General features: G+C 44.3%; 40 protein-coding genes, 2 tRNA genes and 1 pseudogene (1 of these 43 cut by a window edge). 24 read left to right on the top strand and 19 right to left on the bottom strand.

What is annotated here, in order from left to right:
• Window positions 1-647 precede the first annotated feature (647 nt).
• On the bottom strand, window positions 648-908 hold the full coding sequence (locus JMY00_RS06580; RefSeq protein ID WP_201579550.1) for a DUF1289 domain-containing protein: 261 nt from the start codon (window positions 906-908) through the stop codon (window positions 648-650).
• Window positions 909-1,095: 187 nt separating this feature from the next.
• Here JMY00_RS06580 and JMY00_RS06575 point away from each other — a divergent pair, with 187 nt between their 5' ends.
• The 3 genes from JMY00_RS06575 to JMY00_RS06565 all read left to right on the top strand — a co-directional run bounded on the left by JMY00_RS06575 (window position 1,096) and on the right by JMY00_RS06565 (window position 4,622).
• The gene (locus tag JMY00_RS06575) at window positions 1,096-1,758 is read left to right on the top strand and encodes a YqiA/YcfP family alpha/beta fold hydrolase (protein WP_201579549.1); all 663 of its coding nucleotides are present in this window, start codon (window positions 1,096-1,098) and stop codon (window positions 1,756-1,758) included.
• A gap of 116 nt (window positions 1,759-1,874) precedes the next feature.
• On the top strand, window positions 1,875-3,761 hold the full coding sequence (gene parE / locus JMY00_RS06570) for a DNA topoisomerase IV subunit B (RefSeq protein WP_201579548.1): 1,887 nt from the start codon (window positions 1,875-1,877) through the stop codon (window positions 3,759-3,761).
• 165 nt (window positions 3,762-3,926) lie between these two features.
• Window positions 3,927-4,622: a lysophospholipid acyltransferase family protein gene (locus JMY00_RS06565; RefSeq protein ID WP_240990673.1), complete on the top strand. Its 696-nt coding sequence runs from the start codon at window positions 3,927-3,929 to the stop codon at window positions 4,620-4,622.
• A 183-nt stretch (window positions 4,623-4,805) separates the two neighbouring features.
• Here JMY00_RS06565 and JMY00_RS06560 read toward each other — a convergent pair whose 3' ends face one another.
• Window positions 4,806-5,588 (bottom strand): SDR family oxidoreductase, encoded by a 783-nt coding sequence (locus JMY00_RS06560; protein ID WP_201579546.1) that lies wholly within the window; start codon window positions 5,586-5,588, stop codon window positions 4,806-4,808.
• Window positions 5,589-5,886: 298 nt separating this feature from the next.
• On the opposite strand from JMY00_RS06560, the gene JMY00_RS06555 reads away from it, so the two are divergent.
• Window positions 5,887-7,335: a hypothetical protein gene (locus JMY00_RS06555; protein WP_201579545.1), complete on the top strand. Its 1,449-nt coding sequence runs from the start codon at window positions 5,887-5,889 to the stop codon at window positions 7,333-7,335.
• A gap of 129 nt (window positions 7,336-7,464) precedes the next feature.
• Here the strand turns inward: JMY00_RS06555 and JMY00_RS06550 are convergent, their stop codons facing one another.
• Complete coding sequence (locus JMY00_RS06550) at window positions 7,465-9,129, bottom strand: mechanosensitive ion channel (RefSeq protein WP_057762135.1); 1,665 nt, start codon at window positions 9,127-9,129, stop codon at window positions 7,465-7,467.
• Window positions 9,130-9,585: 456 nt separating this feature from the next.
• Between JMY00_RS06550 and JMY00_RS06545 the strand changes: the two genes are divergently transcribed.
• Window positions 9,586-10,317 (top strand): FKBP-type peptidyl-prolyl cis-trans isomerase, encoded by a 732-nt coding sequence (locus tag JMY00_RS06545; RefSeq protein ID WP_057762133.1) that lies wholly within the window; start codon window positions 9,586-9,588, stop codon window positions 10,315-10,317.
• A 138-nt stretch (window positions 10,318-10,455) separates the two neighbouring features.
• Here the strand turns inward: JMY00_RS06545 and argA are convergent, their stop codons facing one another.
• Complete coding sequence (gene argA / locus JMY00_RS06540; protein WP_057762129.1) at window positions 10,456-11,778, bottom strand: amino-acid N-acetyltransferase; 1,323 nt, start codon at window positions 11,776-11,778, stop codon at window positions 10,456-10,458.
• Between the two features lie 398 nt (window positions 11,779-12,176).
• On the opposite strand from argA, the gene JMY00_RS06535 reads away from it, so the two are divergent.
• On the top strand, window positions 12,177-12,764 hold the full coding sequence (locus JMY00_RS06535) for a hypothetical protein (RefSeq protein WP_101205996.1): 588 nt from the start codon (window positions 12,177-12,179) through the stop codon (window positions 12,762-12,764).
• Window positions 12,765-12,938: 174 nt separating this feature from the next.
• Here the strand turns inward: JMY00_RS06535 and JMY00_RS06530 are convergent, their stop codons facing one another.
• Window positions 12,939-13,943: a patatin-like phospholipase family protein gene (locus JMY00_RS06530; RefSeq protein ID WP_201579544.1), complete on the bottom strand. Its 1,005-nt coding sequence runs from the start codon at window positions 13,941-13,943 to the stop codon at window positions 12,939-12,941.
• 280 nt (window positions 13,944-14,223) lie between these two features.
• On the opposite strand from JMY00_RS06530, the gene recG reads away from it, so the two are divergent.
• From recG to JMY00_RS13680, 7 genes and pseudogenes are all read left to right on the top strand, one after another.
• Entirely contained in the window at window positions 14,224-16,587 is a 2,364-nt protein-coding gene (gene recG, locus JMY00_RS06525) for an ATP-dependent DNA helicase RecG (RefSeq protein ID WP_201579543.1), read from the top strand.
• A gap of 531 nt (window positions 16,588-17,118) precedes the next feature.
• Window positions 17,119-18,411, top strand: a complete 1,293-nt coding sequence (locus JMY00_RS06520) for an efflux RND transporter periplasmic adaptor subunit (RefSeq protein ID WP_201579542.1) — start codon at window positions 17,119-17,121, stop codon at window positions 18,409-18,411.
• Window positions 18,408-21,497 (top strand): efflux RND transporter permease subunit, encoded by a 3,090-nt coding sequence (locus JMY00_RS06515; protein WP_201579541.1) that lies wholly within the window; start codon window positions 18,408-18,410, stop codon window positions 21,495-21,497. The genes JMY00_RS06520 and JMY00_RS06515 overlap by 4 nt, the downstream gene beginning before the upstream one ends.
• Before the next feature lie 84 nt (window positions 21,498-21,581).
• The gene (locus tag JMY00_RS06510; protein ID WP_201579540.1) at window positions 21,582-22,292 is read left to right on the top strand and encodes an AraC family transcriptional regulator; all 711 of its coding nucleotides are present in this window, start codon (window positions 21,582-21,584) and stop codon (window positions 22,290-22,292) included.
• Between the two features lie 89 nt (window positions 22,293-22,381).
• A complete protein-coding gene (locus JMY00_RS06505; protein ID WP_201579539.1) occupies window positions 22,382-23,317 on the top strand; it encodes an EamA family transporter in 936 nt (311 codons plus the stop codon).
• Between the two features lie 285 nt (window positions 23,318-23,602).
• Window positions 23,603-24,097 (top strand): annotated as a pseudogene (locus tag JMY00_RS13685) (alcohol dehydrogenase catalytic domain-containing protein); the annotation flags it as partial.
• 81 nt (window positions 24,098-24,178) lie between these two features.
• On the top strand, window positions 24,179-24,709 hold the full coding sequence (locus JMY00_RS13680; RefSeq protein WP_277350413.1) for a zinc-binding dehydrogenase: 531 nt from the start codon (window positions 24,179-24,181) through the stop codon (window positions 24,707-24,709).
• A 302-nt stretch (window positions 24,710-25,011) separates the two neighbouring features.
• On the opposite strand, the gene glmS is transcribed toward JMY00_RS13680, so the two are convergent.
• The 7 genes from glmS to hisF form a co-directional block, all read right to left on the bottom strand.
• Window positions 25,012-26,856 carry a glutamine--fructose-6-phosphate transaminase (isomerizing) gene (gene glmS, locus JMY00_RS06495; RefSeq protein ID WP_201579538.1) on the bottom strand — a complete coding sequence of 615 codons (1,845 nt, stop codon included), beginning with the start codon at window positions 26,854-26,856 and terminating at the stop codon, window positions 25,012-25,014.
• A gap of 196 nt (window positions 26,857-27,052) precedes the next feature.
• Window positions 27,053-28,429, bottom strand: coding sequence for a bifunctional UDP-N-acetylglucosamine diphosphorylase/glucosamine-1-phosphate N-acetyltransferase GlmU (glmU, locus tag JMY00_RS06490; RefSeq protein WP_201579537.1), 1,377 nt, complete (start codon window positions 28,427-28,429; stop codon window positions 27,053-27,055).
• 206 nt (window positions 28,430-28,635) lie between these two features.
• Window positions 28,636-29,217, bottom strand: coding sequence for a phosphatidylglycerophosphatase A (locus tag JMY00_RS06485; protein ID WP_201579536.1), 582 nt, complete (start codon window positions 29,215-29,217; stop codon window positions 28,636-28,638).
• A 3-nt stretch (window positions 29,218-29,220) separates the two neighbouring features.
• The gene (gene thiL / locus JMY00_RS06480; protein WP_201579535.1) at window positions 29,221-30,252 is read right to left on the bottom strand and encodes a thiamine-phosphate kinase; all 1,032 of its coding nucleotides are present in this window, start codon (window positions 30,250-30,252) and stop codon (window positions 29,221-29,223) included.
• Window positions 30,253-30,266: 14 nt separating this feature from the next.
• Window positions 30,267-31,124, bottom strand: coding sequence for a transcription antitermination factor NusB (gene nusB, locus JMY00_RS06475; RefSeq protein WP_201579534.1), 858 nt, complete (start codon window positions 31,122-31,124; stop codon window positions 30,267-30,269).
• 216 nt (window positions 31,125-31,340) lie between these two features.
• The gene (ribE, locus tag JMY00_RS06470; protein WP_075106501.1) at window positions 31,341-31,862 is read right to left on the bottom strand and encodes a 6,7-dimethyl-8-ribityllumazine synthase; all 522 of its coding nucleotides are present in this window, start codon (window positions 31,860-31,862) and stop codon (window positions 31,341-31,343) included.
• A 185-nt stretch (window positions 31,863-32,047) separates the two neighbouring features.
• Complete coding sequence (hisF, locus tag JMY00_RS06465; RefSeq protein WP_101205985.1) at window positions 32,048-32,830, bottom strand: imidazole glycerol phosphate synthase subunit HisF; 783 nt, start codon at window positions 32,828-32,830, stop codon at window positions 32,048-32,050.
• Between the two features lie 185 nt (window positions 32,831-33,015).
• Here hisF and JMY00_RS06460 point away from each other — a divergent pair, with 185 nt between their 5' ends.
• The 3 genes from JMY00_RS06460 (at window position 33,016) to JMY00_RS06450 (ending at window position 35,502) form a co-directional block, all read left to right on the top strand.
• Complete coding sequence (locus JMY00_RS06460; protein WP_201579533.1) at window positions 33,016-34,179, top strand: homoserine kinase; 1,164 nt, start codon at window positions 33,016-33,018, stop codon at window positions 34,177-34,179.
• 72 nt (window positions 34,180-34,251) lie between these two features.
• Window positions 34,252-34,581, top strand: coding sequence for a hypothetical protein (locus JMY00_RS06455; RefSeq protein ID WP_240990672.1), 330 nt, complete (start codon window positions 34,252-34,254; stop codon window positions 34,579-34,581).
• On the top strand, window positions 34,582-35,502 hold the full coding sequence (locus tag JMY00_RS06450; RefSeq protein WP_057762068.1) for a class II glutamine amidotransferase: 921 nt from the start codon (window positions 34,582-34,584) through the stop codon (window positions 35,500-35,502).
• 24 nt (window positions 35,503-35,526) lie between these two features.
• On the opposite strand, the gene JMY00_RS06445 is transcribed toward JMY00_RS06450, so the two are convergent.
• Both JMY00_RS06445 and JMY00_RS06440 read right to left on the bottom strand, forming a co-directional pair.
• Window positions 35,527-36,117, bottom strand: coding sequence for a YchJ family protein (locus JMY00_RS06445; protein WP_201579532.1), 591 nt, complete (start codon window positions 36,115-36,117; stop codon window positions 35,527-35,529).
• Between the two features lie 59 nt (window positions 36,118-36,176).
• Entirely contained in the window at window positions 36,177-36,893 is a 717-nt protein-coding gene (locus JMY00_RS06440) for a metal-dependent hydrolase (RefSeq protein WP_201579531.1), read from the bottom strand.
• Window positions 36,894-37,019: 126 nt separating this feature from the next.
• Here JMY00_RS06440 and JMY00_RS06435 point away from each other — a divergent pair, with 126 nt between their 5' ends.
• Together JMY00_RS06435 and JMY00_RS06430 are read left to right on the top strand one after the other, a co-directional pair.
• Window positions 37,020-38,060 (top strand): DUF3025 domain-containing protein, encoded by a 1,041-nt coding sequence (locus JMY00_RS06435; protein ID WP_201579530.1) that lies wholly within the window; start codon window positions 37,020-37,022, stop codon window positions 38,058-38,060.
• A 296-nt stretch (window positions 38,061-38,356) separates the two neighbouring features.
• Complete coding sequence (locus JMY00_RS06430) at window positions 38,357-41,194, top strand: aconitate hydratase (protein WP_201579529.1); 2,838 nt, start codon at window positions 38,357-38,359, stop codon at window positions 41,192-41,194.
• A 100-nt stretch (window positions 41,195-41,294) separates the two neighbouring features.
• Here the strand turns inward: JMY00_RS06430 and JMY00_RS06425 are convergent, their stop codons facing one another.
• The 5 genes from JMY00_RS06425 to gltX all read right to left on the bottom strand — a co-directional run bounded on the left by JMY00_RS06425 (window position 41,295) and on the right by gltX (window position 44,710).
• Window positions 41,295-41,948 (bottom strand): LysE family translocator, encoded by a 654-nt coding sequence (locus JMY00_RS06425; protein ID WP_201579528.1) that lies wholly within the window; start codon window positions 41,946-41,948, stop codon window positions 41,295-41,297.
• Between the two features lie 292 nt (window positions 41,949-42,240).
• Window positions 42,241-42,316: transfer RNA gene (locus JMY00_RS06420), tRNA-Glu, on the bottom strand.
• A gap of 148 nt (window positions 42,317-42,464) precedes the next feature.
• Window positions 42,465-42,540, bottom strand: a tRNA-Ala gene (locus JMY00_RS06415).
• Window positions 42,541-42,662: 122 nt separating this feature from the next.
• Window positions 42,663-43,028 carry a hypothetical protein gene (locus tag JMY00_RS06410; RefSeq protein WP_179799580.1) on the bottom strand — a complete coding sequence of 122 codons (366 nt, stop codon included), beginning with the start codon at window positions 43,026-43,028 and terminating at the stop codon, window positions 42,663-42,665.
• A 158-nt stretch (window positions 43,029-43,186) separates the two neighbouring features.
• Window positions 43,187-44,710, bottom strand: coding sequence for a glutamate--tRNA ligase (gene gltX, locus JMY00_RS06405; RefSeq protein WP_201579527.1), 1,524 nt, complete (start codon window positions 44,708-44,710; stop codon window positions 43,187-43,189).
• Between the two features lie 373 nt (window positions 44,711-45,083).
• On the opposite strand from gltX, the gene rsmH reads away from it, so the two are divergent.
• From rsmH to mraY, 6 genes are all read left to right on the top strand, one after another.
• Window positions 45,084-46,097, top strand: coding sequence for a 16S rRNA (cytosine(1402)-N(4))-methyltransferase RsmH (gene rsmH, locus JMY00_RS06400; protein ID WP_201579552.1), 1,014 nt, complete (start codon window positions 45,084-45,086; stop codon window positions 46,095-46,097).
• A 428-nt stretch (window positions 46,098-46,525) separates the two neighbouring features.
• Window positions 46,526-47,008 carry a cell division protein FtsL gene (locus JMY00_RS06395; RefSeq protein WP_057762053.1) on the top strand — a complete coding sequence of 161 codons (483 nt, stop codon included), beginning with the start codon at window positions 46,526-46,528 and terminating at the stop codon, window positions 47,006-47,008.
• On the top strand, window positions 47,005-49,095 hold the full coding sequence (locus tag JMY00_RS06390) for a penicillin-binding protein 2 (RefSeq protein WP_201579526.1): 2,091 nt from the start codon (window positions 47,005-47,007) through the stop codon (window positions 49,093-49,095). The genes JMY00_RS06395 and JMY00_RS06390 overlap by 4 nt, the downstream gene beginning before the upstream one ends.
• A 66-nt stretch (window positions 49,096-49,161) precedes the next feature.
• Window positions 49,162-50,877 (top strand): UDP-N-acetylmuramoyl-L-alanyl-D-glutamate--2,6-diaminopimelate ligase, encoded by a 1,716-nt coding sequence (locus tag JMY00_RS06385; protein WP_201579525.1) that lies wholly within the window; start codon window positions 49,162-49,164, stop codon window positions 50,875-50,877.
• An 82-nt stretch (window positions 50,878-50,959) separates the two neighbouring features.
• Window positions 50,960-52,408: a UDP-N-acetylmuramoyl-tripeptide--D-alanyl-D-alanine ligase gene (murF, locus tag JMY00_RS06380; RefSeq protein WP_201579524.1), complete on the top strand. Its 1,449-nt coding sequence runs from the start codon at window positions 50,960-50,962 to the stop codon at window positions 52,406-52,408.
• 3 nt (window positions 52,409-52,411) lie between these two features.
• Window positions 52,412-53,502, top strand: the 5' portion of a protein-coding gene (gene mraY / locus JMY00_RS06375; RefSeq protein WP_201579523.1) for a phospho-N-acetylmuramoyl-pentapeptide-transferase. Its footprint extends 28 nt past the window's final position; only the first 1,091 of its 1,119 coding nucleotides appear in the window; it begins with the start codon at window positions 52,412-52,414; its stop codon lies beyond the right edge, outside the window.

Raw genomic sequence — 53,502 nt, 5'->3', positions numbered from 1 at the left:
CCCGAACTCAGAAGTGAAACATCGTAGCGCCAATGGTAGTGTGGTTCGCCCATGTGAGAGTAGGTCATCGTCAGCTCTCTATTCTGAAATATCCCCCGACATTAGCTTGTCGGGGGATTTTCTTTGCGTGCGGTTTGGTGACGGATCTACCTATTTCAGTCTAATGTATTCTAGCAAGCGTATTGCAATATTGATTATAGAAAAACTTGAAGGTATGCTATTTTTTATTAAAAGCGCTTCTAACTTGTAGAAAGCACTGTATTAAAGACAAAGCCGTCATTAGACTAACAAGGAAGTATGCGTGTCAATTTGGTTGCTAGTTCTAATATCATTTTTGCATATTACTATTGGCGGGGCTTTCGCCTTCGGGTTTCTTTTCTATATATGTGCAGAAAATAGCCCAAGCTTAACCAAAGTTGAAAATAATGTTCTCTTTACCTTGTTGATTGGATATGCAGCTTCACTTGTAATCAGTGTTGGAATGGCTGTTTATTTTTACGTATTTACTACTAGCGATTTATATTATTGGTGTTTCGCCATACCGTGGGGACTACTGACTTTACTCTTAGGTTATTGGGCATATATTTTGGCGAAATTTAACGCATTTTGAGGATACTGTTGGCATGTCTGGCCTGATTAATTATTTCTCAAAACAACTCACCTATCTCAGATATCTCTTCAAAATCAAATCCTAACTGTTCATCTTTACGCTGTTTCATTTGTTCTATACGTAGCTTACGTCCTGCGATAAGCCTTAGTACCTCGCGTTGCTGCTCTGTCGTCATATCATGCCATAGTTGGCGCTCAGTTCGACTACGCAGGCAACCAAAGCAGTAACCCTTCTTATTGCTTTGACAAAGACCAATACATGGGTTGGCAATCTTAAACAGCTCAAACTGTTGATTCATGACTCCTCCATAATGACTACCGTCATTCCTTTGACCTGCATGAAATCACTGTACAACCTTATTATGTCGCAAATACTGACTAATAGTGTGCCATTTTATTATTATTATTTCCGTCTAGCGGGTGCTATGCTTAGCTTTGATAGCCTTTATAAGATAATCATAACAAAATTAATAAGTGAGATGATACGTGAACTTGATTTATATCCATGGATTGGACAGTGATGCTAATTCGACCAAAGGGGTGTTGTTAGAAAAATATTGCCAGCTTCATTATCCTGATATTAATGTGCTGCGTCCTGATTTAAATAAAACCCCCGCTCAAGTGTGTGAGCAACTACTGTCTTTGATCGAAGTGCTAAGTAATGGTGAAGATAGAAAATCAGCAGATAAGCAGACTGAGTTATCAAATACAGTATTAATCGGCAGCTCGCTAGGTGGGTATTTTTCCACTTTGATAAGCAATCAGATAGGTTGCCCAGTTTTATTGCTTAACCCTAGTGTCCAGCCCCATATCACCTTACAGCGTTTCTCCAATAAACCTGTATCAAGTCAAGATAACTTAAATGAGTCATCTACTAGCAAAGTCCTGCATACGACAGCGGGTGGCTGGAGTATTACGCCTGCAGATTTACAGTGGTTTGAAGATCATCAGCTTTTATCAGTAAATTATCCCGATAAAGTTGCTGTACTGCTAAAAGAAGGCGACGAGCTGTTAAATTCTGAATTGACTAAAGATTTTTATCAAAGTCAGGGCGCATCGGTAACGGTGCAAATGGGTGGTGATCATCGCTTCAGTGACTTTGATGAGCAGTTGCCGATGGTGATGAATATCTTACAAGATTTATTATAACCTTAAATAGACGACATTATATGACGTAAGCGATGGAGTATTAACGTTAACGTCGCTATTTTTCGTTATAATGGTTTAATAGAATTAAACGCACGCGAACAGTTAAGGATGCATTTGTGAGTCAATATAATGCGCAATCGTTAGAAGTTTTAGAAGGTCTTGAGCCAGTCCGTCGTCGTCCGGGTATGTATACCGACACCACGCGCCCGAATCATTTGGCGCAAGAGGTCATTGATAACTCAGTAGATGAAGCGTTAGCTGGTTATGCTAAAACTATCAAGGTGCAATTGCATAGTGATGGATCGTTGTCTGTCGAAGACGACGGGCGCGGTATGCCAACTGATATCCACCCTGAGTTTGGTCAATCTGGAATTGAACTGATTTTGACCCGCTTGCATGCAGGTGGAAAGTTTTCGACCTCTAATTATGAAGTGTCAGGTGGTCTACATGGCGTGGGTATCTCTGTCGTCAATGCGCTATCAACTCGCGTTGAGGTTACGGTATGGCGTGATAGCACACAATTTGATATGGCATTTGAAAATGGTGCACCAGTTACGCCATTGACTGAAGCAGTCAGCTCAAATAAGCGTAAACGTGGCACTAGAGTACACTTTTGGGCGGATGGTAGTTTCTTTGATACACCTAAACTTAATGTAAAACAGCTCAAGCATAATTTAAAAGCAAAGGCTGTTTTGGCCGCTGGACTGACGATTGAATTCACTGACGATATTAATGATGAAAAGGTCGTTTGGCAGTTTACGGATGGGGTAGTCGAGTATCTAAGCGAACAATTAGATGGTTTGGAAACATTGCCTGAAGCACCGTTTTATTATAATTATGATGCGAAAGCAGGTGAACGAGCGGCTATTACCTTTGCCTTGTCTTGGTTACCTGATGGTGGCACGCCGATTCAAGAAAGCTATGTGAACCTGATTCCCACAGCTCAGGGCGGTACGCACGTCAACGGACTACGCACGGGTATCTTAGAAGCTCTGCGTGAGTTCTGTGATATTCATAATTTGCTACCACGTAGTGTGAAACTAACCGCGGAAGACGTCTGGGATGGGGTGAACTATATCTTGTCTCTGAAGTTCTCTGAGCCGCAGTTTTCTGGACAGACCAAAGAGCGCTTATCTAGTCGCGAAGCGGCGGGCGCTGTACAGACGTTGGCAAAAGATGCCTTTAGCCTATGGTTAAACCAGCATGCGGACATGGGTACGCAAATCGCTGAATTGGCGATTAATAAAGCAGGTCGTCGTCTAAAGTCTGCCAAAAAAGTTGCCCGTAAAAAGATTACTCAGGGACCAGCATTGCCTGGTAAGTTGGCCGATTGCCGTGGTGATTTACGTGATGGTGCTGAGCTGTTCTTAGTAGAGGGTGACTCTGCGGGTGGTAGTGCTAAGCAAGCAAGAGATCGTCATTATCAGGCAATCCTACCTCTGCGCGGCAAAATCCTAAATACATGGGAAGTATCATCAGATACGGTGTTATCAAGTCAAGAGATTCATGATATTGCCATTGCTATCGGTGTCGATCCTGCCTCTGATGATTTGTCCGAGCTACGTTACGACAAGATATGTATCTTAGCGGATGCTGACTCTGATGGACTGCATATTGCGACATTGATTTGCGCACTGTTTGTGAAGCATTTCCCTGCGTTAGTAGATGCGGGTCATTTATTTGTGGCCATGCCGCCATTATATCGAGTAGATGTGGGTAAAGAAGTTCACTATGCATTGGATGAGCCAGAGCTTGCACATATCTTGGCTAACGTACCGGGTAATAAAAAAGCTCAGATTACACGTTTTAAAGGACTTGGTGAAATGAGTGCTGAGCAACTACGTGAGACGACGATGAGCCGTGATACCCGCCGCTTAGTACAGTTAGATATGGACGACATGGTACTGACCAATAGCGTGATGGATATGCTACTGGCTAAGAAGCGTGCTTCTGATCGCAAGTCGTGGCTTGAGAGCAAAGGTGATTTAGCCGATATTTCTTAGGACTTAGCAATGAATCTAAAGAAATATGGGTGCAGAATATTGGGATAGGTCATTACTTATATTTATGGCTAAACGATCTATCACATAATAAAAGCACGCAAAATTTAGCCTAGCCACAAAGGCTTAATGGTATTATGTCAGTACCTTTCATTATATTGTGCTGTCATGATACCGAAGATTTTTAACCGTTCTAAGTCTGTTGTTTCTAAACCTGCGCGTTCCAAAGTACTCCCAAAACTTAGCAAAAAGCATTTGGGAGACAAGGTTCCAAAGCGTGGCAACAAGTTTGCGCCTGTTATTGCATCCGCGCTATTAAAGGCGTCAGGTTGGCGTACGGTAGGCGAGATTCCAAATATCTCACAAGCTGTAGTGCTTGCTCTACCCCATACTTCTAATGTGGATGGTATTTATGCGATTCCAAGTCTGTTTGCATTAGACATTAAAATCAGCATTATGGGCAAGCACACGCTATTTAAAGTGCCTGTGTTTGCACAGTTATTAAATTGGATAGGGGTCATTCCTATCGATCGTGGTAACAAAGGCTCTGTGCTGCAAGCCAGTATAGATAAGTTCAAAACTGGTGAACCATTATTTTTGGGATTATCGCCAGAGGGTACACGGCAATATACTGAGTCGTGGAAGACAGGTTTTTATTATTTAGCAGTGGGCGCTGGTGTACCGATTTTGCCAGTAGCGATGGATTACAATACTAAAGAAATACGGTTTATGTCGCTGGTTTATCCTACAGGTGATATTGAAGCGGATTTACCAAAAATATATTCTCAGTATAAAGGGGTGCTACCAAGACACCTTGCGCGCTTGTCGCAGCCACTACAAGACATCAATAATGCAGCTGAATAAGCCAAATGGTATAAATAATAGTTCAATTAGTTAAGTCAACAGAACTGGTTGTATTGCGGGTACGCAGGGTAACAGCTACCTACAACTAAGTTCTGATAATTGATGTTGAAAAAGCCCCTGATATGATGATATCGAGGGCTTTTTTTTTGAGTAATATGTTTGAATATTTATCAGTGTGAAAAACTAAAACTGTGGCTGTCCGTTAGAGGCACTAACACCGCCGTCGACAGGTAGGTTAACACCAGTAATCATGGAGGCGTCATCACTTGCTAAGAAGGTAATGGCAGCGGCGATATCCTCTGGGGTTGCCAAACGTCCAAGCGGACAGCGAGCTAAGAACTTATCCGTTTTAGACTCATTATCTTGGATAGCCGTAGTCATATCAGTTTTGGTGATGCTTGGATTAACCGCGTTGACGCGAACACCATCTGAACCATGATCTAATGCCAATGTACGGGTTAAATTGGTTACACCCGCTTTAGCGGCATTGTAAGCAGCCATGTTCCAGTCTCCACCCACACCTGAGAGCGATGAAATATTGACGATGTTGCCCTTTGATGCAATCAAATGAGGCATAGCAGCTTGAGAGACGTAAAAAGTCCCGTTTAGATTCACATCGATAGCAGATCGCCAATCATCAGCAGATAGTTCTGTAATTTTACCTTGGGTTGCTTTGCCAGCATTGTTGACCAAGATATCAATTTTGCCAAATTTGTCGATAGCGCGCTCAACCATCTCTTGTACTTGGCTTTGGACACTGATATCGCATGTAATAATGAGATAATTGTCAGTATGAATCCAAGTACGATCTTGCGGCAACTCTTTTGCAGTTTCTTCTAATGTTGCTGCCGTACGTCCTACTAGAACCACGCTAGCGCCTTCCTCGGCAAAGCGAATAGCAGTCGCACGGCCAATACCAGAACCTGCACCCGTTACAACGACGGTCTTTTCTTTAAAACGCTTCATAATGTTTAATCCTTATTATTATATAATAGTCATTAAAGTTTCGATGATTAAAAATTCAACGACTATGGTTTCGATAAATACAACTAAGTACAGTTCGTCATCCATAAACTTGCACGCAAGCAATACTGCTTTGATATCATCATAACAAGTGATCGCTTTGAAAGCGACTGTCTCTGATAGTGCTTATGTAGCATAATTTTGCATCATTCAGATATTTGTAATACGCGATAATGATGTTGTTATTATTACGAGCTAGCATGTGCGATATTCACCATACGATAATAGAAGGTTGGAACTTGTGTCCCATTCGATTACTACTATGCCCGACTGGGGCTATCTGACGACTGAGCTAGTCAGTTATTTACAAGCAGATGCTATGGCTGTTACTCTAGCAGGTATGCATACGATTGAGCATGAATACAATGCTCAGTACATCGCTCGTCACTACCAATATCAGCTACCACTTGGCAAGCTACAGCTGTTGGAGCTGACACTGTATCTACCCTATGATACAGAGTCAGTTGATATTGAGGCTGTACGCATGACTGCGGTCAAGTCAGCACTTACATGGTACAAGTCATTATCGTCTCAAGATGGAGATAATACTTCAGTTGGTTATGAAGCTATGATTTTTGACATTCAGCTTATCGGAGGAAGTAGCAGTCTTAATCAAGATGATAACGATGACAGTGCAAATAATTCAAACAGTGCTCTACAGCGACTTAAACACAATTTTGGGGTTCGTTACTTTTTAGAAGACTTAGTTGTCGACATGAGCGAAAGCATGCAGCAGCTACAAGTCTTTAGCTGGGATGACTGGTACTCGATCGCAGCAGCGGTACGAACCCCGTGTGAGTTGTGGCGTTTCTTAGCTTATCATTTAGAACAGCTTCAACAGTCGGCTGTAAAGCATCTTCCAAGTTTTGAATCGGAAGATGCTTTGGTTGAGCGCTTCTTGCAAAGCCCAGATTTGTTTGTCCCTGCCATCGTAGTTGACAATGCGCTCATCAAAAATGAAGTACAAGACGAACCTAACTCAGCACTGGTTGCCATTACGCTTGCCTACAAGAACCAAAGTTCAACTGCTCAGATGTACCATCAGCATATGATACAAGCAGCCACGATATGGTCTCAGCTAAGTATGCAGATGATAGATACGTATGGTAAAAAGCACATAACTAACAGTGACGAACAGACAGAAACACCGCTAGCTCACTGGCAACAACAACTGCTAGATGAGTCTTTGTTTTCACGTCACGAGCTTATCCGTACGCTATATAGACACCCTAAACAAAGCGCAGCGCTGCAAAAAGATGGCTACGTCGTACATCAACATTCTTATGAAAGTTTGGGACGACATTATGTACTGGTGTTTTATGGTCACGAGTCTAAAGGGCCTAATAGCAAAGCCGCTGTCCAACCAAAGCTAGCGAAGATCGCACAGGACGTTGCCACACGTTTGCCAATTATTGAGCTACATCATGTAGTCGTGCTTGGTATCGACTTTATCACTGAGAATAATGAGAATTTTTTCGATATTGATTTGTGGATGCAGCCAGTTGATGCGATGACTCAAAGGGAGCGCCAACTTACTAAGCAATTGCAGAAACTAAAACAACAAGAGTTAGATAAACAAAATACGCCAACCGCTAGTAGCGTGAAAGATGGTAAACCTACAAAGGCGCAAAAAGAAAAATTACCTCAAGTACAGATGAGCTTAACGATTCCAGCACGAAAAGATAAATAGTAGATAGACGTAGTTAGCTTTCTACCCGTTTATTAATAAGAAGAACCACAGATTTATTAATTACTTACTGACATAAAAAAGACAGCCTCGGCTGTCTTTTTCGTATCTAAACTAAACAATCAAAAGTACTTACTTATTGATATCGTCATTAAGACCGCTACCAGGAAGTACGTCATCACTGTTGTAGATGTCATTAGTATCAACACGTGGTGTATCAACTACGTCTGTACGTAAATCAGTGGTAGGTGTGCTAGCAGCAGATGGCGTGTTTTCACGAACTGAATCAGCAACCTTTTCTTGAGTTGATGAACTTGGCTGTAGCGCAGATTTTGCTTTCGCTTCAGTGCGTTCATGGTCCATCTTGTCCTGCATTTTACGCAGGAAGCGAGCTGCAGCTTCTTGACCACCAAGACCAAATGATAGGGCAAAGGCAACGGCTACCGCGCCTAGTGTCAGACCAAATGCTAGGTTAACGATTGAATCGGCAATACCCATCGCTTTTAGACCCATTGCTAATACTAGGCCCATGATTAATACACGTACGATGTTTGCTAGGAATTGTGAACCTTGCTCAGAACGTTCAACCACACCTGCAATGATATTGGCAAGCCAGAATCCGATAAACAGGATAATTGCGCCTAGGATGATGTTTGCACCGAATGCGATAAACATCGTAATAATAGCTGAGATAGGCTCGAAACCTAACAAGTCAGCAGCTGCAATAGCGGCAAATAGCATAGCGAAGAAGATAATCGCATAACCAACTAGGTCAGAGATTTTCTTATCACCCATGGTTTCTTGTAGACCAACTTTCGCAGGTAATTGATTGATTTGAGTGTTTTCAATCAAACCTTTGATGATGTTGGCAACCATACGTACAACATAGAAAGTTACTACTAGGATAGCGACTGCCATAAAGATATTTGGCAAGGCTTCCATGATTTTGTTAAGCATATTGGTCGCAGGGCGAGCAATTACTTCGATTTTTAGTGCATTTAGAGCAGCAATAATGGTTGGAATAATAACCACAAGAAATGCTAATGAACCTGCAATATTAGGTAAGCTGTTTTGCTCACTTAAACCTGCTTTTGACGCCAATTCTTGTACATTAAAAGTAGAAACAAGATTGGTGACGATGCCGCGTACGACTTTGGCAATAATATAACCAACAACGAAGACTACACCAGCAATCAAGATGTTAGGGATAAAGCTAAAGATTTTGTCGACCATATTAGTCAGTGGGGCGAACAAACCATCAAGCTCTAATTGACCAAGTACCATGGTCAACACAACCAATAAGATGAACCAGTAAACCATATCAGCAATCGTACTGCTCATTGGTTTTACACCAGCTTGTGCACTTAAACGCTCATCCATAGAGGTTTTCGCGAGTGCAGCGTTGATCGCTGTGCGTGCGACAGTAGCCACGACCCAACCGATCACACCAAGTGCGATAGCGCCGATAAGATTAGGGATAAATGCCAATACTTGATTAACCATATTTGCGAATGGTGCTGAGATAGAGTTTAAGTTTAATTGGCTAAGTGCGCCTGAGATAGCAATGATGAAAATAAACCAGAAAACAATTTTGGAGATGATACCTTCAAGGTCGTAGGTCTTACCAGTTGAAGAGTTCATACGCTGATTGAGATTAACTTTAGAGAGTACGCCGCGTACCAGTGCTGCGATACCAAGGGCTACTAGCCAACCAATAACGAATATCAAAATAGCACCAATGATGGAGCCGATAGGTCCACCAAGATAGCCGTTAAAAGATGTGTACATTGGGTTCATCTTATCCTCCTTGAAGCATCTTATATAACTCGCCAAAAACAATGTTCATACAGCGATTAGTGAGCAAGACATACAGATGGTTGTCATAAATAGTGTTTTTAGAATCAGTTATATAGAGATATTATCGTTTTTGAGCATAAATTATTATCAGCAGTATCTCTTATTTATATTACAGTGACTTCGCTATCGTTATCTGCTTATTTTTGATAAAAACTAACGCTCGGTTACTTATCTCCTTAACTAAATCAGCTTAGCTGATGTATTGATGGATTTAAAGACAGAAAGCTTTACCTGTTACTATATTTGTGTGATAACTTGTTATTATGATAGAAGATATTAACATAGACTATACATTGGCCCGATAATTTCGTGCAAAGCGTAGTTCCCAAAACTAAGATTTGTTATTATAGAGGAATGTGACATCTCGCCACTATTCTTACAATTAGAGAGTACTTTATGAAAAAAATCACTACTTTAGGCGTTAGTGCACTTGCTAGCGCTATGTTGTTAGTAACAGGCTGTAGCACCAACAATGGCAATCAAGAAACAGCCGCTCAAAGCGTTTCCATTACTGAACAAAGCTCAGCTAGTGAAAAAGTAGGTTATAGCTTAGGTTTCATGATGGCAGAAGGCAATAAAGACGCTGTCAAAGATCTAGACCTAAATACTTTTGAAAAAGGCTTCCGTGATGGCTACGAAGGCAATGAATCAGCATTGACCCAAGAGCAAATGCAACAAGTATTGATGGACTATCAAAAAGAGCAAGAAGAGCAGTTTGTTAAAGACATGGAAACCAAAGCGACAGAAAATAAAGCCGCTGGTACTGCGTTCTTAGCAGAAAACGCTAAAAAAGAAGGCGTGAAGCAGACAGAGTCTGGTTTACAGTATAAAGTTATCAAAGCAGGTACTGGTAAATCGCCAAAAGCAACTGACGTGGTTGAAGTAAACTACGAAGGTAAATTGCTTGATGGTACGGTATTTGACAGCTCTTATGAGCGCGGTGAGCCAATCGAATTCCCACTAAACCAAGTAATCGCTGGCTGGACTGAAGGTCTACAGTTGATGAAAGAAGGCGGAAAATACGAGTTCTATATCCCATCAGACATCGCGTATGGTGAAGCGGGTAACGCTGGTATTGAGCCTAACAGCACGCTTATCTTTACTGTTGAGCTATTAAAAGTAAAATAAGTATCTAAAGCAAAATTATTAGTTTAGGTACTTAGCCTACAAAAAAGCCTTCATATAATTATGAAGGCTTTTTTACGACTAATATTTTACCTCAGATTGATATCGAGCTTACAAAGCCGATATCAAGTTGGTGATAAATCATAGATTTTTTTGAAAGACTTTAGAGTTACGGCCATTATGGTATTTCTCTAAACGTGCTTCAGGTAAAGCGCTGGCTTCAACCTCAGCAAAGCCTTGCTCGACGAACCAATGGGCAGTACGAGTGGTCAAAACAAATAACTTGTACAAGCCATGGCTACGCGCTTGCTGTTCTAGAAACGCTAACAAATCTGCGCCGCGGCTACCACTACGATACTCAGGACGTACGGCAACACAGGCAACTTCCGCTGACTCTGAATCTAGCGTATGCAATGCTGCACAGCCCAAAATCATACCATCGCGCTCAATCACACTATAGTTATCAATCTCTTGCTCTAAGCGCTCGCGTGAACGACTGACCAAGATGCCTTGCTCTTCTAGAGGTGACAGTAGCTCAATAAGTCCGACTACGTCATCGATATTGGCACGGCGAATTTCTTCATAAGGGTCGTGGCTAATCAGCGTGCCAGAACCATCACGTGTGAATAGCTCTTCTAGTAATGCGCCGTTTTTGGCATACGAGATAATATGCGTGCGATGCACACCTTGACGACAGGCCAAGCTTGCACAGTTCAAGAAATAATTGATTTCGCAATTTAGATCACGATCACGTAAGAAACGATCAACTTCATTAGGAATCATTTCACGTAATAAACGATCGTCGTCGTTGATACCCGCTTCTTCGCCTAAGAATATAAGCTTGTCAGCACCCAGTGCTACAGCAGCGCTTAGGGCCACATCTTCCGCCAATAAGTTAAATACTTCGCCAGTCGCAGAGTAGCCCATCGAGCCTAATACAACGATATGGTCATGAAGTAGATTATTTTTGATGGCTTCTACATCGATAGAACGCACTTCACCCGTCATTTGGTAATCAATACCTTCACGGATACCGTATGGGCGCGCTGTCACGAAATTACCTGAAATCGCATCGATACGCGAACCATACATCGGAGAATTGGCCAGCCCCATGGATAGCTGAGCTTCAATCTGTAAACGAATAGCACCAACGGCTTGTAAGATAGATGGCATCGCTGCACGTGGCGTAATACGGATGTCTTGATGTAGCGGAGATTCGATATTAGCGTCTTTTAAGTTCTTCTCGATTTGCGGTCGTGCCCCGTGTACCAGTACTAGCTTGATACCCAAGCTATGCAACAAGGCAAAATCATGAATAAGTGTGCTGAAGTTCGCATGATTGACCGCTTCACCACCAAACATGATCACGAAAGTTTTGCCGCGATGGGTATTAATGTAGGGTGCAGAGTTACGGAACCAATGGACGTATTCAGGGTTGATCTGGGGCATGGAGCTAGTAGTCATAATGGGAGCAGTAGTCGTTAGAATAAGAAAAGGGGCGCAGCAAAAAAATGCCTAACGCTAAAGATTTACCATAGCAAAAAACGCGGTTATGAGCTATCTTTTATTTCAGCTGTATTCAAGCATTCTGATTGCCAATCGCTGATATACACAACCTCAACACTGGGTTAATGTACGCACAAATGCTTTTTGTTATGCTAAGCGCTATTGCTTTACAGATGCTGAGCGAAGATAATCAGGTTAGATAAGTAAGTTCGTGTGTTTCATAGATTGCATGAACTATTTCACAGCGATATCTTATGTACATCGTAATGCTTTTTATCTGTTGAACAAATTATAAAAATAACTTAAGTTGCACCATCTGTGTTTTACCGATATATCAACCAGGGATAATGAAAATCATGAAAAAAAGTAACCAGTTTGCTAGCCCGTTCAGTGCTTGGAGCGGCCACCGCTTATTTCACGTTGTTGCCGGTACGCTCATCGGTGCAATGGTAGTCACACAAGCCTCAGCGATGCTGCCAACACCAGAGCAAGCGGTTGATAGCTCAATGGCTATTCAGACAAATGCTAACAAGAGCAACAACTCAAGTGCTCAAGCCGTTAACAGCAGAATTACAGCGTCGTTGGTCAGCGTTGATGCCAATGGTCAAGAAGTACTCGTCCCTGTAGATACCAATACTCGTTTGCAGTCAGGCAATGTATTGGAATATCAAGGATACTTTACCAATACTAATGCAGATCGCGTCCGTAAAATGACCGTTACGATGAGCATCCCAGAGCAGGTAGAGCTGCTGAAGACAGTTGCTCCTGAATTTCCGTACGGCAGTGTAGATGGCAATAACTTTGCTCGTATGCCACTACGTACCAAAGTAGATAATCAGCTACAAGATGTCGCGCTTAAATACTATAAAGCGGTACGTTGGGACCTAGAAGGCGTAGGTCTAAATGATACTGTCGCTGTAAAATATCGTGCGCGCGTTAAATAGTTCTGAATTTTTGGATTAGAATTTAGCTAGTATTGATGTAGTTAGCACTAAAAACTATCCATTTAGTATTGAAAGCTATCAATAAAAAAGCACCACAGTTTATAGCTGCGGTGCTTTTTTACTGTATGTCAGGACGTTTGATAATTTTGCTGATAAGTAAGTAAAAATACTGAGCTACAGCGTGGCATATTTGCTATTAGATTTCTCTTGGATAAGTTGTTTAATTACATTGATTTGCGGCGTTGTAGCTTGAGCACCTGCTTGTATCAGACTGCGTCGCTGACTAGTATCTATTGAACTGTTACGACCGATATTAGGAGTAATAACAATATCCGCTCGATTCCGCTCACTTTGAATTGATGCGGAGCGCTTAGCAGGCAGCTTGGTAGCTAGAATATTGGTTTCGAGAAATCCCCAAAAGTCACTCAATGAGTTCATAGTCGGTATTTGATTATTAGTACTACCACTGCCTTGAGCTCCCGTTACATCTACAGCAATGACAATATCCGCACCCAAGTCATAGGCGCTATCTACGGGTACTAAGCTGACCACACCGCCATCGACATATTTTTTACCGACCTTTTCAGGAATGCGCGGGGCAATAAAAATATTGGGCACGCTACAGGACGCTTGTACGGCAAGCCCAGCATCGCCAGTGGTAAAGATCGCTTTCTTCAGAGTGTGTTTTTCTGCTGCGATTGCCGCAAAAGCAATGGGGAAATCCTCTATGGCTCGCGCATTCACTTTGCTATTGATAAAGTTTTTTAACTTGATACCTTCGATAAAACCTTGATTGGACAAGGTAAAGTCTGTGAGCTGGCTATCTGTAGTGGTCAGTGCCAATTGCTCAAGCTGTGCCGGCGTATAACCACTGGCGTATAAGCTACCAATCAAGCTACCCACACTCGTCCCGACTACCAATGTTGGTTTGATACCGTTTTCTTCTAGCGCCTTAATGACGCCCACATGGGCAAATCCTTTTGCACCGCCACCACCCAATACCAGTGCGACAGTAGGAGTCTTAATAACAGGCTCTGGCGTTGCAGGAATAGTCGATGGCAATGTGCTACACGCACTAATATAAAAACCGAGAAATGGTATTAAGCTCAACCTCAGTAGTTTTAGATTATGACGAATTAGGTTGTGACGAAACTGACGAGGCAAAATAGAAATAAGCATAGAAAAACACCTTACGAAATTGCCAGAACTCAAAAAATAAGCCATCAGTTATTGGTATGATGAGGAGAAGCAGTTTATCTATAGTAGATGGGCTGTATAGATGCTATTTTACTAAATAGCCTAGCATAAGCAATTGTATTGTCAGCTATAATGAAATAAGTCGAATTTTTTATACGTACTATCGTTATGGCTATTCTGTGGTACAAGTCATCATGTGCAACCTATTAAAAATACTCGATTTAGCATACAAAAATTAAAAATAATATTGTTAGGATCTTTAATGCCAATATCGGAGAGTCATGCCTCAGCCAACTCATTAGATCACTTTAGATCTGACATGCCGCTGTCAGCACTAGATATGCCAGTGTCTGCGCTAGCAGGTGTGGGGGTAAAAGTGGCAGAGCAGTTGGCGCAATTGAATATCAAGCGGATATTCGATTTGCTATTACATTTGCCTCGTGATTATGAGGATCGTAGTCGACTGGTATCAATCTCAGATGTAGAGCATGGACAGTCAGCGCTAATTACTGGTCATATCGTCCATGTCGATACCAAGCGCAGTGGGATGACTGTGACGGTGGACGATGATACGGGTACAATATCGTTACGGTTTTTTAAGGTCTATCGTGGTCTGGTACAGACTATGAATTTGGGAACACGTTTACAGCTGTTTGGTGAAGTCAAAGTCAGCCGCTACGGTAAGCAGATACATCACCCTGAATATCAAGTTATCACTGACAATACAGTCATGACCGATATGGGATTGCAGCCTATTTATCCTAGTGTCAAAGGTTTACATCAAAACAAACTGCGCACTTTAATTAAACTGGCATTGCAAACGGTTCGGAGCCAAGGTCTGCCTATGACATTGTTTACGGCTGAAGATTTTGCAGTTGTATCCGATTTGCCATTAGTGCCTTTTGAGCCATCTAAATCAACAGTATCAGAGGCCGAATATACCGAAGATATTTTCTCAACGTTAGCACGCAGCGTGCCTGACAATGTGACTAGCAATGCGATTGGCAATAGCGTATACAAACCTAATCCTTCTACCTATCAGGCAGATAATGATATACATAACGTCGCTGCCAGTATTGCTCAGCATAATGTCTATAATTTAACGATATTTGAAGCATTGGTACTGCTGCATACGCCGCCTACTTATACCAACGCGTCTCAGCAATACAAACTATTCACTCAACTCAGTGCTCGTACGCATGCTGCTTGCCAGCGCTTGATTATTGAAGAATTGACTGCGCATCAACTCAGTTTGCTATATCGTCGCCAACAGCTACATCAGCATAAAGCACCCAAATGCACTACCAATAGTCCTCTTGCTGATAAGCTGTTTTCTGCATTGCCTTTTGATTTAACGGGTGCGCAAAAAAGAGTGATGAAAGACATCACTGCGGATATGGCGACCTCAATTCCGATGCTACGACTGGTACAGGGAGATGTGGGTGCTGGCAAGACGTTGGTGGCAGCAGGGGCGGCAGGCTATGCGCTCGATAGTGGCTGGCAGGTCGCGGTAATGGCACCGACTGAGATTTTGGCAGAGCAGCATCTACTGAATTTTAAGCAATGGTTTGAGCCATTGGGCATTGGTGTCGGTTGGCTTGCCGGTAAGCAAACGGTCAAACAGCGCCGTGAAGCTTTGGAAGCGGTTGCAGAAAATACCGTGCAAGTGGTCGTTGGTACTCATGCACTGTTTCAGGAGCAAGTTCAGTTCGCTAAATTAGGCTTGGTTATCATTGATGAGCAGCATCGATTCGGTGTTGAGCAGCGCATGGCATTGACCAATAAAGGCGTCGCTAATAGCACCCCGCACCAGCTAATCATGACTGCAACACCGATTCCAAGAACCTTAGCAATGAGTGTCTATGGCGATATGGATACCTCAATCATTGATGAGTTGCCACCGGGGCGTACCCCAATTACGACAGTAACCATCGATCGCAATCGACGCGATGAAGTCATAGAACGTATTGCGATTAATTGCGAAGCGGGCAGGCAAGCGTATTGGGTATGCTCACTGGTAGAGGCATCTAGCGTCTTGGATGCGCAGGCAGCCGAAGCTACTTATGAGGACTTAAATGAACGTCTAGATATTCGTATTGGACTGGTACATGGCAAGATGAAGTCCGCCGATAAGCAAGCCATTATGCAGGAGTTCAAAGCAGGTAATTTGGACTTGCTGATTGCGACGACTGTCATCGAGGTAGGCGTCGATGTACCCAATGCGTCGCTCATGGTTATCGAAAATGCAGAGCGTTTGGGGCTATCGCAATTGCATCAGCTGCGCGGGCGAGTCGGACGTGGCTCGACCAAAAGCTTCTGTGTACTGTTATATCAAAAGCCGCTATCGGAGACAGGTACTGAGCGACTAAATGTCCTACGTGATAGTACCGATGGATTTGTCATTGCTCAAAAAGACTTAGAGCTACGTGGGCCAGGAGAGCTGTTAGGCAAACGTCAAACGGGTAACGTTGGCTACTATCTAGCCGATCTGATCCGTGATGAGCAATTATTTGCCATTGCTCAGCGATTAGCGAAGCATTTGATAGCAGACCCTGCGCGAAAAGCAGATGTCAGCCAATTGATTCATCGCTGGATGCCTGAAGCAAGTCGCTATACCAATGCCTAGCGTTTAGTACCCAGTGTCTAGTAATCAGTGCTTAGTGTGTAGTACCGGTATTGGCAAATAGGTTCATTGCGTCATCGAACCTAGCTCTGGATATAATCAAACAGTATAGCCGCAAGGTTAAAATTATTTATAGACAACACTCCATCCATAGTCAGCCGTTGAATACATCAGAGATTCAGCGATTGACTACATGCGCTCTTATTTCTTTAAATTGGTCGATATGCCTTGAACATTGCACAGATATTCGGTCTAAGTTTCAATTAAATTTATGAACGCTAGACCCTATATATAAAAATAAGATGATGGCTAAATATATGCTATTCTCGATAGTTTGATGAACTATTATAATAATAAACAGTGCTTTAGAGAACATCGTAATACTCTCTGTAAGTAACGCTCATAGCCCTATATCAGGCTATCCAAACATTGCTTCGATTGCGTGTCACTTTTTATTATTGCTGTGACTGATTGATATTTTTAGTCATTCTATATCGAGTATTTTAATATTGACTGTACCTACAGAGAGTTATCATGAGCGATTTTGAAGAAACCCATTCTAAGCCGTCAGCTGAATCAGAGTTGCCGCCATATCGTCAAACTGACACTGTATCTAAAAGGCCATCTGCAAAACCACCAATATGGTTGTGGCCCGTATTGGCAGCCGTACTAGTGATTGGGGTGCTGCTTGGCAAGTATTGGAGCAATGATAGTAATGCAGCTACGGATGAGTCAGCAACTGCTAATTCTGTCGCAAACGATCAGGCAACTGGTAGCGATGCCAGTATTGAGCAATCGGTACTCTCAGTAGAAACAGTCAGTCCAAGCCAAGATGATATCGGTAGCACGCTCAGTGCCGATGGAACCATCAATGCTAAGGATACTGCGAACGTCAGTGCAAAAGTCAATGGTGTGGCTATCGAGCGTATTTTGGTCGAAGAAGGCGACCGCGTCAGAGCAGGTCAAGTTTTAGCTGTGTTCGATACTGATGCCATGGAGCAGCAAGTGCTACAGGCGCAAGCAGATGTCGCAGAAGCGGAAGCCACTCTTGCCAATGCTAGCGCTGATGCTGCACGTGTGTTGCCATTGATCGATATCGATGCCATCAGCAAACAAGAAGCCGATCGTTACCGTACTTCGGAAGTCCGTGCCAGAGCTTCTTTGCAAGCATCCAAAGCTCGTTTGAGCAATCAGCGTTTGACATTAGAGAACGCAAAAGTCGTCGCTCCTGTCAGCGGTATTATCAGTGAAAAAATGGTAGAAGTTGGGCAGGTGACAGGCGGGGATCCGCTATTTACGATTATCAAAGGCGGGGTTTTGGAATGGCGAGCAGATATAGATCCTAAGCTTATCGGTGATATAAACGTCGGTACGCCTGTACAAGTCAGTCTTCCGGGTGGTGATACAGTGATGGGGCAAGTAAATCGCATCGCGCCCACCGCAGACAACAACCGTCAAATTACGATTTATGCCAGCCTAGCTGCCAACTCAAAGATACGTGCAGGCATGTACCAAACAGGTGAGTTCCTATTAGGAAGTACCAGCACACAAACGATTCCTAATAGCGCCGTGGTCAGTAATGATGGTTATGATTATGTGATGCTCGTTACTGAATCGACTACTCGAGACGATCGATCAATGGGACGTATCAAGCAGCAGCGAGTGACGTTGGGTGAGCGACTGGGCGAAAGCGTAGCAGTGTTAGAGCCTTTGCCAAGTGACAGTCGTATCGTAAAGCAGGGCGGCAGCTTCTTAAATGATGGTGACCTAGTACGTGTTGTTGATGGCGTATCTCAAACCAGTAAGCCAGTGCAGGCACAGCCATGAGCTTAAACGTCTCCGCTTATTCGATAAAGAACCCGCTCGTTGCTATCTTGCTATTTGTGCTGCTGACGTTGGGCGGCATTTACGGTTTCATGAAAATGAAAGTCCAGCAGTTTCCGGATATAGACTTGCCAGCGGTGGTAGTCACGGTGACGCTACCGGGTGCTGCGCCTTCACAGCTCGAAAACGATATCGCCAAAAAGATTGAAAATAAACTGACCAGTATCGAAGGCGTGAGTCATATTCGCACCACGCTACAGACGGGTGCGGCGACCATTGCCACTGAATTTACTTTAGAAAAAGACATTCAAGAAGCGGTAGACGATGTACGGTCAGCAGTCGGCGAAGTACGTGGTGATCTACCAGCTGCCGCCAACGATCCTATTATTACCAAAGTATCTACTGCTGGATTTCCAGTAGTTACGTACTCTGTCGCTGCTGAAAATATGAGTGTGGAAGATCTATCGTGGTTTGTCGATGATACCGTTACCAAACGGCTATCTGACATACCAGGCGTTAGTACCGTGAGTCGTGTTGGTGGGCTACAGCGTGAGATTACAGTTGCTGCCGACCCGATTGCATTAAGTGGTCTGAAGTTTTCTATTTCGCAATTATCGCAGCAAATCGCTGGTATCCAGCAAGACAGCTCTGGCGGGGAGGCGGAAGTTGGCAATACGACTCAGACCATCCGTGTTCTCGGTGCCGTTGAGCGAGCAAATGAGCTAAACGATTTGCAAGTGGCTGTCCCTACAGGAGGCACACAAGCTTTAGGTCGGATGGCAGAAATCACTGACGGCGCAGCAGATCCAAGCTCGATTGCCAAGCTAGACGGTCAAACCGTAGTGGCATTTAACATCACTCGCTCGCGCGGTGCCAGTGAGGTCGACGTGATGGAGCTGGTCGATGAAGAGCTTGCCAAGCTGACTGCTGATGTCGGTAATATCAGTATTGAAAAAGTCTATGACCGAGCCACACCCATTGCAGAAGATTATGAAGCCTCGTTAAGAATGCTCACCGAAGGTGGGCTGTTGGCTGTAGTGGTAGTCTTCCTGTTTTTGCGCAATATACGCGCGACTATCGTTGCCGCGGTCGCTTTGCCATTATCAGTCATTCCAACCTTTTTAGGTATGTATCTGTTTGGCTTTAGTCTGAATATCATCTCACTACTGGCATTATCATTAGTCATTGGGGTGCTGGTCGATGATGCAATCGTTGAAGTAGAAAACATCATACGTCATCTACGCATGGGTAAGACGCCTTATGAAGCGGCGATGGAAGCCGCTGATGAAATCGGTCTGGCCGTTGTCGCGACTACTTTTACTTTGATTGCGGTGTTTTTACCAACAGCCTTTATGGGCGGTATCGTTGGACAGTTTTTCCGTCAGTTTGGTTGGACAGCTGCCTTATCAATTTTTGCCTCGCTAATGGTGGCGCGCCTGATTACCCCTATGATGGCAGCTTATATCTTACGACCTGAGAAAAAGCACGTCGAAAAACAAAGCGCGATGATGAAGTACTATCTTAAGATTGTGTCTTGGACTCTACATCATCGCTGGCTAACCATGGGTGCAACGCTTGTTTTATTTGTGGCATCGCTAGCTCTGATTAAGCTGTTACCCACGTCATTTATCCCTGATAATGATATCGATCAAACTCGAGTGGCTATTGAGCTGACACCTGACGTGTCGTTGGCAGATACTGAGCGCGTGGCGGCGCTAGCGAGTGCTCGTATTTTGGCCATGCCTGAGGTGACCAACATCTTTACCTCAGTGGGAGAGGCGCAGGCGTCGATGGGTGCGTCAGATGGTGGCGGCGGTAAGGCTGAAAACATCGCGGGCTTGGATATCGTGCTTGCTCCGCGTGCAGAACGAGGCACTAAGCAAGAGATAGAGCGCAAAATTAGTAAGCTAATGACAGAAGTGCCAGGAGCACGGTTTACAGTCGGGCTATCGAGTGGTGGTGAAAGTGGCTATAACTTTTCATTAACCAGTACTAACCCGCAATTGCTTGAACAAACTGCACAAAAAATCATGTCTGAGATTCGGGGGCTACCAAGTGCAGGCGCTGTAACCAGTGATCGCAGTCTACCACGCCAAGAGCTAACGGTAACGCCAGATAGATTGGCAATGGCTGACAAAGGGGTGACCACGCAAGATATCGCTACGACTCTACGTGTGGCGACCGTAGGCGACTATGAACAGCAATTGTCCAAGCTTAATCTTGATACGCGCCAAGTACCAATCGTCGTACGTCTACCTGACGTGGCTAAGCAGAATGTTAGCCAGCTAGAAGGTTTGTACGTGCCGAGTACTATGCCTGCCGGTCAAGGCGTGCGCGTCGGTGAGGTAGCTACGCTAGACTTTGGCACTGGACCTGCGCAGATTAGTAGACTGGATCGAGAGCGTGCTATTAGTATCACGGTACAACCTGCGAGTGGCGAGCTTGGCGATTTGGTACAAGCGGTCAAAGCAGTGCCGACCATGCAGCAACTGCCGCCTTCGATTACCATCATCGATCAAGGTCAAGCCGAAAACATGGCAGACCTCTTTAGTGGCTTTATCATTGCGATGTCCGTCGGTGTGGTTTGTATTTTAGGCGTGCTGATTCTACTATTTGGTCGTTTGTTGCAGCCTTTTACCATTCTAATGGCGCTCCCTCTATCGATCGGTGGGGCGTTTGTTGGCTTGGTTATTACCAGTAGCAGCTTATCGATGCCTTCGATGATTGGCTTTATTATGCTCATGGGTATTGCGACCAAAAACTCTATTCTATTGGTCGATTATGCGTTGATTGCCCAGCGCCGAGGGCTGGCGCGCTTTGAAGCCATTATGGATGCCTGTCGTAAGCGTGCGCGGCCTATCATCATGACGACCATTGCGATGGGTGCAGGTATGTTGCCTCTAGTATTTGGTTGGGGCGATGCAGATCCTACTTTTAGGCGACCGATGGCAGCAGCGGTACTGGGTGGTCTGGTAACCTCTACGCTATTGAGCTTGGTTGTCATTCCTGTCGTCTATACCTTGATGGATGATTTATCTGGATGGTTTGCTAAATGGCTGGCTCCACATGGTAAGCCTAGTGACTTCTAATAGTCACTTCTCATAGAGAGCCGAATAGCTAACCAAATAGTTAGCTAAGACATGACACAATAGTAGCAATGTGGAAAATGCTGAATGATTAACACGCTGTCAATTAGGTCATATACTCGTCAAACTAGAGGACATTCTCATGACTTTCATCAGCTTGTTTTGCCTTTGCGAGGGGCAATCAATATTGAAGTTGGAAGCTATACTGGAAAAGTTATCCCAAGCGAATGTGTTGTCGTCAAGGTAAATGAAAAGCACTATTTCAGCGCTGAGGAGAATGCAAAGTTTATCGTTGTGGATACAGATCTATTGCCAGAAAATGTGCTTCATTCATCACAAATTGTCTTTTCTATAAGTGCGCCATTGTTGGCATTTTTGGCGTTTTCAGAAAGTCAGTTAAGGTATCAAATCAATCCTGAAGTTGAGAGACTGATGTTTGATACCTTTTATAAACTCCTAGAACAACAAAATCTATTTGTGCAATATGATGCTCGAATTAGAGAAGTCGTCGCATATATCCACCACAATTTTTCTAAAAACCTTTCTGTCGAAGTATTGGCGGCTATCTCTTGTCTCAGTGCCACACAGTTTAAAAAGAACTTCAAATCGCAAACAAACCAAACCGTCACTGAGTACATCACAAAGATCAGAATGCAAAAGGCGCAAGCTTTGTTACTACATACTGATTCACCTATCGCTATCATAGCCGAACTGGTTGGTTATACGGATGTTAGTGCTTTTAGCCGCCGCTTTTCTAAATATTTTGGTATTGCCCCTTCCAAATTAAAACACGTCTAACCAGACATACAAACCGTCTAATCTGCAAAAATTCTATTCTGTAACCCTCTATAATAATATTATTCATTATAACGTTAGAGGTAGCTACTATGCTGCAGAATAAATCTAGTCTAAGTGCTATTTTATGTGTGATAGCTGCCAGTGTCCTTTGGGGAACGACAGGTACAGCGTCTGCTTTTATACCTGACGTTAGTCCATTAGCCGTTGGTGCGTTTTCGATGGGGGTAGGCGGTGTATTGCTAGTATTGAATGCTAAGAATAATTTACTAAGCGATAGACAGAAACTACTTTCTAAACCCAGTCTCTTATTTATCGGTAGCCTATGCGTTGCTATCTATCCTTTGGCTTTTTATTCCTCTATGAGATTGGCTGGTGTCGCTATTGGTACAGTGATCTCAATTGCCAGTGCACCATTTTTCACTTTTATCATGGAGCGTCTGATTAGCAATAAAAGAGTCACTAGTCGATGGGTGGTAAGTTTTATATTTGGTGTGGTTGGCGTCATTTTGCTAACCTTGGGAAAAACCCAATATTTGGATATAAACGCACAAGCAAATAATCGAATACTAGGCGTGTTGTTAGGGTTAGTTGCAGGATTGACCTATGCCACATACTCATGGACAGCACGTCAGATGATAGAGAACGGGGTAAACTCGAAATCAGCGATGGCAAGCATGTTTGGTCTGTCGGCGATCTTATTGTTGCCATCATTATTATTAACAGGGGAAAACCTGTTTTTAGATGCAAAACATATAAGCGTTGCCCTATATCTGGCAATTGCGCCGATGTTCTTTGGTTATTTACTTTTTGGCCAAGCGTTGAGAGTGATTGAGGCGAGCAAAGCCACGCTTATCACGTTATTAGAACCTATCGTGGCCACTATATTGGCTATCATTATAATCGGTGAAACATTCTCTCCTATCGGCTGGCTAGGAATGTCACTCATGATAATCTGTCTTTTATTGCAGGTAATGAAGACGCCAAAATTGACAGGTTATCGAAGAAGGCGTGCACTGTACAAGTAACAAAGCAACATAAGTAACAAAGCAATATTTCTGACGATAAGCAGTATTTTTGATGAGTTACTGCCTATTAAGTATGACTCTTTGTATGACGTTAGTCTAAAACTGGTAAGTTGAATGGATTAGTTGGGTCAGTCTTTTCTATAGTCTGTCCAATCAAATTAATTGAAGAAATTGTTTATATCTTATAGTACTATTTTAATTTTACTAATAGATGAGTAGCTGCTAGAACGATAAATCAATTTCTATAAACTAATCTCTAAAAAAACTAGAAAATAAGGAATAACTATGATTAACGCATATGCAGCACAAGAGAAAGGTGGCAAGTTTGAGCCTTATGAATATGACCCAGGTGCTTTAGGCGATCACGAAGTGGAAATCGAAGTACATAGCTGCGGTATCTGCCATAGTGATTTATCGATGTGGCAAAACGAATGGGGTATATAGTCAGTTCAATATAATTTCGATACAAGGAAACCGAGTGCAAGTTATACATTAGTATGCTTAGCGAGGATGATGCTGTAGCGGATTTATATAGACTTGACTATAACTCAATATCCGTTTGTCGGTGGGCATGAGGTTGCAGGTAAAGTCCTCAATAAAGGCAAGTACGTCAAGCATCTAGAGTTGGGCGATAAAGTCGGACTTGGCTGGCATAAAGGATACTGTAACGTTTGTGATCTATGTATCGATGGAGACCACAACTTATGCCCTGAGCAAGAAGGTACGATCATTGGTAACCATGGCGGCTTTGCAGATAAAGTACGCGCAAAAGATACTAGCGTCATCAAGATACCTGAAGGACTTGATTTTAACGCGGTAGGACCACTATTATGTGGCGGTATCACAGTGTTCAACCCACTTATGCAGTACGACATCAAACCAACTTCTAGAGTGGCTGTAATTGGTATTGGTGGTTTGGGTCATTTGGCATTGCAGTTTGCCAACGCGTGGGGCTGTGAAGTGACGGCATTTACCAGTGAATCAAAAATGGAAGAAGCAAAAGAGATGGGCGCTCACCATTCACTAAACTCAAGAGACGATAGCGAAATTGAAAAGGCTGCAGGTTCTTTTGATTTAATCATTTCAACAGTGAACGTTGATATGAACTGGGATATCGTAATCAAGACGCTAAGACCAAAAGGTAAGCTGCATTTTGTTGGGCTGTTAGAAGCGCCACTAGAGATATCGGCTGCGCCAATGATTATGGCTCAGAACAGTCTATCAGGCTCGCCAGTTGGCTCACCAGCGACGCTGCGTAAAATGCTAGATTTTGCTGCGCGACATAATATTCAGCCAGTCACTGAAACGTATAAAATGTCTGAGATTAATGAAGCATTTGAGCGACTAGAGAGTGGTAATGCTCGCTATAGAGTGGTGCTAGAAAGAGACTAAACGTCGTTACAGGCAACTAAATGTAGCCACCAAATAAGCACAATAATAGTGATACTCTAATTAATAGATAGAGTGTCACTATTTTTTTGTATCGAAATTCTGCTTTTCACCAGTTTTTAAAATATGAGGATTATTTGGAGCTGGATATAAGTATCTTTATTTAATTTTTGCTCAGGCAATTATTACGACTTTTTTAAACTGCTAGTAGGTCGTTTTAAAATCATAAAAAACCCCTGCTACTGAGTTCACAATAGCAGGGGTAAATACTTGTCTTTTTCAGAGCTGTCGTAGAGTAATTCTTCTTATTCTACCGTGACTGATTTTGCCAAATTGCGCGGTTGATCGACGTCTGTGCCACGCATTACTGCTACATGGTATGACAACAACTGCACAGGCACGCTGTAGACAATAGGGGCAAGCGTCTCGCAAACATCAGGCACATATACTAAATGTAGTCTATCTTCTGCGACCATTTGACTGGCTTCGCTAGCGAACACAAATAGCTCGCCATGACGCGCATGCACTTCTTGCATGTTGGCCTTTAATTTATCAAACATACTGTCTTTAGGGGCGAGTACGACGATGGGCATGTCTTTGTCGACCAATGCCAATGGGCCGTGTTTGAGTTCACCTGCCGCATAACCTTCTGCATGAATGTAAGAGATTTCTTTTAGCTTTAACGCGCCTTCTAGCGCAATCGGGAACTGTAGCCCGCGACCTAAAAATAGACAGCTTTTCTTATCTTCAAAGCTCTCACTCATGGTCTTGATAGGAGCATCAAGGTTTAAGCTGGCGTAGAGTTGTCCTGGTAATTGATGTAACTCACTTAATAACGTATTTAAGTGTTCGTCAGTCATGCGCTTCTGCGTGACACCAACTTTTAATATCAATAATATCAATGCCACAAGCTGAGTGGTAAATGCTTTGGTAGAGGCGACGCCAATCTCAGGCCCTGCTAACGTCGGCAAGAAAATATCTGTTTCGCGTACCAGCGATGAGGTCGGTACATTACATAATGCCAAGCTGACTAAGCCTGCTGGTGTTTGCTTCTGGATATCACGTAACGCTGATAAGGTGTCAGCCGTTTCACCAGATTGAGAAATACAGATGACCAAAGTATTATCGACGACGACAGGATTGCGATAGCGGAATTCGCTGGCAACCTCGACCGAGCAAGGTATACGGATAAGGCTCTCAAACCAGTATTTTGCGACCATACCGGCATGATAACTGGTACCACAAGCAATCACTTGCACATGACGAATACCTGACAACAGTGTCTCATGACGCTGTAAAAAATCGTCGCGTAGTTTAGTCGTTTCGCCATTATCCAAAGCCATCTCTATCGTACGAGCGACGGCATCTGGCTGCTCGTAAATCTCTTTGAGCATATAATGTTTGAACTCGCCTTTATCGGCATTGTGCTGGGTTGCATCAATCTCATGTATTTGACGTTGGACTTCAACACCATCTGCATAAACTTGAATGCTATTGCGAGTTAATTTGGCGATATCGCCTTCTTCTAGATACATAAAGCGGTTAGTCACTGGCAGCAACGCCAACTGATCTGATGCGATAAAATTCTCACCGATACCAACACCGATAACCAAAGGTGAGCCTAGACGTACAGTAATAAGCTCATCAGGGCAGTCTACGTGGACGATACCCAATGCAAAAGCACCATGCAGTAACGGAATGATGGTGCGTACTGCTTCTAACAAGTCAGGCGTTTTTTTGTAGATATCATGAATTAGATGCGCTACAACTTCAGTATCTGTCTGTGAAGTAAACACGTAACCTTTGGCTATTAGCTCTTCTTTTAGTTCAGCATAGTTTTCGACTATACCGTTATGAACGACCGCAATCTTGCCTGACACGTGTGGATGTGCATTACGCTGTGCCGGCTCACCATGAGTTGCCCAGCGCGTATGAGCAATACCGATATGACCATTAAAAAACTCTGGATTGATAGCGACGGCATCAACCAGTGCCTGTACTTTACCTACTTGACGCTCACGGTGTAGTTCACCATCACGAATAACCGTCAGGCCAGCTGAGTCATAGCCACGATATTCTAAACGCTTTAGGCCTTCAAGTAAGATATTAGCAATATTTCGCTCAGCGACTGCGCCTACAATTCCACACATGGCTATTCCTTAGATTTAAATTTTAGTAGTTCAATATAGTGGGGTATAAAATAAAAAGACTAGCGACTGAACCATTACTCTGATCATCAATTGGCATATCAGTTTATAAATACGATAAAGCAGTACCACAAAGATTGAAGTACTGCTTAGAGTTGCTCAAGAGTGATGGTCATTGATCACACTAGCAACGAGCTGGCTACTTCTTCGTCGGACGCTGAAAATCATTTTTTTGCACCTGACGCGCACGGCCAAAGGCCAAAGCATTGTTATCAACATCTTTGGTAACCACAGAACCTGCCGCCACAGTCGCAGTATTACCAATCGTCACAGGCGCAACTAAGCTAGCATTGGAGCCGATAAAAGCATTGTCTTCAATGATGGTTTGCGATTTATTAGCACCGTCATAGTTACAGGTAATGACACCAGCACCGATATTCACGCCTGTACCGACAGTCGCATCGCCGACGTAGCTTAAGTGATTTACTTTACTGCCTTGACCAATAGTCGATTTTTTAATTTCGACAAAGTTACCAACTTTGCTGTTATCAGATAGTACGGTATCAGGACGCAAATGCGCAAAAGGCCCGATATCAACACCAGCACCAATATCAGCGCGATCGATCACGCAATACGGTTTGATATAGCAGGCATTACCAATCTTGGCATTTTTGATAACACAGCCCGCTTCGATATAGACGTTGTCACCCAAGGTACAGGCACCTTCAAACACCACATTAACGTCAATAAACACATCTTGACCAGCGGTCAACGTACCACGAATATCGACACGAGTAGGGTCGGCAAACTGTACGCCAGCTTCTTGTAAGTCAGCAACTAACTTACGCTGCCAAGTGCGCTCTAGACTAGCAAGCTGTTGGCGGTTGTTAACCCCTTCAATCTCAAACGTATGCTCAGGCTCAATTGCCGCGATAGTAATACCATCGGCGACTGCCATTTTAACGATATCCGTCAGATAGTATTCTTGCTGTGCATTGTCGTTAGAGAGCTCAGGCAAATATTTGTGCAGTAACGCATTATCGACGCAGTAGATACCGCTGTTAATTTCTTTAATGCTTTGCTCTTCAGCATTGGCATCTTTTTGCTCAACGATGGCTTCAATATTACCGGCTTGGTCACGCTTAATACGACCCAATCCAAACGGATTATCGACTGTCAGCGTCAGCATCGACATACCATCAGTATTGGCAGTTTTTAATGCCGTTAGCGTTTGACAGCTGACCAATGGCACATCACCGTAAAGAATGAGACTTTGTCCTGACTTGGGTAAATCAGACAGTGTCACCTTGACCGCATGGCCAGTTCCCAATTGCTCAGTTTGAGCAACCCAAGTAATCGATGCTTGTGTATATTGATTGGTAATCTCTGACTTTACTTGATCACCACCAAAGCCATGAACAATGATGGTTTCATCAACAGTGAGCTGATGACAAGTATCTAGCACATGGCCTAATAAAGACTTCCCAGCCAATGTCTGCAATACCTTTGGCTTTGCCGATTGCATACGTGTGCCTTTACCGGCAGCTAAAATAATTACAGAAAGAGGAGATGTCATAATAGGCTCATAAATGTAACAAAATATAATATCGGATTATAGCGCAAATGTTCATTTATAAAAATGCTGTGATGTGCAGGCTTTGTAATACAACCTGCTAACAGTAGATCAATTATCTATGCAAGAGAGTAGCGTTCAAATTGATAACGTTGCTAGGATAAGCGGTTGTAGAATAGCCAATTCAGTATCGTAGTAGTTAGGGTAGCTTATAACAGCACACCAAACATAACCGCTACCCATACTACTGCTGCCATGATACCGGCGATGATGTCATCGAGCATAATGCCTAACCCACCAGCAACCTTTTTATCAGCCCATCCAATCGGTGGCGGCTTAACGATATCAAAAAATCGAAATAAAATAAAAGCGAAAACAATGGCGAAAATAGAAAGCTCTTGAGATACATTTTGCCAAAAGTTATTGTCAGCAATCCCCATATAAGACAAAGGTAGTAGGGTAATCCAAATACCAGCCCACTCATCCCAAACGATATGCGGATCGTCATGACCTTGCATCAGCTCAGCAGTGCGTCCGCAAATCCAAACGCCTAAAATACAAGATAGAATTGTCAGAATGAGAAAAGGTATAAAACCTAAACTCAACAATGGTATGGCAATGATTAACCCACCAACGGTACCCCAAGTGCCAGGTGCACGGCGCGGCAGACCGCTACCTAAACCTAGCCCAAGCCAATAGACTACACGGTCAAGCATATTAGCACCGACCGGTAATGGTGGGCAGTCATTTGCTTTACGGATGTCAGGCTTAGATAAGTCGTGATCAGTCATGGATTAGCCTGTAAAGTGTTGGTAACCAGTAAGATTGGGCCATATTGAAAATGGTGCGGGCCGAGTTGGCGTCACTGGCTGATTTTGATAAAACAGTTCAAGGCGCGGATTATCAGGAGACTTGGTATCTGTCGCTATCGGATCTGCTAGTGCAATTACCTCGCCGATACAGGTAACAGGCGTATTGCCTATAGGCGGTTTGATATGAGCAGGCAAAGTAAATGCCAATTCATAATCATCGCCGCCCGCTAGTTGACCTAACAAGCGATCAGACAAACCGACAGTAGATAATGACTCGCTACTCGGTAGCTTGTCTAAATGGATGCGCATGCCTACAGAGCTTTGTTGACAGATATGGCCAAGATCTTGATAAAGGCCGTCGGAGATATCTATCATCGCTGTTGCTCCGATCTTTGCCAATGCTGCACCTAGTGCAATACGCGGCGTTGGCATATGTAGACGATGCGCCAACTCGATACCTTGTGAGCTGTCAGGATGCTGTAAAGCGAAAGCGGCATCACCAAGTGTGCCTGAGACATAAACCTTATCACCAACTTGCGCACCTGAGCGATAAACAGCTGGTGTACCTGCGGCAAGCAATCCTTGCGCACTGACACTCAGCACTAGGCGCTCGCTACGGGTAGTATCACCGCCAATCAGCGTCACGCCAAACAGCTGGCACGCATGAAACAGCCCTTTGGCAAATTCAGTGAGCCATTCGTGATTTGCTAGACGTTCAGGTAGTGCCAACGCTAGCATAATACTATGCGGCGTCGCACCCATAGCTGCAATGTCTGAGACATTAACAGCCACGGCTTTATAGCCAATCGCAAATGCTAATTCGTCAACTCTTTGCCAATCAGCATGAAAGTGACGACCTTGAACCAGTGTATCAATACAGCTAACCAAGCGTGATCCTGTTGGCAATGCCACCACAGCCGCGTCGTCACCGATACCTTTTTCGATACCAGTTAATGGTGCATGTGTGGCCTGCATCTGTGAGAATATATGCTCAATCAGCTCAAACTCGTTCATGGTTAGTCTTAGTCTTAGTCTTTGGTATCGTTAGCGTTCTTCTTGCTCGCCTTAAAGTCACTGATATTTGCACTGGCTTTACTGGCACTACTGCGTTTAACATTGGCTTTGTTAGCACTGATACGCGGCTTGTTTGATGCAGTCGGCTCATCGACGATCGCGCTTTCTGTTTCAGCAGTCGCTTCGATATTGTCAGCTACCGTTACTTCAGCCGAACTCGCTTCAGATTGTTTAGCCGCCGCTTTTTGTGACGTACGTAGATTGGCATTGGTATCTGCTTGTACCTCTAAAGCACGCAGCTCACCAGCCATTTTATCCAGTACCGCATTGATCAGTTTATGAGCGTCAGTCGCGCCAAAGTGATTATTTAGCTTCATTGCTTCATCAAGCACAACCTTATATGGAATCTCCATACGGTTTTGTAGCTCGTACGCACCAATCAGCAAAATAGCGTGTTCAACCGTATCTAGCTTATCAACCTCACGATCGAGATGCTGACTGATAAGCGCATCGAGAGCTTCAATTTGCTCTGGGATGTCGCGCATCATTTCATGATAATAACCGATATGGACGGTATGCATGGCATTGGTTGCACGCGTGCGAGCAGCAATATCGTGCGGAGCATTGGCTTTCCAGCCAAGCTTACCATCTACATCAAAGCGGCGATCAGTGACGAGCCATTCGTATAGGCCCTGCATCGCAAAGCGACGTGCCTTACGAATAGCCGTATGACTGGTCTTGTAAGAAGACTCACTCATATCGAATGTTTGATCACCCGCACTACTGCTCGCTATACGGGTAGCTTCAGCTTGTCCATCATTGGCTTGTGCGGTTTTCGCAGCGCTAATAGCGCGCTTGAGTTGGTCAGTCATAGGGGGTCTGTACCTAAATTTTTGAGATGATACCCAGTCAAAACATAAATTAACAAAGTAGCTTCTTAGCTTTGTTTATTCAAAATTTCAAAGGGTATAGAAATACGGCGAAAATTCAAAAAATAGCCAATTGTTTCGATAGCTGGCTAGTGCTATAAGGTGCTGTTATTACTAGATAGCAGCACCAGTTAAACTAATAAATTTGAGCTTTAAAGCTTATGCTTCATCGATGCTGTCATCAATATCTAGCTGTGACAAAACAGCGATCATTTCTAGTACGACCATCGCAGCTTCAGAGCCTTTGTTGCCCGCTTTCGTACCAGAGCGCTCAATGGCTTGCTCGATGCTATCAGTAGTGATGATACCGTTAGCAACAGGGATATTATAATCCATTGCCACAGCGCTCAAACCTTTGGCCGACTCGCTAGCTACAATATCAAAGTGTGGCGTGCTGCCACGGATGATTGCACCCAGTGCCACAATCGCGTCAAAACGATCTGATTCAGCAGCACGTTGGGCCACAAGTGGTAGCTCAAATGCGCCAGGTACACGAATAACAGTAATGTTGCTGCCCAGTACGCCATGACGAAGTAGGGCATCGATTGCACCATCAACCAATGACTCAACGACAAAACCGTTAAAACGACCAACAACGATACCAATGCGAGCATCAGCGTTTTGATGTAGGTTACCATCGATATGAGTCACGTCGTTGCGCTGCTGTTGTAAATTCGACATAAAAAATCCTTTGCTTAATAAGCGTTCAATTGAAATATAGGCGTCAATAAATAGCTAAATAGTCTGATGCGTTCAATCGACTCGGTCGCCTATTATTTTGGCGCTGCCCTAGTTAATTGAACGAAAATAAATGGTTAGCGCTATGATAGCATTTTTTTGGGTTTTATTTGTATATTACGAGCGTGCTAAAGACGCATCTGTATTCCTTGCGCTGCCATGTACTCTTTGGCCTCCAATACCGTGTACTCACCGAAGTGAAAAATACTGGCGGCAAGTACGGCATCGACACCGCCTTCTAGTACGCCTTCTGCTAAATGTTGTAGGTTACCGACGCCGCCTGAGGCGATAACTGGTACATTAACGCGGCTCGTAATTTGCTGCATCAGCGCCAAATCATAGCCTTTTTTGGTGCCATCACCGTCCATCGAGGTGACTAGTAATTCACCAGCGCCCAGCTCTGCCATTTTGCTCGCCCAAGCAACGGCATCGATACCCGTTGGCTTACGGCCACCATGAGTGAAAATCTCCCAACGTGGTACGACAATACCATCGACGTTGATATCAGCGACGCGTTTGGCATCGATGGCAACGACGATACACTGGTTGCCAAATTTCTGCGCGGCTTCACCAACGAACTCCGGCGTAAATACGGCTGCTGAGTTAATCGCCACTTTATCCGCGCCAGCATTGAGCAAATTGCGAATATCAGCGATTTTTCGTACGCCGCCGCCAACAGTTAGCGGAACGAATACCGTTTCTGCCATGCGTTCAACAGTATGATAAGTGGTATCGCGCTCATCATTGGTCGCAGTAATATCCAAAAAAGTAATCTCATCAGCGCCCTGTTCGTTGTAGCGTTTGGCTACTTCGACAGGATCGCCTGCGTCTTTTATATCGACAAACTGCACGCCTTTGACCACGCGGCCATTGTCTACGTCAAGACAGGGAATAATACGTTTTGCTAACATAGGGTCTTTCACCTTATAATCAATTCATAGGCGCTAGTCTAGCAAAATCACTGCTATTTCAGGCAGGTTTTCGCAAGATTATTACGCTTTTCACCATAGTTTTATCATGCGCGGTACAATTGCTGTCATTACCGCCTAAATCTATTCTATTTAACTTGTTATTCAATTGCCAAAAGTGAGATGTCATGTCCGTCTATACCCAGTTAACCGATGATCAGTTTGCCGCCTTTTGCCAAAGCTTTGGCGTGTCGTTTGCCCGCGCGATACCGATCACTCAAGGCATTAAAAACTCAAACTGGTTTATTCAAACGACTGACGATGTAGATGGTACATACTCTTACGTATTCACTTTATTTGAAGAGCGTCCGCCTGCTGATATCGAAAAAATGGCCGTTATTCTTAATCAATTAAATGGCAAGCTACCAGTCGCCGCGCCGCTAGCCGTTGTTGAATCAAATGGTTCACAAATGGATGGTGATGATAAGCGCTATGTTATCCATTATGAAGACAAGGCAATTACTTTAGTGCCGTGTTTAGCAGGCTCACATCCAGATCAAACCACGCAAGCGATGTGTCATGACATTGGCGCAGCATTAGCAATGCTGCATGAAACGCTACAAGCATTGCAGCCAAGTGAGCAGTATGGCGTGCCTTTGTACCCATGGAGCGACGTGCGCGACCGTGAAATGCAGTTTATGCCAGGTGACGAAGCCAAGCTGATGAGCGATATCTGGCGCTCTTATTCGGAATTACCACTGGCAACTTTGCCAAAAGGTCTGTGCCATTTAGATATGTTTGCCGACAATACCTTATGGAATCTACAAAAAGGCGAAGCGCGTTTGACGGGCCTTTTGGACTTTACTGAAGTCAGTGTCGAGCACTATATGATGGATATTGCCATTACCATAAATGATTTTTGTACCACGTGGGGCGTTGCAGAACAAGGCGAATCCGTTAACTTTGATCGCAGTAAAATGGCGGCGTTCTTACAAGGTTATGAATCGATCCGCCCGCTAAACAGTGATGAAAAGCGTGCACTACCTGTTATGCTGGCAAAAGCAGCAGTGATTTTCTGGTTATTACGCCTAAATGTGATTCACTACAATCGTACCGAAGGTCGTACGGGTGATAACATCATGGTCAAGAACCCTGACTTGATGAAACGTTTGGCCGCTTATCATTGGGCGCATGTTGAAAAGTCGCAAAATACCGTATTTGTACTACTAAGTAAACCAGATAATCAAATAGTCGGCGTGTTTAGCAGTATTACGCAAGCTGAGCAAGCGCAGGAAACATTAAATAGTAGTGAGTTTGCAATCAAAGAATATACGCTAGATCAATTGTCTTAAGCATTGCTGATTCATTTATTCTAGTATCAATGCTAGTACTAATTTTAGTACCGAAACCTTAGAGGCGACCCCATGACCGATCAAGTTGATAACTGGCACAAACTGGCGCGCTACGATACCAATATGCAAGGTGAACTGCACGCCAACCTACTACGTAATAACGGCATTACCGTGTCCTTGCAGCCGCTAAGCGCTATTCCAGGTATGAACTCGGGTATCGTTCTCTGGGTAGAGGATACGGATGTGGTAGAAGCTCAGCGTATCTTAGCGACCATTCCAACCGATGGTGCAGCCTTACTGGATGAGATGAGTGATGCTGACTTTGATGCGCTATCTGCCGCTCAAAGCAATGCTACTCAAGGTAACTCGATAATAGACGATAATAACGGCGGTAATGATTAAATGTGTCAACTCTTAGGAATGAACTGTAATACCCCAACGGATATTGGCTTTAGCTTTGCAGGATTTCGCAAGCGCGGCGGGATGACGGACAGTCATGAAGATGGCTTTGGTATTGCCTTTTTTGAGCGCAGCGAATGCAGTAATAACGACAAAACCAACGATGAGACGGCAAATGACTCAACGGGTCTGCGTCTGTTCCATGACAATCGTCCAAGCCATCTGTCGCCAGTCGCCGATTTGGTCAATAACTATCCAATCAAAGCCATGAATGTCATCGCGCATATTCGTAAAGCGACTCAAGGGCAGAATTGTTTGGCAAACACCCATCCATTCGTCCGTGAAGTTTGGGGCGAGCAATGGGTGTTTGCGCACAATGGGCAGATGAATAGCGAATTTATCAAACGCTGTCAGCGCCTACAAGACAACGGCAATGCCTCACACTGTCAGCCAGTTGGTTCAACTGATTCTGAAATGGCATTCTGTTATTTGGTCAATCGTCTAAAGAGTAGCTTTAAGTCACGCCCTGATGACAAGACACTGTTTAATTTCTTGACCACGCAATGTCGTTATCTATCTGCCAATGGGTTATTTAATTGCTTAATATCCAATGGCAGGTGGCAACTGGCTTATGCGGGCAGCTTACTGTTTTATCTCACGCGTAAAGCGCCATTTGGTGAAGCGAAACTCGCTGATGATGATATGGCGATTAACTTTGGTGATGTGACCACAGACACGGATAAAGTCACGATTTTGGTCACCGTGCCACTGACTGAAAATGAAAAGTGGCAGCAGCTCGCCGTCAATGAATGCTTAATCTTTCAAGATGGTGACGTCATTTATAAAGACAGCCCGAGCCAGCGCAAGTTTTTGACAGTGGACGAAGGCATTGCGATTGCACGAGCCGTTGGAGCGAGTGTTTAGGAAATGATAAATAACTAAAATTTTTTAAATATAACTTCCACAACACCGTTTAAACTTTTCACCCGACCCACAGATGCACGGTTGCTTTTGGCTGACAGTCATCGCAACCGTTGGATCTAAAAAGTACCAGCGCGTATCAACGTTGGCTTTGTGTTTAGCTTTTACAAAAGTAGACAGTTCATGATGCGCCTGTATTTTTTCTTCTAAACCATTTGTTGTTTTCTCAGAACTTTTAAAATAAGCCTTAAACTCAACCTGTGCATGTCTTTTACCAAGCTTTGGCGTGTGCTCTACGATTTCTAATCCTGCCCAGTCTGTCTCTTTGGCCCAATTTTCAATCGCTGCAACATCAAGTAATGCTTGCTGAGCGGGCACTGTGGTCTTGACGATATAGTCTGGTTTCACCAATGCAAAGGCACTATAGCGCGTACGCATAAGCCGTTCGGCTGTCTCCGCTTTTATACCATCTGCTTTGTCAACCTCATCATTATAAAAAGCACCATTATAAAAAGCATCATGATATGGTTGGCAGCAGTCTTGATAGGATAAAGCAGAGCTTGTCGTCTCTGCTGTTGGATTGATTTGGCAAGGGCAAGTACTTGGGTAAGATTGCATGTTTTACTCTAATTTTTGTTTGGGCTTATTCGTTTAGGCTCAGTGGTCTTATGATAACTTTATTGCAGCATGCTTTTTATTAATTCTGGCAATATGCCGACTTTGAGCTGCGCCCATGCTGAAGGATCACTTAGTCGTGACCAAAACATCTCAAAAGGTGGGGCGGCGTATACCAGTAGCCCCAGAATAGTATATAAGAGCAAATACCACCATTTGTCTTTTGGCTGATAAAACTTCATTGCCGTGCCCGATGAACGTTTCATTTGCATATTGGACAAATTGACGCTATACAGCTCATCCAATGACAAATGCACTATCGCACCACCAAATAAAAACAGACCATAAAACCAACTGGTCGTCAGCGGTAGGTGCAGACCATAATAACTTAGACACGTCAGACCCAATCCCAGTATCGCCATATACGGCACAGAGTGGATGACGCCGCGATGCACCGTCATAGTGGTAAAAATATGAAAGACGACATAACGCATAAAACCATAGCCCGTCAGCCACAATACTATCAGTGCCAGTAAGCTCAAGTCACTACGCCAATGCATGACCAGGCCAAAGGCAAAGATAAACGAGGTGATATTAAAACCGAGCTTAATCGGTGTTGAATTATCAGAATCCAAGTCTGGCAGCAACCCACCGATAGTACCAAGCACCACGCACACCAGAAATCCTGAATCATCAATCAATCCAGCTTTATAAACCGTCAAACTCATTGTGCCGCTGACCATAAATGCGACATTTAAGTGGGTATTAAAATTTGCCATAAAACTCATTCATCCATAGCGCTCAAAAAGTCCTTTCGAGCGGCGTATCTAGCAGTAAAAAAGCGCACCATGATACCATAGACCGCCCATACGTCTAATAGAGATAGCCCGTAAGAGAGAGCTTCTATGCCTGCCAGTGATTTACCCGCCACACTTAACTCTGATACTCATACTAAGCAGCTGCCTGTAGTAGAAGGTAAGCTTGATCACAGCTTTGCTACCATTGACTGGCAAGCACCATGGTTGTCACATATCGTTCAACTACATTACCTCAGCAACAGCATTGAGCATCTTAGTAGGCCAAGTCAGCAGAATAGCTTAAGTGAATCGGATAGTTTAGATGAGCACGATATAAATGCTTCTGACATCAATACGCCTGACACGATTGCCAAAGTCTTAAAAACGGCGATGATGCAGCAGGCTGAACATTTGCAACAGCCGTTACCACATACTAAACCTGCTCATGATCACAAATCTCAGACGCTACAGTTCGTCTCTCAAAATGCATTGCCTGAAGGGGAAGCCTATGAGCATTTCATCGGCACAACTGGCAATATCCCGACGCGTGATAATTTGCATGACTTGTTTAATGGCAGTATTTGGCTGACCTTTCCGAAGACTAAAGCTATGCTCAATTACTACCATATGCTAGAAATCGCAAAGCAGGGTATTAGTGAGCGTCGAGGGCGTGTGCGCGACACTATTACTGTCTTTGATGAGAATGGCGCAGTGCTAGTGACTTTTAATGCTAATATCGGTAAAGCATTAATTGATTTTGACTGGCAGGCAAGTTTGGTGAAACCACGTGCTAAATGGGACAACCCAGCACAACCAAATACAAATGTTCAAGCCGCAGTCTATATCTTTGGGCATGCACTGCTTGAGCAGTTGGTACATCCTCGCAAACCTCTATGCGCTCACAGCATTGTCATTCACGTTGCACAAGAATTCTTTACCTTATCCTTAGCTGAACGTATGCGCTATTTGGATGACAAAACTGCCGAATACATGGACACATTATTATCAGATGATGATGTCAAACCGCGCCAGCTTGCGCCGTTACCAATTTTGGGGGTGCCGCATTTTTGGGCAGAAAATGCCAATACTGGCTTTTATGAAGACAGCTACGTATTCCGCAATGGACGACGTAAAAAAGACAAAAAATAAATAGAAAGGGATTACTTAAAAATAGCTCGCTAAACCGTTGTTACGTTTACGATTGTGCCACGATTCGACAACGTCCAGACGTTAACAAAGCCTTGTATGTTTGTTATGGTAAAAGGGAGTTTCTGTTAATCACTACAGATATGATTATCTCTTTTGTTAACACAGACTTATATCAGACAGTTTTGCGAAACTGCTCTGCTGATCCAAGACAGATCAGTCATTTATTGAGCCACCAGTCATACATAAACTTATAATAATTTATGTCCAGGATTTATAACAACGATAAGGAAGCTATCATGAGTGATATTTTTGATGTAAAAGACACCCTTTCGGTTGCTGGCAAGGAACATACCTACTACAGCCTACCAAAGCTGACCGAAACTTATGAGCATATCAAGACACTACCATTTTGTATGAAAGTGGTATTAGAAAACTTATTGCGTAACGAAGACGGCGGTCAGTCGGTTGGCAAAAACCATATCGAAGCGGTTGCCAACTGGGATGCAGGGGCTGAGGCGTCAAAAGAAATCGCCTTTATGCCAGCGCGTGTGGTATTGCAGGATTTCACTGGTGTACCTTCGGTGGTTGATTTGGCGGCGATGCGTGATGCAGTGGTTGAGCTTGGCGGCAAAGCGGAACAGATTAATCCATTTATCCCTAGCGAGCTGGTCGTCGATCACTCTGTACAGGTCGATGCTTATGGCCGCGAAGATGCGCTCGATTTGAACGAAAAAATTGAATTTAAGCGTAATAATGAACGCTATGAGTTTTTGCATTGGGGCAAGCAAGCCTTTGAAAACTTCGTCGTGGTACCGCCAGCGACAGGTATCGTGCATCAGGTTAACCTTGAGTATTTAGCCCGTGTGGTGATGGCAGCAGACATTGATGGCGAGCTGACAGCTTATCCAGATACGGTATTTGGTACAGATAGCCATACTACGATGATTAATGGTATTGGTGTGCTTGGTTGGGGTGTGGGCGGTATCGAAGCTGAAGCTGCGATGCTAGGTCAACCGTCTTCGATGCTGATTCCACAAGTAGTCGGCTTTGAGTTAAAAGGCAAGCTAACCGAAGGCGTCACGGCGACCGATTTGGTATTACGTGTGGTTGAGATGTTGCGTGCACATGGCGTAGTGGGCAAGTTCGTCGAGTTTTATGGCGAAGGCTTACACAGTATGCCGCTAGCGGACCGCGCTACCATTGCCAATATGTCACCAGAGTATGGTGCGACTTGTGGTATTTTCCCAATTGACCAAATGGCGATTGATTACCTGCGTCTATCAGGTCGTGACGAAGAACAGATTGAGCTGGTCGAAAAATATGCCAAGGCGCAAGGCTTATGGCACGATGCCGATACACCTGCGGCGACTTATTCGAGTAAGTTAGAACTAGATCTATCGTCAGTACAGCCAGCACTTGCTGGTCCAAACTTGCCACAGCAGCGTATCAATTTGTCTGATATGCATGAGAAGTTTGGCGAAACGCTAGAAAAAATGACCAAAGATCGCAAGTCAGAAGTAGAAGGCAAAGTACGCTTTGATCAAGAAGGCGGCGAGCAAGAGCAAGCTGAACACTTAGCGGCTGAGCCAAATATCGAAGTTGATACCAGTGATGACAATGCAGGTTATGCGCCAGCAAACAATGTCTTCTCAAATGTCAGTATCGATGATAAGCAACACAAACTACGAGACGGATCGGTAGTTATTGCTGCCATTACTTCTTGTACCAACACTTCCAATCCAGCAGTAATGATTGGTGCAGGTCTAGTGGCCAAAAAAGCGGCTGCCAAAGGGCTTAAAGCCAAGCCTTGGGTTAAGACATCGCTCGCACCCGGTTCTAAAGTGGTCACCGACTATCTTGAGAAAACCCATCTGATGGATGAGCTAGAAAAGACAGGCTTTTACCTCGTCGGTTACGGGTGTACCACTTGTATCGGTAACTCAGGACCATTATCAGAAGAGATCGAAAAAGGCATTGAAGAAAACGACTTAGTCGCGGCGGCTGTACTGTCTGGTAACCGTAACTTTGAAGGTCGTATTCACTCGCATGTCAAAGCCAGTTATTTAGCATCACCACCGTTGGTCGTTGCTTATGCGCTAGCAGGTACAGTCGATATCGATCTGACTACTCATCCACTAGGCCAAGACCAAGATGGCAACGATGTATTCCTAAAAGACATCTGGCCAACTTCAGAAGAAATTAACGAGTTAATTGCCAACAATATCGATGCTGATATGTTCCGCAAAAACTACGGCGAAGTATTTGACGGTAGTGCAGCGTGGAACGCAATTAGTTCAGCGGATAGCCAATTGTATCCATGGGATGAAGGGTCAACGTACATCAAAAATCCACCGTTCTTTGATGGTATGACCATGGAGCCAGAAGGTATCCCTGATATCGAAGGCGCGCGTATCCTAGGTCTATTTGGTGACTCGATTACTACCGATCATATCTCACCAGCAGGTAATATCGATCCAGACTCACCAGCAGGTAAGTACTTGCAAGAGCGTGGTGTGATGGAGGCGGACTTCAACAGCTATGGCTCACGCCGTGGTAACGATGCAGTTATGACCCGTGGTACTTTTGCCAACATCCGTATCAAAAATACAATGATGGGCGGTAAAGAAGGTGGCTATACCTACTACTTCAAGGACGACAGCGCTACGCTACAAGATGGCGAAGAAATGCCCATCTACAATGCAGCAATGAAGTATAAAGAAGATAAGCGTCCGTTAGTGGTATTGGGCGGGGCAGAGTATGGTTCTGGTTCGAGCCGTGATTGGGCAGCTAAAGGTACCATCCTGCTAGGCGTAAAAGCAGTTTTAACCAGCTCGTTTGAACGTATTCACCGTTCAAACCTAGTCGGTATGGGTGTGCTGCCATTGACGTTTAAAGATGGTCAAAATGCAGAAACCTACAAACTAGATGGTTCTGAAGTGCTGAGCATCACGGGTCTAGATAATGGTGAGAGTAAAACAGCCACGGTTACGGCTACACGTGCTGATGGTTCGGCAGAAACCTTTGAGGTAAATGTCGGTCTACAAACGCCAAAAGAGCGCGAATATGTGCGTCATGGTGGTGTATTGCACTATGTACTACGTCAATTAGCTGCTGAGAGCAAAGAAGCAGGCTAGTAGTTAGTTAAGCTTTATATGACAAAAAGCCCAATCTCCGTCAAAGTAGGGGATTGGGCTTTTCTATGGAAGACGTTTTTTATTCTTGTTACTTTACTCTTCAAGCCTTTTCAGTCAACAGCTTAATTCCTAGCCCCATAAATACGACACCACTTGTTTTATTCATCATGGATTCAACTTTTGGATTCTCTCTTAGTTTTTTGCTGAACTTTGACGCCAGCAGTGCCAAACTCAAGCACCATATAAAGCCAGTGGTGGCAAAAGTCAGTCCCAACATCAAAAATGACAGCATGCCATAAGCATAACTAGCGTCGATAAACTGCGGGAAGAACGCCAAGAAAAATAAAGCGACTTTTGGATTAAAAGTATTGGTCAACACACCTTGCTTATATATTTGCCAACCATCTACAGCCTTTCGGCTAGTCACGTTCGGATCTTTGGATAAATTGTTTGCTATCGAGCTCGAGTTTTTGCTCAGTAGCATTTTTAGACCCAAATAGCACAAGTAAGCCGCACCGATATATTTGACGATCATAAAAGCGGTAGGGGAGTTGGCAAGTAAGACGGACAATCCTAGCGCTGCCAATAACGTATGTACCAAAATACCCGAAGTAATGCCAAGAACAGAATAAAACCCTGCTGTTTGCCCCTGTGAAATACTACGGGTGATGATGTACATGCTATCCGTACCTGGCGTTAGGTTTAACAAAATAGCCGCCAAGATAAACCCTAGATAATTCTCGATACCAAACATCGCAATCACTTCCCTTTAATTACGCTAAGCCCCATCATTTATAGTAGGTAGGTGCGCTTTGTAAATATGCTTATCAGGTCGATATTAACGAGTATTAGATAGGTTGGCAATAGCGCTATCAACACTAAGCTAGCAGCTATTAATAATAAGCTAACGACAACAGAATAGAGGATGTTGAGAAATGACAGACATAAAAAAGCCCAGTCACCGTATGATGACTGGGTTTTTTTATTGTTCGCTTATTAGTCTAATCTGATGCTAAGCAAAAGTGCTAATAAGTGACGCCGAATAGTGGCGTCCCCAGGGGGATTCGAACCCCCGTTACCGCCGTGAAAGGGCGGTGTCCTAGGCCTCTAGACGATGGGGACGCATAGAGTGTTATAACCAGTGGTTACAACGGTACTTCACAATATCAGATAGCTTATTAAATAAGCATTGCCTAGGTGCTGATATTGTCCTACTAGCGAGTATTTATTATTACGTTTCAGTAATACTGAGCGTTGCTATAAATAAGTATGGTGGAGCTAAACGGAGTCGAACCGTTGACCCCTTGCATGCCATGCAAGTGCTCTACCAACTGAGCTATAGCCCCTCGCTAAGAGTGTGCGTATTTTATGTAAGAGCGGCAGTCTTGTCAACACCTATTTTAAAAATAATTCATAAATATGCAAAAAAAAGCGTTTTAGCCTATTTTAAAGGCTCAACAAGCCCAAATTAGCGTGGATTTTGCTTCAGCGCGATCTCTTTTAGGGCTTTATCAGTATAAAACTCTTCTTCGCTACCATCAGAAAAAATAATCGCACAGCATTCAGTTGGCATATATTGACCACCTTTCTCTCGGATCGTTCTGATACCTTTGACGCCAATGATGTCATATTTGCCCAATTTATCTAGATTATGCTTGGTGTAACTACAGTAAGTGCTGTATATCCATTTTAAATCTTCGAAGTCTTGGCCCTTGGTCAGGGTTAGAGTTGCATCAAACAGCTCCTTTACGATGGCATCATAATATTTCTGTGCTTCTTTTAGCGTGTTAAAGACATAATCTTTGCTTTCTATCGTGACGGTTTTGGCGGCCATGTTTATTTCCAATTGAAATGTTTAGTAAAAGATGTCTAATAATTTGAGGTAGTAATAACTGCGCTTAACGAAAAAAGGGTCAGAGATGGCCTGACCCTTTTACATTCGACAAGTTTAGCTAGTTAACTGTTTAGTAGATAAGTTATTCAGCCTCTAAACTATTCAGCAGCAGCTAAGAAATCTGGCAATTCTGCCGCTTGTTTCTCAAGTTTTTTCAGTTTCTTTTTACCGAGGCCACCTAATACATCAACTGCATGACGCAAGCGAGTCAAGGTCATATCAGCACCGATAATCGCCATAGAGTTCATGACTGGCGTCGATGAGGTGCTACCAGCGATAGCGATAAAGAACGGCGCCATAAAGTCACGCATCTTGATATCAAGGTGAGCAGCAAGGCCTTTTAGCGTGGCATAGATGTTTTCTTCTGACCACGTCGGCAGGACTTCTAACTGCCAAAGGGCTAATTGCAGCATCTCGATAATTTGCTCAGGCGTGAGTGATTTATGAGTGAAGCTCTCAGCATTGATCTCAGGTAGGTTTTGGAAGTAGAAACCACCCCAATTAACCGCATCAGATAATAGCTCGATACGTGGCTGAATTGCGGCTGCGATAGCAGTCAGTTTGTCACTGTTACTGGCCCACTCAAGGATTTTGTTCTTTAGCTCTTCAGGGCTAAGCGCACGTAGCCATTCTGCATTGAGCCAGTTTAGCTTTTCGATATCGAAGATAGGGCCACCAAGCGACACACGCTGAATATCAAAGCTGGCAATCATTTCTTCTAGCGTAAACTGCTCAGCATCATTAGGCATTGAGTAGCCCATACGACCGAGATAGTTTAGCAGCGCTTCAGGTAGTACGCCTGCATCACGATAGTAGGTGATAGAGGTTGGGTTTTTACGCTTAGACAGTTTTGATTTATCAGGGTTACGCAGCAGCGGCATGTGGCAAAGCGTTGGCACTTCCCAACCAAAATAATCATAAAGTAGTTGATGCTTAGGCGCAGAGTTCAGCCACTCTTCACCGCGCATCACATGAGTGATTTCCATCAGATGGTCATCGACGACGTTGGCTAAATGATAGGTTGGCATACCGTCGGTTTTTAGCAGTACTTGCATATCGACTTGAGTCCAAGGGAACTCAACCGTACCGCGCAGCATGTCTTGTACCTGACAAGTGCCTTCGGTCGGTACGCGCATACGAATCACGTGCGGTTTGCCCTCGCTTACCAATTGCTCGGTGGTTTCTGGTGCAAGGTGAGCACAGCGACCATCATAACGAGGGGTCTCGCCATTGGCCATTTGCTCAGCACGCATGGTATCTAGCTCTTCACTGGTACAGAAACAGCGAAACGCATGGTCTTTTTCTATGAGTATCTCGGCGTGTTTGGTATAAATGTCGCTACGCTCGCTCTGACGATAAGGGGCATGTGGGCCGCCAATATCTGGGCCCTCGCTCCAATCCAGACCAACCCAACGTAAGGCGTCCAAAATCATTTGCTCTGATTGCTCAGTTGAGCGAGTCTGATCAGTGTCTTCGATACGTAAGATGAATTCGCCGCCGTGCGCTTTGGCAAAGGCCAAGTTAAATAGGGCAATATAGGCAGTCCCTACGTGCGGGAAGCCAGTTGGTGATGGAGCGATACGCGTGCGCACAGGGCGCGTGCTGTCAGTAGAGGTTTGCATGGTAAAAGTCTCAAAGTTTGCTATCGATATAAGCTATTAGTATAAATAGCGATGAAAGATATGAAGTCGATGTTAAGAAATAGCGTAAAATATAGCGCTAGTATAACAGAGACATGTGATATTTTTAATGAAAAGCCCTTCTAGTGCTTGACTACAGGTGTATCCTTGCGATAATAATGCTAAGCAAGTGATAACTTGTTTATTTTCATCTAATTACTGGCCAGTATGGTCGTCATCTATTGAGTTGTTTGTGTCCCTATCTAAATCTAAGTCAAATGCTAACGCTAACCATTCTTCAGTCGCGGCTGCTCCTAAGCCTGCGATCAGCCCCTCTTCGATAGAAAATGATGCAGCTCAAAACCTGCAATCATCGATGGAAGATTCTGCCCCGTCTAATAAGCTGGATTTTGTCCACGATGCGGTGCTGTTGCCAGAGACCGTCGCGGCAGTGCTGGGTGTAAAATCCCTACCCAAGCAAAAAGACGGCGACCAAAATGGCTTAAATATAAGCGGCATCTACGTTGATGCGACCTTTGGTCGTGGCGGTCATAGCAGGTTACTATTAAGTCAGCTTGCCGATGACGCCACACTGATTGTCTTTGACAAAGATCCGACAGCCATTAGTGTGGCGCAGGAATTGGCAAGTAAAGACAGCCGTGTGCATGTGGTTCATGACAGCTTTGCAACGTTGACAGATAGTCTGGCTGCTATGGGCATTAGTGAAGTGGATGGCTTGATGGCGGATTTGGGTATTTCATCACCGCAGATTGATGACGGTAGCCGCGGTTTTAGCTTTATGCGCGATGGGGCAGTGGACATGCGTATGGATACCAGTCGCGGCCAGTCAGTTGCCGAGTGGCTTGAGCAGGTTGACGATGAGACATTGGCCAATGTGCTTTATGAGTTTGGTGAGGAGCGTCATAGTCGCCGTATTGCGCGCGCTATCAAGCAAATGGACAGCTACGAGTCTACGCTTGAGCTGGCAGAGGTAATCAAAGAGGCGCATCCCAATTGGCAGCGCGGCAAACATCCAGCCACGCAAAGCTTTCAGGCCATGCGTATTTTCATTAATAATGAGCTGGGCGATGTCGACGACTTTTTAGCGCAAAGTATTGCTATCTTAAAGTCAGGTGGACAGCTTGCGGTCATTAGTTTCCATTCATTAGAAGATCGCCGCATCAAGCAGTTTTTGCAGCGACATAGCAAAGGGCAATATCCAGAAGACGAAAACCTGCCAATGCCGCCGAATCGTCCGCGCTATTTTAGCAAGCCAAAACGTGTTGGCCCGAGCAAAGCTGAGACGAGCCAGAATCCGCGCGCGCGTAGTGCATGGCTGCGTATGGCGACTCGTACTGACACAGCTTATGAGCAGACAACAAAATCATAGAACAACATGATGTCACAAGTCATAGCTGAATATGATTATTGAGTAGTCTAAGATTGCTAATGTTTGTCTAAATGATGCGCAAATGTCCTAATGGCTACGCCACTGTTAAAAATCTGTAAATATTGTCTGTTAGTCTCAGCAGTTGGTTTTTTATCTGTTTAATAGTTGAATGGTTTTATATAGTACAGCTATGCAACGTGTTTGGTTGTGATATGGCATATTGATAGCCATGAGTTGTGATGACTTGTGGCTCTTAAATATATTAGCTATTGGATGTGTTTTTTACATTCGGTTTTTTAGGTTTAGTTTTTACACTTATAAGTGTCTTTGGTTTTATATTTATCGATGGTATGACTGAATAATGACACGTTCATCTTTCGCAATCCGTTATCTACTCTATCGTTTACGTTCACCTTTTTGAGATCGTCATGGCAATATCTGACAAACCTGCGAATCGCCGCACTGCTACACCTTATAATACCGATGTCGGCGAGCTGTTCGTGCGCCGGTTTAATGTGGTGAGCATTTATGTGGTCGTGCTACTGCTATTGGCAGCCACGATTGTATGGAGTGGTATCAAAACTGCCGAAGAAGTTCAGCAATATCATCAGGATTACAAAACCTTGCAAGACATGAAAAAACAAGAACGTAAGCTGCAAGTAGAGCATCAGCGTCTATTGATTGAGCAGCAAACCTTTAGCGCCACTCCGCAGATTGCCAGTCGAGCGGTTGCTGAATTGGGTATGTATTCGCCAACATTAAAGGATAAGTTGATTATCCAGCCTGGTGTAGCAACGGCATTGGTGCCAGTGGTTACGGAAGACTCAGATGAAGATATGTCTGACGTCATTGGGCCACGTGCCTCTACCGACATCTCTCCTGAAGAACCAGCGACGGAGGCAGGACAATGAGTGAGAAAAAGCCTAAATCCACCGCAAAAAACACTAGCAAGAAACCAGCCAGCGGCAAGGTAACCAAACCTCTCCGCCGAGCCAGTGCTGCTAAATCTGGTCAGACGAGCAGTAAGCCCGATAAAACTGCAAGTAATCGTAAGGCGAAGTTGTTTGGTCGTATCAAAAAAAGCGATACCCAAGGCGCTTATACCAGTGTAAAAAACCGCAAAAGTAAAATGGTTTTCTCAAGCAAAGCGTCAGGTGCTTCTGCTCTTGGCGGTTTTGAACAAGACAAAAACCGTTTTCGTATGGTTTGGGGTCTAGCGCTGGTCATATTGGCGCTACTGATTAGCCGCGCCTACTATATTCAGGTTGCTAATGCACAGTTTTATCAAGACAAAGGCAATGAGCTCATTACCAGTGAGCGCACCCAAAAGTCTTATCGCGGTATGATTACCGATCGCAATAATCTACCGCTTGCGGTCAGTGCACCGCTCGCGACGGTTTCATTCAGTCCGCATGATTATTCGCGTGAATATTACGAGCTAAAGCGCATTATCATCACCAATCCTAGCAGTCCACAATTACAGGCGCGTATGCAAAAGCGTCTAGATAATATGGATCTGACAAAGCTAGCCGCTGCTGCCAATATCTCGGTCGATGAGTTGAAAAAAGTCACGGCTATTGATGATAGTATCGATGTGACCGATGAGAAAGCGGTAAAAGCTGCTTTGCCATCTGGCGCAGGATCGCACTATTTGCCATTGCTTAACAAGGTCACACCTGAGATTGCCCAAAGCGTCAGCTCACTTGATTTCCCAGGCGTCTACGAAAAGAATTTCTTTCAGCGTTATTACCCGCAGCCACAGTCTAATGCACAGCTGCTGGGCTTTATGGGTCAAAACGCCAAGGATCCCGAAGGCGGTTACGAAGGCCGTGCTGGTATTGAGCGTCAGTATGAAAAAGATCTGGCGGGTGATGATGGGAAAGTTTTGGTTCTAAAAGATGCTAAACAAAACAGCCTAAAAGAAATCAAACAAATCGAGCCAGAAGTACCTGGCAAAGATGTGGCATTAACGATTGATTCGCGTTTACAGTATTTGCTGTATAAAGAGCTAGAAAAGGCTGGGCGTTTGCAAAAAGCACGCTGGTCAACGGGTATGATCGTTGATGTGCAGACTGGTGAAGTGTTGGCATTATCAACATGGCCGTCGTTTAACTCAAACAACCTTAATGAGATGACGGGTGAAAACCAGCGTAACCGCGCACTGTTAGATGTGTTTGAGCCAGGTTCGGTAATGAAACCGTTTACCGTGGCGGCAGCGCTAGACTCGGGCAAATATACGCCAACGACTTTGATTGATACCAATCCTGGTTCGATTCGCGTACGTGGCTATACCATTCGAGATCATAATAATTTGGGCATGATTAACATGGCCACGCTATTACAGAAATCTAGTAACGTTGCCTCGACCAAAATTGCATTGTCGCTACCGCCCGATGCCATCACCAATATGCAACGACAGTTTGGCTTCGGCTCGAAGACTCCGTTACAGTTCCCAGGAGAAGGTAGTGGGCTAGTCGTGACGCCAGAAGAAAAAGAGACCTCACGTCGTGCAACGGTTAGTTATGGTTATGGTCTACAAGTGACATTAGCACAGGTTGCACAGGCGTATTCAGCCCTAGCAGCAGGTGGAGTCATGCATCCATTAACTTTAATTAAAGATGACAAGTCGCAGCCAAGCAAACGCATTATGGCGCATGAGCAAGCAATGTCTATCGTACAGATGCTTGAGAGCGTGACTGAGCCTGGTGGTACGGCGAAAGCTGCTGCCATCGATGGATATCGGGTGGCAGGTAAAACGGGTACGTCACGCCGTATCAATCCAGATGGTGGCTATTATACCGATCAGTATCGTAACGTCTTTGCTGGTATGGCACCTGCATCCAATCCGAAGCTGGTAGGCGTAATGCTTATCGAAGACCCACGTGGTCAGATTTATGCTGGTCTAACGGTCGCCCCTGTCTTCCATAATGTAATGAAAGAAGCATTGCGATTGTATAATGTGCCTTTGGATAAGCCACTAAAAACGGAAGCGCAGTAAGCGTTCAATTATTTTAAATGTCCAGTTCTACTGAGCTGACACGTTTTAACTGTTTAGGATTTATCTATGACTATATCATCGCTAGATAGCGCTACTGTTACTTTACAACAGCTTATAGATGCCAATAAAAGCCAGCAGCAAAAACTGGCTGAGCAGCTTACAGCGATGATAGCGACATCGATTCAGAAAGCATCTAGTCAGGTAGAATCATATCAAGCCCAATCTATTGTCCATATTCCGTTTCAACAGTTTCGCTTGGACAATCGCCAATTGGATGCGAATGACGTATTTGTCCTGTTAAAAAGTCAAACAGCCAACTCTCAAAAAAGTCGCGATTATCTACTGCAGGCCGCTGAGCAAGCTGCGTTTGTTCTCTCAGAGATTGACCCTAGCGTTTTGCTTAGCGAAGCAAACAATTCCTCAAATATCAGTAGTGAACCGCAGACAGATAGTATTGCTAATGCACAGCAGCAACTAGCAGCATTGCCATGCCCTGTCTTATACGTTTCTAATATCCGCGACTTTTTGGGTAGCTTAGTTCAAGCACGCCTTCAATATCAGCAGCCAGTGACTCTACCGACCGTGGTTGCGGTGACTGGTACAAATGGTAAAACAACCATCAGTCAATTAGTAGCACAGCTTACTCAATTGATGGGTCAGAGTAGTGCAGTGATGGGTACGGCAGGTAATGGTAGACTTGGCGCTCTGGTGCAAGCCAGCCATACCACGGGCGATGCGTTAGCTGTCCAGCAGTTCCTATATCAGATGGGAACAGAGCAAGCAGAAATATTGGCATTAGAGGCCAGCTCTCACGGGTTGGACCAGCAACGTCTACAAGGTATGCCAGTCACTGTAGCGATTTATACCAATTTGAGTCGTGACCATTTAGACTATCATGCTGATATGGCAGAATATGCCGCTGCCAAAGCAAAACTGTTTGATAAAGCCCATTTTCCAAATTTGACCCATGCCATTATCAACATCGATGATGAGCACGCTCAGGTTATGTTAGATATGGCAACTGATAGCGGTTTGACGGTATGGACATACAGTTTAGATTCATCAAAAGCGGCTACTTTTGTTGCCGCTGATATCACGCCCAGTCTACAAGGCGTCAAAATAAATCTGCGTACTGATTTTGGTGATGACAAAGCTGACAACATAGAGATTGCCAGTCCATTATTAGGTCGCTTTAATGTAGCCAATTTGCTCGCAGCAATAGCAGCCATCGTAGCACTTGATACTGACTTGGCTATGAATATCGAGCGTATTGCGCCTGCTGTTGCACAGTTGCAAGGTGCGGTTGGGCGTATGCAGCGTGTACCGTCAGATGATGGCTGCTTTATCGTGGATTATGCGCATACCCCAGATGCGCTAAGCCAAGTGCTAGCAAGTTTAAAAACCCACTGTAAAGGTCAGCTATGGGCAGTATTTGGTTGCGGCGGAGATCGCGATGCAGGCAAGCGACCGTTGATGGCGCAAGCAGGTCTGGCATGTGCTGATCAAGTTGTTTTGACTGCGGATAATCCACGTACCGAAGATCCCAATATGATTTTGCAAGATATGCAGGCTGGTATGACCGCTGAGCAATATCAACGAACCCATATCGAGCCTGCCCGCCAAACCGCTATTGAATATGCAGTTAGTCACTCAGGTGTAGATGATATCGTTGTCATCGCAGGCAAAGGTCATGAGACCTATCAAGAGATTAACAACGTTCGCTATGATTTCGATGACAGTGTTGTTTTGCAGCAGGCATTGAATCAAGCTGGCCGTGTGTAGTTAATTGGCTTTCGATATATGTATTAGTAAAAATTGATCATTAAATATAAAAATTAAGTAGTCATCATATAAGGTAAACATTATGACAGCCGACACCGATAATACTGCCCAGTCGCAAGGGCTCTATGTCTGGCAAATGGACAATCTGCTCGCAGCGACCACGTCGCTCGATGGGCAGTGGCAACTACCACAAGGCCATGCAGCAGAGCAGACGGCCTTGTCCAGTAAACGTATAGCCACTGATACTCGTACGATAAAGCCAGGCGATATATTTTTGGCGCTCAGTGGCGATAATTTCGATGGACATGATTATATCGACACAGCAATATCAAAAGGCGCTGTTGCCGCTGTTGTCTCTCGTCCTATCTCGTTGTCCGGCCCAAATGCTATTCCGCAATTGGTGGTCAGCGATACCCGTTTGGCGCTAGGTCAATTAGCAGCATATCGTCGTCAACAGCATCCAGATTTAACCGTGATTGCTATTACGGGCTCTAGCGGCAAGACTACTTGTAAAGAAATGCTAGGCAGTATCTTTGGTAGATTGGCACCGACCTTGATCACTCGTGGTAACCTCAATAACGATTTGGGTGTGCCAATGATGTTGCTTGAACTATCAGATCATCATCGTTACGCTATTTTGGAGTTGGGCGCAAACCATATTGGCGAGATTGCTTATACGACTGAAATCGTTCAGCCTGACGTAGCCTGTATCTTAAACATCGGTACAGCGCATTTGGGTGAGTTTGGTAGCCGTGAAGGCATCTGCCAGACCAAAGCAGAGATTTACCATACTTTGACGGACGTGCAGTTTGCGATTGTTCCTGATAAGGATGACTTTACCAATCAGCTACGCCGTATCGCTGAAAAGCATACCTCACATGTGATTGGCTTTGGTAATACGGATGTAAGCGCAAGCCATCTAGACGTAGAGCCTGAACGTAGCGAATTTAAGCTACATATCGGTAACCAAGTCCATGATATCAACTTGCCATTGGCAGGTGAGCATAATGTCAATAATGCCTTGGCTGCTGCTGCCTGTGCGCATGCGCTAAATATTGAGGTAAGTGACATTGTGATTGGGCTAGAAAATGCGCGTCCTGCTAAAGGTCGTCTAAATAGCCAGATACTTGGTATGCATCGTCTTATTGATGATACTTATAATGCCAACCCTCATTCGGTACGTGCCGCCGCCAAAGTATTGGCTGCGCAAACGGGCACGCAAGTCATGGTACTGGGCGATATCGGTGAGCTCGGTGAAGCAGCTATTAGTGAGCATCAAAGCTTGGGCCGTACTATTGCGACCACAGGTATCAACGTGCTGCTTTGTGTTGGCGAATATGCCCCTTATACCGTTGCGGGTGCGCAAGAAGTGTCTGATATCAGTGCTCATGCTTTCGCCGACAAAGACAGTTTATTAGAGTATTTACAGCCGTATTTGCAAGCGCAACAAGCTAAGCCTTGTACTGTGTTGTTCAAAGGCTCTCGTTCCATGGGAATGGAAACACTTATTCATGCGCTAGTAGAGGAGTAGGCGGTGTTAGTTTGGTTGTTCGGCTGGCTTGGCCAGTATTATACGCCGTTTTCTGCGGTTTCTTCGTTGACGCTGCGAGCCTTGCTTGCAGTTGTTACCGCCCTTATGTTTAGCATGATATTTGGTGGTCGTGTCATTCGGCACTTGCGATCGCTCAAATATGGTCAGGCCATTCGTAACGATGGGCCTCAGTCGCATTTGGCCAAGACGGGTACGCCAACCATGGGTGGGGTATTGATCCTAAGTGCGATTGGTATATCGACGCTGCTGTGGGCACGTCTAAACAATCCTTATGTCTGGATTTTGCTCGTGGTTATGGTTATCTTTGGTGCCGTAGGTTGGGCTGATGATTGGCTAAAAATTAAGTATAAAGATCCAAAAGGCTTAATCGCTCGCAAAAAGTATTTTTGGCTATCTATGGGCGCACTGTTTGTCGGTGTGTCTTTGTACTATATCGCCACGCTACAACCCGATATCAACACCACGCGTGAGATGCAGGATCTGCTATTGCCAGTATTCAAAGACTGGATGATTCCATTTTCAGCAGTGCCATTTGGTATTGGCTTTATTATCTTTACCTACTTTGTGATTAATGGAGCTTCTAACGCAGTCAATCTAACCGACGGTTTGGATGGTTTGGCGATTTTGCCAGTCGTTCTCGTCGCTGCAGGTTTGGGCGCGATGGCCTATGTATCAGGCGATGTACGCTTTGCTGATTACTTGCATGTACCTTATATTCCTTATAACTCCGAAGTCATCATCGTCTGTGGCTCAATGGTCGGAGCAGGTCTTGGTTTCTTATGGTTCAACGCGCATCCAGCACAAGTATTTATGGGTGATGTTGGCGCGCTAGCATTGGGTGCAATGCTAGGTACTATCGCCGTGATGACCCGTCAAGAGATTGCCTTTGCGATTATGGGTGGTTTGTTTGTCGCAGAAGCGCTATCAGTGATGTTGCAAGTTGGCTCGTACAAACTACGCAAAAAACGCGTCTTCCGTATGGCACCGCTGCATCATCATTTTGAGGAGATTGGCTGGAAAGAAACGCAAGTGGTGGCAAGATTTTGGATTATTGCCATTATCCTTGTCATCCT

This window comes from Psychrobacter sp. Pi2-52 (assembly GCF_904846705.1).
Taxonomy (GTDB): domain Bacteria; phylum Pseudomonadota; class Gammaproteobacteria; order Pseudomonadales; family Moraxellaceae; genus Psychrobacter.
The sequence above is the reverse complement of the archived record's forward strand: the minus strand, read 5'-3'. Positions and strand labels throughout refer to the sequence as shown.

Bases quoted from the DNA above. Each gene is read 5' to 3' on its own strand.
- rsmH (WP_201579552.1), top strand. From the start codon at position 45,084: ATGGAAGATTCTGCCCCGTCTAATAAGCTGGATTTTGTCCACGATGCG.
- JMY00_RS06565 (WP_240990673.1), top strand. From the start codon at position 3,927: ATGATACCGAAGATTTTTAACCGTTCTAAGTCTGTTGTTTCTAAACCT.
- JMY00_RS06390 (WP_201579526.1), top strand. From the start codon at position 47,005: ATGAGTGAGAAAAAGCCTAAATCCACCGCAAAAAACACTAGCAAGAAA.
- thiL (WP_201579535.1), bottom strand. From the start codon at position 30,252: ATGAACGAGTTTGAGCTGATTGAGCATATATTCTCACAGATGCAGGCC.
- JMY00_RS06440 (WP_201579531.1), bottom strand. From the start codon at position 36,893: ATGGCAAATTTTAATACCCACTTAAATGTCGCATTTATGGTCAGCGGC.
- JMY00_RS06450 (WP_057762068.1), top strand. From the start codon at position 34,582: ATGTGTCAACTCTTAGGAATGAACTGTAATACCCCAACGGATATTGGC.
- JMY00_RS06425 (WP_201579528.1), bottom strand. From the start codon at position 41,948: ATGTTTGGTATCGAGAATTATCTAGGGTTTATCTTGGCGGCTATTTTG.
- recG (WP_201579543.1), top strand. From the start codon at position 14,224: ATGCCAATATCGGAGAGTCATGCCTCAGCCAACTCATTAGATCACTTT.
- JMY00_RS06505 (WP_201579539.1), top strand. From the start codon at position 22,382: ATGCTGCAGAATAAATCTAGTCTAAGTGCTATTTTATGTGTGATAGCT.
- JMY00_RS06455 (WP_240990672.1), top strand. From the start codon at position 34,252: ATGACCGATCAAGTTGATAACTGGCACAAACTGGCGCGCTACGATACC.
- JMY00_RS06435 (WP_201579530.1), top strand. From the start codon at position 37,020: ATGCCTGCCAGTGATTTACCCGCCACACTTAACTCTGATACTCATACT.
- JMY00_RS06395 (WP_057762053.1), top strand. From the start codon at position 46,526: ATGGCAATATCTGACAAACCTGCGAATCGCCGCACTGCTACACCTTAT.
- JMY00_RS06510 (WP_201579540.1), top strand. From the start codon at position 21,582: ATGATTAACACGCTGTCAATTAGGTCATATACTCGTCAAACTAGAGGA.
- JMY00_RS13680 (WP_277350413.1), top strand. From the start codon at position 24,179: ATGCAGTACGACATCAAACCAACTTCTAGAGTGGCTGTAATTGGTATT.
- JMY00_RS06430 (WP_201579529.1), top strand. From the start codon at position 38,357: ATGAGTGATATTTTTGATGTAAAAGACACCCTTTCGGTTGCTGGCAAG.
- glmS (WP_201579538.1), bottom strand. From the start codon at position 26,856: ATGTGTGGAATTGTAGGCGCAGTCGCTGAGCGAAATATTGCTAATATC.
- JMY00_RS06520 (WP_201579542.1), top strand. From the start codon at position 17,119: ATGAGCGATTTTGAAGAAACCCATTCTAAGCCGTCAGCTGAATCAGAG.
- JMY00_RS06460 (WP_201579533.1), top strand. From the start codon at position 33,016: ATGTCCGTCTATACCCAGTTAACCGATGATCAGTTTGCCGCCTTTTGC.
- hisF (WP_101205985.1), bottom strand. From the start codon at position 32,830: ATGTTAGCAAAACGTATTATTCCCTGTCTTGACGTAGACAATGGCCGC.
- JMY00_RS06410 (WP_179799580.1), bottom strand. From the start codon at position 43,028: ATGGCCGCCAAAACCGTCACGATAGAAAGCAAAGATTATGTCTTTAAC.
- JMY00_RS06560 (WP_201579546.1), bottom strand. From the start codon at position 5,588: ATGAAGCGTTTTAAAGAAAAGACCGTCGTTGTAACGGGTGCAGGTTCT.
- JMY00_RS06545 (WP_057762133.1), top strand. From the start codon at position 9,586: ATGAAAAAAATCACTACTTTAGGCGTTAGTGCACTTGCTAGCGCTATG.
- JMY00_RS06580 (WP_201579550.1), bottom strand. From the start codon at position 908: ATGAATCAACAGTTTGAGCTGTTTAAGATTGCCAACCCATGTATTGGT.
- JMY00_RS06445 (WP_201579532.1), bottom strand. From the start codon at position 36,117: ATGCAATCTTACCCAAGTACTTGCCCTTGCCAAATCAATCCAACAGCA.
- JMY00_RS06535 (WP_101205996.1), top strand. From the start codon at position 12,177: ATGAAAAAAAGTAACCAGTTTGCTAGCCCGTTCAGTGCTTGGAGCGGC.
- JMY00_RS06530 (WP_201579544.1), bottom strand. From the start codon at position 13,943: ATGCTTATTTCTATTTTGCCTCGTCAGTTTCGTCACAACCTAATTCGT.
- nusB (WP_201579534.1), bottom strand. From the start codon at position 31,124: ATGACTGACCAACTCAAGCGCGCTATTAGCGCTGCGAAAACCGCACAA.
- argA (WP_057762129.1), bottom strand. From the start codon at position 11,778: ATGACTACTAGCTCCATGCCCCAGATCAACCCTGAATACGTCCATTGG.
- JMY00_RS06485 (WP_201579536.1), bottom strand. From the start codon at position 29,217: ATGACTGATCACGACTTATCTAAGCCTGACATCCGTAAAGCAAATGAC.
- glmU (WP_201579537.1), bottom strand. From the start codon at position 28,429: ATGACATCTCCTCTTTCTGTAATTATTTTAGCTGCCGGTAAAGGCACA.
- JMY00_RS06550 (WP_057762135.1), bottom strand. From the start codon at position 9,129: ATGAACCCAATGTACACATCTTTTAACGGCTATCTTGGTGGACCTATC.
- JMY00_RS06385 (WP_201579525.1), top strand. From the start codon at position 49,162: ATGACTATATCATCGCTAGATAGCGCTACTGTTACTTTACAACAGCTT.
- murF (WP_201579524.1), top strand. From the start codon at position 50,960: ATGACAGCCGACACCGATAATACTGCCCAGTCGCAAGGGCTCTATGTC.
- ribE (WP_075106501.1), bottom strand. From the start codon at position 31,862: ATGTCGAATTTACAACAGCAGCGCAACGACGTGACTCATATCGATGGT.
- gltX (WP_201579527.1), bottom strand. From the start codon at position 44,710: ATGCAAACCTCTACTGACAGCACGCGCCCTGTGCGCACGCGTATCGCT.
- JMY00_RS06515 (WP_201579541.1), top strand. From the start codon at position 18,408: ATGAGCTTAAACGTCTCCGCTTATTCGATAAAGAACCCGCTCGTTGCT.